Raw genomic sequence first — 53,902 nt, forward strand, 5'->3', positions numbered from 1 at the left:
ACCCGCCGATTGATCGCGGAGCGCGGGTTCGGCTTCGTCGCGGTCGAGGGGGACTGGCCGGACTGCGCGCGCGTCGACGAAGCGGTGAAGGGTGCCGTGCCGCCGAGGGAGGCACTGCTGGCTTACGACCGCTGGCCGACCTGGATGTGGGCGAACGAGGAGACCGTCGACTTCGCCGAGTGGCTGCGCGGCCACAACGCGCACGCCGGGACACACGTCGGCTTCCACGGTCTCGATGTCTACTCGCTGTGGGAGTCGATCCGGGAGATCCTGGTCTGGCTGCGCGAGCACGATCCGGACCGGGTGCCGGCCGCGCTGGCCGCCTTCGGTTGCCTGGCCGCCTACGGCGAGGACCCCAACGCGTACGCCTACGCCACCCGGTTCGCCGACGCGTCGTGCGAGGACGACGTCGTGCGGATGCTGATCGACCTGCGCGGCGGTGACTTCGGGGTGTGGCAGAACGCCGAGGTGGTGGCCGGGGCAGAGCACTACTACCGGGCGGTGATGCGCGGCGGCCCGGACTCGTGGAACGTCCGCGACCGGCACATGGACGCGACCCTGGCCCGGCTGCTCGACCACTACGGCGACGGGTCGAAGGCGGTGGTGTGGGCGCACAACACGCACGTCGGCGACGGCCGGGCCACCGACCAGTCCCGGCGCGGCGAGGTCACCCTGGGCGAGCTGGCCCGGTACCGGTTCGGCGCCGGCCGGGTGCTGCTGGTCGGCTTCGGCTCGCACCGCGGCACGGTGGTGGCCGGCCGCGACTGGGGTGCGCCGATGCGGGTCCTGCCGGTGCCGGAGGGGCGGCCCGGGTCGATCGAGGACGTGCTGCACGCCGAGGCGCCGCCGCGGTCGCTGTTCGTCTTCCCGCCGCTGGGCGAGCGGCCCGACCTGCTGGTCGACGAGATCTTCCACCGGGCGATCGGGGTGGTCTACCGCCCGGAGCGGGACCGCTGGGGCAACTATGTACCGTCCGTGCTGGGCGACCGTTACGACGCGTTCCTCTGGATCGACGAGACGCACGCTCTGCGACCGCTGCACCCGCTGCACATCGACACCCGCGAGCTCGAGACCTATCCCAGCGGCGTCTGACCGGCGAACGCCAATACTTCCGGAAAGTCCGGTGAGTAGCCGGACGTCGTGTCGACGATCAGGGTCGGCAGCGACGCCGCGATGGGCACCCATTCCCGTACGCCCAACGGCGCGCCCGGATGCGCGGCCCGGACCACCACGCGGTTTGCCGCGACCGACGGTTCCGCGACGCAGCGGATCACGAGCGTCGGCCCGAGGGAGAGCAGCGGCTGCCACGGCCCGTCCTGGAAGGCAGCCTCGGCGATCACCGTGACCCCGGCCGTGACCAGCGACGACACCGTGTCGACAAAGGTCCGGTAGGTGTGCCGGAAAGAAGGATCAGGCGTTCCGGCGTGGACGATCCCCTCCCGGATCTCGTCGCGGCTGATCACCGGGCAGCCCAGCGACCGGGCGAGCCGGTGCGCGAGCGTGCTCTTCCCGGTGCCCGGCGCGCCGCTGACGATGATCAGCATTGCGCGACGACGATCCGGACGCGGGTGGTGAAGTCGAGCGGATGGTCCAGCTCGGCGGCGAGCGCCGAGATCGCCAGGGACCGCCGGGCGACCGGAATTCGGTCCACCATCTGGCGCCCGGCGTGCGAGCCGATCCACTCGTACAGATGGGCGGCGTCGTTGAACTCGCTGCGGACCGCCACCTCGCGCACGTCGGCGGCGGCGTAGCCGGCGGCCAGGACCGCCTCCCGCAGGCTCTCCGCCGAGTCGAACATCGGGTGGTTCCGGCGTTCGGGCGGGCTGTCGGCGAACCGGGCCAGAATCTTCATGGCCTGCGGATAGCGGGGGTCGTGCTGGGCGAAGCTGCTGACGGCCAGGCGGCCGCCGGGCCGCAGAAGCCGGTGGTACGCGGTGAGCGCGGCCGGCGGATCGGGCAGGAAGAACAGCACGAGTCCCGAGGTGATCACGTCGAACGAACCGTCGGGGTAAGCCGGGTGCTGGGCGTCGCCGAGCTCCACCCGGACCTGGTCGAGGCCGGTGGCCGCGGCCCGGCTGCGCGCCACCATGCCGGGCGCGAGATCGATGCCGATGACCTGCCCGCCCGGCCCGACCGCCTCGGCGACCGGCACGAGCACCGCCCCGGCGCCGCACCCCGCGTCGAGGACCCGCTCGCCCGGCCGGGGCGCGACGGCCCGCACGAGCTGGGCGGCGATCGGCCGGAAGAACTTCACCCCGACGTTGTCGTACGTTTCGGAGGCCTGGTCGAAAACGCGGACGATCGGGGTGGGTTCCGTCATCGAACAACTATGTCAGCCGCGCGCACCCCCGGCTCGGCAGGCGCCCGCCAGGGGGCGCCGGTGGCCACCGAGTCGAGGAAGGCGGCCAGGTAGTCGGCGGTGATCCGGACGGTGGCCGGGTTGCCCAGGCGCAGGGCCCGCCGCACCGGCGCGGCCAGCCAGTACGCCGCGTAATCGGTGAAGTCGAGCGGCCCGGTGCCGGGCAGCGTGTAGGCCCACGCCGGACGACCGCCCGCCGCGATCATCCGGCGGGTCGTCTCGTCGCCGGCGGCCGGGCCGAGCAGCAGCACCGGCCGGTCCAGCCCACCCGTGGCGACCTGCCCCCGTGGCGTCCCGTCCAGGTCGGCGGCGCCCCGGCAGTGGTCGTCGGTGCGGCACGCCTCGAGGGCGGCGGCCCCGCCCGACCCGTGCCCCACGTAGATCACCCGATCCGGGTCGGCGTGCGTCCCGAGCAGCACCGCGATCCGACCGGCCACGAATCGCGCGTCGGCCGCCTGCACCGTGGCGAGCCGGTCGCCGCGCGGCCCGGTCAGGTCGGCCGGCCGCCCGGCCGCCGACCAGCGAATCGGCTTGCCACCGATCACGGTCAGGTCGGCGCTGTAGGTCGGCGTCACCCCGGCGACCAGGTAGCCCCGGCTCGCGATCCGGGCGGCGAGGGCCGCGTACTGCGGCGCGGACAGCCCGAGCCCCGGCGTCAGCACCACGATCGGGAACGTCCCCGCGGCGAGCGGCGCCTCGTCGTACGTCCCGGTGTTGATCTTCTGGAAGTCGGTCTGGCCCCAGCCGAAGCGATGCAACGCCGCCCATTCCCCGGGCGCGTAGGGCGACGGCGTGCCGCCGGCGGCGGCCGGGTACCAGAGCCACACCGACAGCACCCGCGGGTTCCCGCCGAGCGGCGCCAGTTCGTCGGTGCGCGACCGGTCGGCGACCTCGTGCACGGCCCGCCCCACCCGGTACGGCCCGTCCGGCGCGAGCGAGACCGCGTGCCGGGACCGGTGCCCGAGGAACCCGGCGTACGCCCCGCCGAGCAGCAGCACCGAGGCCGCCGCGGCCGCCAGAACCCGCTTGATCGTCACATCGATATCTTGGCCGCCTCCGCCGGGGCGGTGTGCACCGCGGCCCGCTCGACCGTGCCGCGCGCCCACTTCCCGGTCGTGGCCAGGCCCAGGACCAGCACCGCCGCGCCCAGCCCCGACATGATCCACCAGCCCGTGTGGCTGGCCTCGGCGAACCCGGCCCCGGCGCTCCCGGCCACGGCCGCACCGATCACCGCGACGCCGAGCGCCCCGCCGACCTGCCGGCTGGTCGAGGCGATCGCCGCGGCCACCCCGGCCTGCTCGCGGGGCATGCCGGACACGGCGGTGTTGGTGATCGGCGAGTTGACCATGGCGAAGCCGAACCCGAACAGCACGTAGCAGGTCATCAGCAGCCAGACCGGGGTGCCGGCGGACAGCCGGGTCAGCGGCAGCAGCCCGGCCATGAAGGCGAGGCCGGCCAGGGTGAGCGGCAGGCGGGTGCCGCGGGCCCCGACCAGCCGCCCGGAGATCGGCGAGAACAGCGCGGTGGTGGCGGCCATCGGCAGCGTCCACAGGCCGGCGTGCAGCGGGGTCAGGCCGCGCACGTCCTGCAGGTAGATCGAGTTGAGGAACAGGAACCCGGCCAGGGCGCCGAACGCGGACACCGCGATCAGTGTGGCGCCGCTGAACGGCGCGCTGCGGAAGAACCGCAGCTCCAGCAGGGGTTCGGCCTGGCGCGGCTCGTAGTACAGAAGGGCGGCCAGGGCCGCCGCGCCGACCAGGAAACACCCGACGATCAGCGGCGATCCCCAGCCCGCGGTGGGTCCCTCGATGATTCCGTACGTCACTCCGGCCAGCACCAGGAACACCAGCACCTGCCCGACCGGGTCGAGACGGCGTGGCCGGGGTGCGCGGGACTCCGGCACGAACCTCCAGGCGAGCAGGAACGCCGCCACCCCGACCGGCACGTTGACCCAGAAGATCGAGCGCCACCCGAGCGTGTCCACCAGGAACCCGCCGAGCAGCGGCCCGGCCGCCATGCTGAACCCGACCACCCCGCCCCACACGCCGATCGCCCGGGCCCGCTCGCGCGGTTCGGTGAACGTGTTCGTGATGATCGACATGGCGACCGGGTTGAGCATCGACCCGCCGATCGCCTGCACCGCCCGGAACGCGATCAGCCAGCCCAGGCTGGGCGCCACGCTGCACAGCAGCGATCCGGCGCTGAACAGGGCGAGCCCGGTCTGGAAGGTCCGGCGCCGGCCGACCCGGTCCGCGGTCGACCCGGACAGGACCAGAAGACTGGCCAGAACCAGGGTGTACGCGTCGATGGTCCACTGCAGCCCGGAGATGCTCGCCCCGAGGTCCTCGCGCAGGGCCGGCAGAGCGATGTTCATGATCGTCGCGTCCATGCCGACGATGAACAGGCTCATGCAGCAGATGGCCAGGACGAGGTAGGGGCGGGGGCGCATACCTCAAGTCTTACCCGATCGCTGCATTATGCAGCCTGTTACCCATGTCTCGCCTGAGAGTATCGGCGACGTCTTCCACTATCCGGAGTGTCGACCGCGGCGCCTGGCACGCCATGACCGGCCTGCCGCTGATCAGCCGGCTCGGTTTCGGGCCCCGCCGCCCGCTCAGCGAGGTCTTCCCGCTCGACGAGGCGCCGGCCGCGATGGTCCGCCTGGCCGCCGGCCGGATAGTCGGCAAAGCCGTCCTGATCTCATAACCAGTCCAGCACCGGCCCGGTGTGCGGGGCGTCGAGACGGGCCAGCCAGCCGGCGATGCCGGCGGTGCCCTGCATGAAACCGGCCTCCGGCGGCAGGTCCGGCGGGGTGGCCGTGTGCTCGAAGTTCGACCAGGTGACACCGGCCGGCGTGGTCAGCGTGCGGGCCAGCACGTCGTCGGCGAGGCGCCGCGACCAGGCGAGCATCTCCGGGTCGCCGGTGGCCCGGTAACGGTCGAGCAGCACCTGGCCGACGCCCGCGGTGCCGCAGCAGCGGGCCACGTTGTCCCAGTAACCCGGGTACAGCCGTTCCGGGATCCGGCTGTCCCGCAGCCCGCGCAGGCAGGCGTCGATCCCGCGCCGCCAGCGCGGATCCGGCCGCAGGGCATCGAGCAGGGCGAACGTCCGGATCGTGCCGGTCGGCCCGTGACACCAGCCGAAGTTCACGGTGGGCCGGCCCGGCTTGGGCGGGATCATCAGCGGCACCGCCCACCCGCCGCCGGGCTGATGCCCGAGCGCCAGGAGGTCGTCCGCGGCGCGGACGGCAACATCGATCAGGTCGGTCCGGCCCAGCGTTTCCCCCACCCGGGCCAGGGCGTACGCGACCCCGGCGGTCCCGTGCGAGAAACCCGGGAGCAGATGCTCGTACGCCGGGCTCGGGTCCATCCGCCAGTGCAGCCCGTCCGGCCGATCGAGCGCCACCGCGACCAGCCCGTCCGCCACCCGCCCGGCCGCGCCGGCCACCGCCGGGTCGTCGCAGCCGTCCACCAGGGCCAGCAGGATCCCGGCGTCACCGGAGATGATGTCGGTGCAGCGGCCCGGATCGCCGAGCCGGGCCGGCATCCGCGCGGCGACCCGCCCGATCACCGTCTCGGCGGCCGTCCGGGCGGTGTCGTCACCGGTCACGCCGGCCCAGGCGCGCAGCGCGACCGCGACCCCCGGCCAGCCCTCGAACAGCCCATCGTCGAGCTGGGCACCGGCGGTGACCAGATGTACGAGGCGGTCCCGGGCGGCCGGGCCCACCCGCGGTGCCAGGCCGGCCGCCACCGCCTCGGTGCAGCCGAGCAGAACGCCGGCCGTCCCCGCGTACAGTCCGTCGTCCGGCCGGCCCGCCTCGGTCCAGCCGAGCCCGCCGCCCGCATCGACCGCCACCGACTCGATCCAGGCGAAAGCCCGGCCTGCCACGTCCCCCATCACCGCGGTCACCTCCCGACGCGGCCCCATCCGGCCCCGATCAGTCGCACCCGCCCATGCTTGCACGCCCGGCACGGGGCATCGGATCGGCGCGCGTTGTTGTAATTTCGGCGCCGTGACCGACGTACCCGAGACACAGCCGCGCCCGGCGCGCTTCTGGCCGGTGGCGCTGATCGTGGCGGCCGCGTCCCTGCTGCTCGGGGTCGGCATCGGCGGCGGCGCGGTCCTGCTGGCCGGTTGGCGGCAGCCCGACCAGCGCGACTTCGTGGTGTGGATCTACCTGAAGGACGGCGTGACCGCCGAGCAGAAGGCGGCGGTGCAGACCACCCTCGACAAGATTCCGTCGGCGGGCGGCGTCACGTTCGTCAGTTCCCGGGACGCCTACGAGGCCGCCCGGACCGACCCGGCCAACAAGGACCTGGTGGCGATCCTCGGGGAGTCCGACCCGGCGAGCTGGCCGCAGCGGTTCGAGGTGGAGACGACCGGCACCGAGTTCCGCTGCGAGCAGGTCTCCGCCCTCTGGAAGGCGCCGGGCGTCCAGCAGGTCCGGGTGGCGATGGTGTACACGAAGGACCAGCCGGGCGCCGAGATCTCCTGCTGACGGGGCATCGCGCCGGCCCGGGTTGTTGTACTTTCGGCGCCGTGACCGACGCATCCGAGCCCGCCGCGCCGGGCCGCCCTGTCCGGCTGTGGCTGGTGACGCCGGCCGTGTCGGCGGTGGCCATGCTGCTCGGCGTGGCCATCGGCGGCGGCGGACTCTATCTGGCCGGCTGGCGGCAGCCCGAGGTGCGCACGTTCACCGTGTCGGTGCAGCTGAAACGCGAGGTGACGGCGGATCAGAAGGCGGCGATCCAGGCCCGTCTCGAGAGGTTGGGCGACGTCACGTTCGAAAGCTCCGAAGAGGCCTACGCGCACTTCAAGCAGCTCACCGAGAACGCTCGGATGAGCGACATGCTGGAAAGCGTCGATCCCGACGCGATGCCGGCCTCGTTCTCGGCGCGGTCGACCGGCACGTCGTTCCACTGCTCGGCCACCGACGGCCTGCGGGACATGCCCGGCGTCGAATCGGCCGCCGTCTACATGGCCGCGACCCGCAAGCACGCCGGCCAGAAACTGGCCTGCTAGCACCGCCAACCATTCGGGCCCGGTCGAGCGTCATGGATGCCGTGGAGACCACTGAGGACGAGTTCGACTCGTTCGTGCGGGCCCGGACGCATGCGCTGCTGCGGTCGGCCTACCTGCTGACCGGCGACCAGCAGCTCGCCGAGGACCTGGTGCAGTCGGCCCTGACCCGCACGCACCTGGCCTGGCGGCGGCTCGCCGACACCGGCAACGCCGAGGCGTACGCCCGCCGCACCATGTACCACCTGCAGGTCTCCTGGTGGCGCCGCCGCCGGGTCGCGGAGGTGCTGGCGGGCAGCTTGCCCGAGGCGGCCGGTGCCGACCACGCCGGCCCGGTCAGCCTGCGCCTCGCCCTGCGGGCGGCGCTGCTGCGGCTGTCGGCGAAGCAGCGGGCCGTTCTGGTTCTGCGGTTCTTCGAGGACCGGACCGAGTCCGAGGTGGCCGACCTGCTCGGGGTGAGTGTCGGCACCGTCAAGAGCCAGACCGCGCGGGCCCTGGGCCGGATGCGGGTGATCGCCCCGGAACTCGGTGCCGAGCTGACCGGTGCCCGTAGCCGGAAGGGAGTCCTGTCGTGAACAACCTCGCCGACTACCTGACCGAGATCGCCGACGAGGTGCGGCCGGCCGACCTGGGGGAGCGGGTGCGGGCGGCGTCGCGCCGGGTGCGCCGTCGCCGCCGTACAGCCGTGGCCGTGGCCGTGGCCGTCGCGGTCGTCTCGGGCATCGCCTGGGCGGGCCGGACGGCCCGGCCGGACACCCCGGCCGACCTCGTCCCGGCGCCGATCCCGAGCCTCTACTACGACGCCGGGATCCAGGTGCGGATGTTCGACGGCGGCACCGTGCGGGACCTGATGCCGGTACCGGGCCCGGTGTGCGGCCTGTCGGTGTCACCCGATCACCGCCTGGTCGCCTGGACCGAGACGGACTCGATGGGCACCCTCGCCCTGATCGTCGCCAACCCGGACGGGTCCGGCCGGCGGCGGGTCCTCAACGATGTCATCTGCGCGGGCGGCAACTCTCCGGCCTGGCTGCCGGACTCACGGCGGATGCTGGTCGCCCAGGACGTGCCGGCCCCGCGGCGGCTCCTCGACGTGTACTCGCTCGCCATGACCAGTACCCCGGTCTCCGGCGTGGTCACCTACGTCGCCTGGTCGCCGAACGGGGAGTTCGTCGCCTACGACGACGACGGGGAGATCGTCGTGGCCCGTGCGGCCGACGGCACCGTCGTGCATCGAGTCCACCACGACGACGAGTCGGGTGCCGGCGGCTTCAGCGTCCAGGGTGTCTCGGACGACGGCCGCCGCGCCGTGATCGGCCTGCCCGGCGGCCCGTCCGACCGGATCACCTCCGGCTTCCGGGTGGTGGACACCGGCACCGGCGCCGATGTCCCGCTGCCGGCCGGGATCGCCCCGGCCGACCGGCTGAACGCCGAGGTCCACCCGGCCGCCGGTGACCGGATGCTGGTCCGGGTCACCGGCGACACGGGTGTCACGCTCTACCTGCTCGACGCGTACGGCCGGATCCTCGACCGGCGTGCGGAGCCCGCCGCCCTGCGGGAGGCGACGCTGCTGGGTCAGTAGCGGCAGCGCAGCACCTGGAGGGTGTGCCCGGGCACGTCCACCTGGCTGCCGGACCGGGCGGTCTTGCGCCGCTGCGCCAGCAGCGGATCGGCGGTGTTGACCACGATCTCCCAGGTGCGCCCGAACTCGCGCGGCGGCAGCGTGAACGACACCTGGTCGCCGAGCGGGTTGAACAGCAGCAGGAACGAGTCGTCGGTGATCGCCTCGCCGAGTGCGTCCCGTTCCGGAATGCCGTGCCCGTTGAGGAAGACCGTCATGGTCATCCCGCCGGAGGTGTTCCAGTCCGGTTCGGTCATCGGCTCGCCGTCGCGGCGCAGCCAGGCGATGTCCGGCACCTTGGTGTCGCCGACGAGGTCGCCGGTGAAGAACCGGCGGCGCCGGAAGATCGGGTGCTCGGCCCGCAGCTTCGTCAGCTGCGCGGTGAAGCGGGTGAGGATGTCCTGGTTGCGGGCGTCCTCCCAGTCCACCCAGGCCAGCTCGTTGTCCTGGCAGTAGACGTTGTTGTTGCCGTGCTGGGTGCGGCCGAGCTCGTCGCCGTGCGCGATCATCGGGACGCCCTGGGACAGCAGCAGGGTGGCCAGGAAGTTGCGTTTCTGCCGTTCCCGCAGCGCCACGATCTCGGCGTCCTCGGTCGGGCCCTCGACCCCGTAGTTGAAGGACCGGTTGTGGCTCTCGCCGTCCCGGTTGTCCTCGCCGTTGGCGCCGTTGTGCTTCTCGTTGTAGGACACCAGGTCGTGCAGCGTGAACCCGTCGTGCGCGGTGACGAAGTTGATCGACGCGATGGGCCGCCGGCCGTCCACCTCGTACAGGTCGGAGCTGCCGGTGAAGCGGGAGGCGAACTCGCCGAGGCTGGCCGGTTCGCCGCGCCAGAAGTCGCGCACCGAGTCGCGGTACTTGCCGTTCCACTCGGTCCACAGCGGCGGGAACCCGCCCACCTGGTAGCCGCCGTCGCCGACGTCCCACGGTTCGGCGATCAGCTTCACCTGCGACACGATCGGGTCCTGGTTGACCAGGTCGAAGAACGCGGCCAGCCGGTCCACCGAGTGGAATTCCCGGGCCAGCGCGGCGGCCAGGTCGAAGCGGAAGCCGTCCACGTGCATCTCGGTCACCCAGTAGCGCAGCGAATCCATGATCAGCCGCAGCGACTCGTGGTGCCGAACGTTGAGGCTGTTCCCGGTGCCGGTGGTGTCGTAGTAGTACTGCTTGTCCTCGTCGACGAGCCGGTAGTAGGCGGGGTTGTCGATGCCCCGGAAGGACAGGGTCGGCCCGAGGTGGTTGCCCTCGGCGGTGTGGTTGTAGACCACGTCGAGGATCACCTCGATGCCCGCCTGGTGCAGGGCCTTGACCATCGACTTGAACTCCTGCACCTGCCCGCCGTGCCCGCCGAACGAGTGGTAGTCGTTGTGCGGCGCGAAGAAGCCGATGGTGTTGTAACCCCAGTAGTTGGTCAGGCCGCGTTCGATGAGCGTGGAGTCGTGCACGAACTGGTGCACCGGCATCAGTTCGACGGCGGTCACGCCGAGCTTCTTGAAATGCTCGATCATGCGCGGATGGGCCAGTCCGGAATAGGTGCCCCGCACGTCCTCGGGAATTCCCGGGTGCCGCATCGTGATGCCCTTGACGTGGGTCTCGTAAATGACCGTCTCCCAGAACGGGATGCGCAGCGGCCGGTCGTTGGCCCAGTCGAAGAACGGGTTCACCACCACGGATTTCTGGGCGAACGCGGCGGAGTCGGCGTCGTTGCGCGACAGCGGGTCACCGAACCGGTAGGCGAACAGCGCCTCGTTCCACTCGTTGTGCCCGTCGATCGCCTTGGCGTACGGGTCGAGGAGCAGTTTGCTGGGGTTGCAGCGCAGCCCGGCCGACGGGTCGTAGGGGCCGTGCACCCGGTACCCGTACCGCTGCCCCGGCACGATCCGCGGCAGATAGCCGTGCCAGACCAGCGCCTCGCGCTCCGGCAGATCGATGCGTGTCTCGGTGCCATCCTCGTCGAACAGGCACAACTCCACGCGCTCGGCGATTTCGGTGAAGAGCGCGAAGTTGGTGCCGCCGCCGTCGTAGGTGGCGCCCAGGGGGTACGGATTGCCCGGCCAGATCCTCATGCCCGCACTGCTTCCCACAAGTCCCCCCGCGCAATCCCGGCCCAAACCCGGAGTCAAACTCGTCACAGCCCCGAACACAAGACGAACGATCAACATCATCATGGCGTGCCTCGGTGCGGGGTACGGACCGTCGCTCCCGCCGGGGCGCGGGCGGGCCGAGCAGGGCGCGGGGCGCCCAGAGCGCCCGGCCCGCCCGCGCGACCTGCGTGAGTGGTCGCGGTCAAATCAAAACCTGATTGATGCACATCATTCTAAAAGGGCTCTTTAATTTTCGTTCAGGTCTGGACGCGCGCCACTCGAATTGGGCATCATCTAGCGCGCAGCCCTGAGGAGATCGCCAATGCGAAGCGGTGCACTGATCACCGGCGTTTTCCCGGCCACCATCGACCTGCCCGCCGGTTTCGCCCCCGAGGGCATCGCGATCGCGGATTCCGCCGCCTACCTGAGTTCCCGGGCGACCGGCTCGATCTACCGCGCCGACCTCGCCACCGGCACCGGCGAGCTGATCCACACCGGCACCGGCACCCCCGCCACCGGCCTGCGGATCGACACCAACGGCCGGGCGTTCCTGGCCGGCGGCGACATCCGGGTCGTCGCCGCGGCCACCGGCACCCTGCTCACCACCCACCGGCTCGGCCACTCGGCGTACATCAACGACGTCGTCCTCACCCGCGACGCCGCCTGGTTCACCGACTCGTTCAGCGCCACCCTCTACCGGCTGCCGACCGCCCCGCTCGACGCCTCGGTCACCGCCCTGCCGCTCACCGGCATCACGGTCACCGCCGGCACGGTCAACCTCAACGGCATCTGCGCCACCCCCGACGGCCGCGCCCTGCTGGTCGTGCAGTCCAACACCGGCCTGCTGTTCCGCGCCGACCCGGCCTCCGGCGCCACCACCCCGGTCGACCTGGGCGGTGCCACCGTCTTCAACGGCGACGGCCTGCTGCTCGACGGCCACACCCTCTACGTGGTGCAGAACCGCCTGAACACGGTCGCGGTCTTCACGCTGAACCGGCACGGCACCGCCGGCGTCCGCACCGCCACGATCACCGACCCGCGCTTCGCCGTCCCGACCGCGGCCGCCGCGTTCGGCGACCACCTCTACGTCGTCAACGCGCGGCTGACCACCCCGGTCACCCCCGACGTCCCGTACACCGTGGTCGCCGTCCGCCGGTAGGTCAGCGGAGCAGCATCGGGAGCTTGTCGAACAGCTGCTCGGTATAGGAGATCATCTCGTGCAGCATCCAGTTGCCCGAGAACAGCAGGGCCGCGCCGCACGCGGCCGCCTTCGGGACGAATGCCAGGGTGGCCTCCTGGATCTGGGTCACCGACTGGAACAGCGAGATCGCGAAGCCGACCCCGAGCGCGGTCAACAGCACCGGGGCGGCCATCTTGGCGGCGATGGTCATGGCCTGCAGACCCAGCTCAACAATCATCGTGTCGGTCATACCTGTCCGTTCGGGCGAAGTCGCGGCCGGCGGAGTGCTAATCGGGTGCAAAACGGTTCGGCCCGCCGAAATCCTCAGGTCCCGACCACCGAGAACTTCGCCGGCAGCTCGCCCCGCCCGGTGAGCGCCCGCAGCACGGTCTCCCCGTCGCCGGTGGCGGCGGCCGCCCGGGCGGCCTGCCCGGTCGCCTCGGCGACCGCCTCCGGGCTCATCCCGTGCGGTACGCCGATCGCGGCGGCCAGATCCATCGCGTGCACCACCAGCTCGAACGTCCGGGTCGACAGCCACTGGAGCATCGGCATCCCGCCCGCCGCGGTGGTCACGACGTCATCGTCCCCGGCCGAGGCGACCGCCTGGGTGGCCCGCCCGGCCATCTCCCGCACGGCATCGAGCGGGTCGTCCCCGAGCGCCGCCCCGGTGGCCCGGGCGTCCTCCCTCGAGGCGGCCACGGCGGCCGCGTAGACCTCACCCGGCACCGACCGCGCGAACGCCCAGAAACCCTCGGCGACGGCGACGGTGACCTCCTCGGCGGGCGTCCCCAGCACCTCCGGCACCTGCCGCAACGCCGAACTGACCGTGTGCCCGACCAGTTCCCGCACCGTCCAGTCGCCGATCCCCGGCTCGTCCCACCGCCCCTCCGGCACCCGGGAGACGAGGTCGACGTAGGCGACGGCGGCGGAGCGGAAGGTCCGGCGAAAGTCCATGCGGCCCATTCTCCCCACCGCCGGCCCGGGACTGCTGCCGGTCAGCTGTGGCGGGGTGGCCAGTCGCCCGGCTGCTGCGGACCGGCCGGGCCGCCGCGGGAATGCCGGCCGTCCTCCTCCGGCTCCTCCTCGGTGTCCGGCGGGGCGTCGCCGTCCGGGGCCGGGTAGGAGGACAGCCAGGCCGGCTGCCGCAGACGACTGCTGGTCTCGTAGAGGTGCGCGTTCTCGGCGTGCGTGTCCCCGCTGGGGCGCGTGTCGTGCCCGGCGTAGGAACCCTGGTTCCAGGCCTCGCCCGCCCCGGCCGGGTCGTAGGTGCCGAACCGCTCGGCCGGGTCGTAGTTGCTGTACCGGTCGGCCGAGCTGTAATCGCCGTGCCGCCCGTAGCCACCCGGCTGCGGCCCGGCATCGCTGGCCTGGTCGAGCCGGCCCGGCGCGGTGCCGTGCCGCGGAGAGGTGTCGTTGTCGTGCGGCCATCGCTCCGGCTCCGGTGGGTGCCATCCGGGTACGGGTGAACCGCCGAGGTCCTCCGCCCCGCCGGGTGCGACGTCACGCTCCGGCGCGACCCGCTCCGGCCCGGGGCCGCCCGGCGCTGAAGGCGGGCCGGCGGGGGAGCCGAGCGGAGGATGCGGATCGGGTGTCGGCGGCGGGGTCAGGCCGTGCAGCACACCGGGTGGGTTGGCGGGCGGCCCCGAGGGCGGCACCCCGGCGGGGAGCCCGGACGGCATCGGCGGCCGCGACCCCGGTGTCGGCGCGACCCACGGTGTCGGCGGAAGGGTCGGCGGGGGCAGGTTGGACAGCCCGGACAACCCCGCGGCCGGCGGGACGGTGGACTCCTCGTTGCCCGTGGCGCTGCCCAGTGGGGGCGGCGGAGCCGGGAACGGCGTCAATGGGGTCGGGGCGGCCTTCTGCGCGTACATCTCGGGGGTGAAGCCGGCGGCGAAGCGCCGGGCCCGCGCCTTTCGCTGTTGCCGCCGCATGTGCAGCACCAGCACCACCGGCACCACCACGATGCCGTAGAAGACCCGGCCCAGCGTGGGGGCGGGGTCGGCGACCGCGAGCAGCGCCGCGTACCCGAGGAAGGCGACCGCGAACAGGGCGTCGATGACCCGGGTGAAGCCGCGCTGGTCGAATCCGCGCACGGCGAGGACCGCCAGGGTCAGGCCGCTGAAGGCCAGCAGGCCGACGTAGACGTGGAACTCGCCGTCCGACATGGGCGCCTCCCGTGATCAGGCAGGACACTTCCATCCTCGGACGGCGAGGCCGCGAATGTAGGGCTAACGGTGCCATTTCTGGTTGAGCCAGCCGTTGCAGTCCCACACCTGGACTTTGGTGCCGTTGTGGGTGCCGCCCGCGATGTCCTCGTCGAGGCAGCGGCCGTCGTTGCGGCTGGTGATGGTGCCGTCGGTGTGGAAGTCCCACTGCTGGTTGAGCTGTCCGTTGCAGACCCAGAGCTGGACCTTGCTGCCGTTGCGGGTGCCGCCGGCGATGTCCTCGTCGAGGCACCGGCCGTCCCACGAGCTGCGGATCGTGCCGTCGCTGTACGACCGCCAGCTCTGGTTGCGGGGTACGTTGCCGAAGCACTGCCAGGTCTGCACCCTGGTCCCGTCGTGGGCCGGGACGGAGTTGTCGGCGTCCAGGCAGCGGCCGTCGTTGCTGCTGATCAGGGCGCCACTGGCGGCCTGTGCGGGGCTCGCCGGGACGACCAGGGCGACGCCGGCGACAACCGCGGCGGCGAACGCCTTGCTGAGTACCGCGCGCATCAGTTCCTTCTCTCGCTGTGCGGCGGGGGGCCGACTGCACTGTAGGCCGGTTGCCGCGGCCGGGAGGCCGGAACGGGGAGAGGATGATGCGATGGTGGACTTCGATCTGGAACGGTTCGTGGTGGCGCAGGAGCGCATGTACGCCGATGCGCTGGCCGAGATCCGCGCGGGCAGCAAGGAATCGCACTGGATGTGGTTCATCTTCCCGCAGGTGGCGGGCCTCGGCCGGAGCTCGAAAGCCCAGTTCTACGCGATCAGCGGGCTCGACGAGGCGCGTGCCTATCTGGCCCATCCGGTCCTCGGCCCGCGCCTGGTCGAGTGCGCCACCGCCCTCCTCGGGCACGAGAAGTCCGCCACCGAGATCCTGGGTTGGCCGGACGACCTGAAGCTGTGCTCGTCCATGACCCTGTTCGCCGAGGCGGCGGACGATCGCGCGCTGTTCGATCGGGTGATTTCGCGCTTCTGCGGTGACCCGGACGAGCGCACTCTTGATCTCCTGGGCGTACGCCGGAATTAGCCCATAAGGGCTGATAAAGTGCTACATCATGCGCTCAGGGGATTTACCACGCATGGGGCTGCCGGATGACCTCGCCACCCGGCTCAGCCTGCCGGAACAGCACGAGTACCTGACCCGGCGGGTCCGGCGCCGCACCCTGCTCGCCGCCGGAGCTGCCGGTGCCACCGCGGCCGGTGCCGCCGCCCTGGCCGCCGCGCCGGGGTTCGCGAGCCGCCGCGACCAGCTGCCCGGCGAGCTCGTCGTCCCGTTCGGCCGGCACCTGGCCTGGGGGGCCAACCCGCGCCGCCAGGTCCGGGTCGGCTGGCAGGTACCGTACCCGGTGCACCGGCCCTTCGTCCGGGTCGGCAACTCGCCGGAAGCCCTCGACGACCGGATCGACGCCGAGCTCCGGCCGCTGCGCACCGAGGTCAAGGACCTCATCCCGGCCACCGACCAGTACTACCTGCACGCCTCCATCGACGACCTGCTGCCCGGCACGAAGTACTACTACGCGGTCGGCCACCAGGGCCTGGACGCCGAACCGGCCCGGATCGACTCGTTCACCACCGCTCCCAGCCGCCGTCGCGTCTCCCCGGCCTTCACCTTCACCGCGTTCGGCGACCAGGGGGTGAGCGCGCACGCGCTGCGCACCGACGGTCAGGTCGCCGCTCAGGATCCGGTGTTCCACCTGCACGCCGGCGACCTCTGCTACGCCGACTCCAGCGGTCAGGGCCGCCTCGACGACCTGTACAACCCGCTGACCTGGGACGAGTTCGTCGTGCAGAACGAGCCGGTCGCGTCGGCGGTGCCGTGGATGGCGACCCTCGGCAACCACGACATGGAAGCCGTCTACTCGCCCGACGGCTACGGCGGCCAGCGGGCCCGCTGGGAGTTCCCCGGCAACGGGCCCGACCGGGGCGTCGGCGTCTACTCGTTCATCTACGGCAACGTCGGGGTGGTCGCGCTCGACGCCAATGACATCTCGTTCGAGGTGCAGGTCAACCGGGGCTACACCGGCGGCACCCAGACCCGGTGGCTGGACGAGCGGCTGAAGTTCCTGCGCGACCAGCCCGACGTCGACTTCATCGTCGTGTTCTTCCACTACTGCGCCTTCTCCACCACGATCTCGCACGCGTCCGACGGCGCGGTCCGCAACATGTGGGTGCCGCTGTTCGACAAGTACGCCGTCGACCTGGTCATCAACGGCCACAACCACGTGTACGAACGGGCCGACGTCATCAAGCACGGCAAGGCCCGGAAGACCCCGGTCGGCGCGACGGTCCACCCGGCCACGGACGGCACCACCTACATCACCGCCGGGGCGGGCGGGCGCGGTCTCTACGAGTTCGACAGCCACGACTCGTACGCCGGCCGCGAGAAGGACCGGGAGGAGGTCCGGTCGTACGTCTGGAACGCCGACGGCGACCGGGTGCACGAAACCGTCTCGTGGTCCCGGGTGCGCTACACCGGATATTCGTTCCTCGCGGTGGACGTGAATCCGGCGGATGACGGCGGAACCACCACGATGACGCTGCGCGCCATTACCGAGAAGGGCGTCGAAATAGACCGGGTGGTGCTTTCCAGAAAGGCGGCCGGCGGCTCCCGCCAGCAGCTCAGCGACGCGGAGGCGTGACATTCCCATTCGACGTACATCAAGACCGCGTTCGGTGACCAGGGCGTCAGCTACCACGCGCTCGGCAACGACGGCCAGGTGGCGGCCCAGGACCCGGCGTTCCACCTGCACGCCGGCGACCTCTGCTACGCCGACTCCAGCGGCCTCGGCCTGCCCGCCGACACCTACGACCCGCGCACCTGGGACCAGTTCCTGGCCCAGACCGAGCCGATCTCCGCGTCCGTCCCGTGGATGGCGTCGCTGGGCAACCACGACATGGAGGCGCTGTACTCACCGAACGGCTACGGCGGCCAGCTGGCCCGCTGGGACTTCCCGGACAACGGCCCGGTGCGGTCCGAAGGGGTGTATTCGTTCATCTACGGCAACGTCGGTGTCATCTCCCTCGACCCGAACGACGTCTCGTTCGAGATCCCCGCCAACTACGGCTACACCGGCGGCGCCCAGACGAAGTGGCTGGACAACCGGCTCAAGTGGCTGCGCGACCAGGACGACGTCGACTTCATCGTGGTCTTCTTCCACCACTGCGCCTACTCGACGACCACCGCGCACGCTTCCGAGGGCGGCGTGCGCAACCAGTGGGTCCCGCTCTTCGACAAGTACGGCGTGGACCTGGTCATCAACGGCCACAACCACATCTACGAGCGGGCCGACGTCCTCAAGGGCGGAAAGTCGACGAAGACCCCGATCGGCGCCACCGTCCACCCGGCCACCGACGGCACCACGTACGTCACGGCCGGCGCCGCGGGCCGCAGCCTGTACGCCTTCGCCGTCCCCGACTCGTACGCCGGCCACGTCAACGACGTCGACGAGGTCCCGTCGTTCGTCTGGGCGTCCGGCGCGGTGAAGGTCGCCGAGAACGTGACCTGGTCCCGGGTCCGCTACACCGGCTATTCGTTCCTGGCCGTCGATGTGAAGCCGGCGACGCCCGGCCGCACGACGACGCTCACCCTGCGCGCCGTCACCGAGGCGGGCGCCGAGATCGACCGGGTCGTCATCGCCCGTGAGGCGGGTGGCCGATCCCGTGGCCACCTCGACGACAGCGCGGCCTGAAACCCCGCCCCGGCCGAACCCGGATCAGCGTCCGGGCCGGCGCCGGTCAAAGGCGAGATGCCGGCTCCCGCCGGTCTCCCCGGCGAGGAAACCGGTGATCTCGGGCGGCAGAAACCGCAGGTCAGCCAGATCGGCCGCGGAGACCCAGCGGAAGCGGTGACCCGCCCGCCCGTCCACCGAGGCGGGCGGGACCCGGCCGGTCTCGTCATCCTCCGTTTCCGATGATCCCTTTTCCGAAGGCTGACGGCGCCGGGCTAGGGTCGGTGGCGTGGGAGCTGACGTGCTCGTGCTCGACCCGGAAGATTCGACGGCGGTGGTCCTGGTCGAGGCCGTCCGCGGCGGCGACGTCGCGGCGTTGCGGCGCCTGCTGGCCGGACAGCCCGCCCTGGCCACGGCCCGGATCGGGACGCCCGGGGGCATGTCCCGGACCTTGCTGCACGTGGTCACGGACTGGCCCGGGCACTTCCCGAACGGGGCCGGCACGGTGGCGGCGCTGGTCGAGGCGGGCGCCGACGTCAACGCCCGGTTCACCGGCCCGCACACCGAGACACCGCTGCACTGGGCGGCCAGCTGCGACGACGTCGGCGTGCTCGACGCGCTGCTCGACGCGGGCGCCGACATCGACGCGCCGGGGGCGGTGATCGGCGGTGGCACGCCGCTGGACGACGCGACCGCCTTCGCCCAGTGGCGCGCCGCGCACCGCCTGGTCGAACGCGGCGCCCGGACCACGCTGTGGCACGACGCGACCCTGGGCCGGCTCGACCAGCTCCGCGCCCACCTCACCGGCCCCGCCCGGCCGGCACCGGCCGAGGTCGGCGACGCGTTCTGGGGCGCCTGCCACGGCGGCCGGCTCGCGGCCGCGCGGCTCCTGCTCGACGAGGGCGCCGACCTGGACCGGATCCCCGGGTGGGAGAGGATGACCCCGCTGGATGCCGCCACCCGCAGCGGCGCCGCCGAGGTGATCGCCTGGCTGCGCGAGCGCGGCGCGACGACGGCGGCCGGCCGATGACGCTGCGGATCGCCACCACACAGCCGGCCGCGAGCGCGGATGCCCGGGAGAACGGCCGCACGGCCCGCGCCCTGATGCGGCGGGCGGCCGCGGCGGACGTCCGGCTGATCCAGTTCCCCGAGGGCTTCCTGTCCGGTTACGCCAAGGAGCTGATCGCCGACTGGGACGACGTGGACTGGGCCGCGGTCCGCGACGAACTGACCACGGTGGCCGCGCTGGCGGCGGAGCTGAGGATGTGGGTCGTGCTGGGCTCGGCGCACCCGCTGACCCCGCCGAACCGCCCGCACAACAGCCTCTACGTGATCTCGGACCGGGGGCGGATCGTCGCCCGTTACGACAAGCGGTTCTGCTCGAACACCGAGATCACCCGCTTCTACAGCCCCGGGTTCGACCCGGTGGTGTTCGATGTGGACGGTTACCGCTTCGGCTGCGTCATCTGCATCGAGGTCAACTTTCCGCAGCTGTTCGCCGAGTACGACCGGCTCGGCGTGGACTGCCTGCTGCTGTCGGCCTGGCCGGTCGACTCGATCTTCTTCGTCAAGACGCGGGCGCACGCCGCGATCCACAACTACTGGCTGAGCCTGTCGGTGCCCGCGCAGAGCGCCGGCCTGATGCGATCGGCGGTCATCGGTCCCGACGGCAGCCACCTGGTCTCCGCCGACGCCCCGGCGGAACCGGCCGTGGTGACCCTGGACCGGGACGCGCCCGAGTTCCACATCGCTCTGGACCTCGCCCGCCCGTGGCGCGCCGAGGCGAATCAGGGCGACATCTACCGCAGCCGCCGCGTGGACGATCCCCGCAGCACCGACCGGACGTGCGGCTAGCCCGGGACGCACAGGACATGGCCGGTGACCGCTGTGAGCGGGCCCGGCGCCGGCGGCCCTTCGACACGGCGGCCGTCCGAAACCGGGTTCCCGACCGCCGGTCCGGGTGATATCAAACGGTCATGCACGCCCTACCGGAGCCGCCGTCCTGATGGGAACAGCCTCGCCGCGAGCGACGAGGCTGTTCCGGTTCAGCTCAGTGCGCAGGCCGCGCCGTTGAGGGTGGCCTGGGTGGGTGGGGAGTTGCTGGTGCGCCAGGTGCCCAGCAGGCCGGCCGTGACGCTGCCGCCGGCCGGGATCTTCTTGTTCCAGCCGGCCGGGGTCAACGTGACCGTGGTGGTGTCCTGGGTGAAGCGCGCGTTCCAGGCCTGGGTGACCCGCTGGTCGCCGCCCAGGGTCAGGACCAGGGTCCAGCCGTCGATAGCGGTGGTGCTGGTGACGGTGACGTCGGCGACGAAGCCGGTCGACCACTGTGACGTGTTCGTGTAGGTCACCCGGCAGGTCGGGGCCGGTGGGGTGGTCGGTGGTGTGGTGACCGGGGTGGTCGGGGGTGTGGTGACGATGTTCGACGCGGCGGACAGGTTGCCGGCGGCGTCGGTGGCCCGCACGTACCAGCTGCCGAGCGACGAACCGGCCGGTGGGACGGTCAGGGCGGTGCCGGTCGTGGTGCCGACCAGGGTGGAGATGTAGAGGCCGTCGAATCGGTACACGTTGTAGCCGGTCACGCCGACGTCGTCGGTGGAGCCGGTCCAGGCCAGGGCGACGCCGCTGCCGGTTACGGCGGTGATGGTCAGGCCGGTCGGGGCGGTCGGCGGGGTGCGGTCGCTCGCGGTGTCCGAGGCCGGGGTGACCACGCCGCTGACGTAGGCACTGGCACCGCTGTGGCCGAGGGTGTCGCGGGTGGACACCGAGAACGAGTACTGCCGGGTCGGTGCGATGTTGGCGGTGATCGTGGCGGTGGTGACGGCGCCGACCTGCTGCGTCCAGTAGATGTCGTTGAACGCCTGGGTGTAGCTGATGTTGTAGCCCGCGATGGCCGCGCTGGTGGGGCTGGGCGCGGTCCAGGCCAGCGTGACCGAGGTGCTGGTGACGGCGACGACGTGCAGGTCGATGGGCGCGTTCGGCAGCGACGGTGAGGTGCCGATGGTCGGTGGGGTGGCGGTGGGCGTGGCGGTGCTCGCCGCCACGCCGGGCGGTGCCGACATGAGGACCACGGCGGCGGCTACGGTCGTGGCGGCGAGGAGCGTCGCGGCCACGAACTTGGGACGGTTCGACATGCCTCGACGGTCCGGCAGCGCTTAGATGCCTGTCAATGCGTACTGGCGGGTATGCATCAGCCGGTGTAGCGGAACGACGCGAACACCACCTCGTGGCTCGGCTCGAAGCCGAGCCGTTCGTACAGCCGCAGGGCCCGGTCGTTGTCGGACGCCGCGTGCAGGAACGGCAGCTCGCCGCGCCCGAGGATGCCGTTGGCGACCGCGAGGGTGAGCCGCGCGCCCAGCCCGCGCCCCTGGTAGTCGGGGTCGGTGCAGACGGCGCTGATCTCCGTCCAGCCGGGCAGCCGGAACCGCTCGCCGGCCATCGCCACCAGCCGCCCGTCGACCCGGATGCCCAGGTAACGCCCGAGGGCGATGGTGCGCTTGCGGAACGGGCCGGGTTTGGCCCGCTCGACCAGGTCGAGCACCTCGGGCACGTCGGTCTCGGTCAGCTCGACGGTGTCGGGGTCGGCGACGCCGGTCATGCTCTGACCGATCATCTGGATGCCCGGCACGGCGACCTCGGCCTGCCAGCCGGGGCCGGCGGTGAGCGAGGGACCGGTCAGCAGGGCCTCGTGGGTCAGCGTGGCCAGGTCGCGCCAGCCGGCCGGATCGGCCGGGTCGGCAAGCCCGGCGAACGGTGAGATGTCGGAGGAGTAGCGGGCGGCGTCACCGGACGCCTCGGCATAGCAGGCCTGCGGCCCGGAGAGGGCGGCCCACACGGGATTGGAGAGCACGTCCTCGACCCTGCCCCTCCCGGGGCGCCGCCGCTAGTGAATATCCGTCAAAACTACTCAGACGAGCTCGGGCACGCTGTTCAGGAGCTCGACGATCTCGGCCGGCCAGACCGGCTTGGCGAACAGGTAGCCCTGCGCGTACGGGCAGCCCATCCGGGCCAGGGCGGCCCGCTGGCCGGTGTCCTCGACGCCCTCGGCGATCACCTTGAGCTCCAGGTTGCGGGCCAGCGCCACGATCGAGTCGACCATGGTGTGCTGCTGGTCGCTGGTGAGGATGTCGTCGATGAACGACTTGTCGAGCTTCAGCACGTCGACCGGCATCTGCCGCAGGTAGCTCAGCGACGAGTAACCGGTGCCGAAGTCGTCGATCGCGATGCGTACGCCCAGGGCGCGCAGCACCCGCAGGTCGGCCCAGACCTGATCGGCGTCCCGCAGCACCAGGCTCTCGGTGATCTCCAGCAGCAGCCACTCGGGCCGCGCGCCGGACGTCTCGATGGCCTCCCGGACCCGCTCGACGAAGCCGGGCGTCCGGAACTGCCGGGCCGACACGTTGACGCTCACGTAGGTCAGCGACATGTCCGGGTCCTCCGCCTTCCACCGGGCGAACTGGCCGAGTGCCTCGTTCAGCACCCAATCGCCGATCGCGACGATCGCGCCGCTCTCCTCGGCGACCTCGATGAAGTGGTACGGGCCGAGCAGCCCGCGGGCCGGGTGCTCCCAGCGGACCAGGGCCTCGACGCCGGCGATCAGGCCGGTGCCCAGGTCGACGATCGGCTGGTACATGACCCGGAACTGCTCCGAGTCGATCGCCTCGTGCAGCGCGGCCCGCACCTCGAGCCGCTGGTTCATGGCCGTGTGCAGCTCCGGCTGGTACCGCTGCCAGGTGCCCTTCGCGCCGCCCTTGGCCTGGTAGAGCGCCAGGTCGGCGTGGCGCAGCAGCTCGGTGGCACTGGTCGCGTCGGTGCTGGCGGCCACGCCCACGCTGGCCGCGCCGCTGACGATGTGCGTGCCGCCGAGGCCGTCGCTGACCTCGAACGGCACCGCGAGGGCCGCCACGATCCGTTCCGCGACCTCCTCGGCCGCGGCCGCGTCCGGGCAGCCCTCGATGAGGACGGCGAACTCGTCGCCACCCATCCGGGCCGACAGGGCGTTCAGGCCGAGAATGTCGGTGATCCGCATGCCCACGGTGACCAGCAGCTCGTCGCCGACGGCGTGCCCGAGGGTGTCGTTGACCTCCTTGAAGTCGTCGAGGTCGACGAAGAGCACGCTGAGGATGCCGCCGTCCGACTCGGTGGCGACGAACGCCTGCTCGAGCCGGTTGCGGAACATCACCCGGTTGGCCAGCCCGGTCAGGCCGTCGTGGAACGCCAGGTGGGACAGGTCGTCCTCGAGGCGGCGGCGCTCGGTGACGTCGCCGAGGGTCAGCACCAGGCCGCCCACGGTCGGGTCCTCGCGCAGGTCGCGGCCGTCGACCTCGACCTTGATGAGCCGGCCGTCGGCGCGCAGCACGGTCAGGTCGGGGGCGTTGTGGGTGCCCCGGCCGCCGCGCACGCCGCTCAGGATGTGGTGCATGGTCTGGTGGTGGCTGACCGCGACCAGCGCGGACAGCGGGGTGCCGGCCAGGTCGTCGTGGCCGAGGACGCCGGCCGCGGACGGGCTGGCGTACCGGATGGTGTCGTCGTCGGTGACGATCAGGATCACGTCGGAGGAGTTCTGGATCAGCGTCCGGAACCAGGCCTCGCTGTCCCGGCGGCTGACCTCGCTGCTCAGCGAGATCCGCTCGATGACGACCTCGACCTGCGCGGTCAGCGCGGCGAACGTGTCCACCATGTCGCGCAGCAGGCCGCCGGGCGCGGCGAGGATGCCGAGGAGCTGCCGGGGCGGCGAGCCGGGCAGTCGCAGGGTGCCGATCAGGAACGTGTCGAAGCCGTCGGTGGGCACACCGGCGGGCACCTGGTCCGGGCCGACCAGCCGGACACCGCTGTTCTCCGGGGTCTCGGTGGTCTCGATGATCTGGTGCAGTTCGTACACGTTGCCGGCCGGGATGAGGGTGCCGACGGCCTCCGCGGTCGCCTGCAGCGCGTCGTCGACGGTGGCCGCCGCGAACAGCTTGTCGCCGGCCTGGCGCAGCGCCCGCTCCCGGGCCCGGGCCCGCCGCTGGTCCATGGCGAGACCGTTGACCCGCGCGATGACCAGCACGAACATCAGCGCGGCGGCGCCCGCGATGACCGGGGCGTCGACCACGCCGTCGCGGGCGTTCTCCACGTCGGCGCCGCGGATCCACTCCAGGTAGAGCGCGGCCGGTGCGATCAGGGCGGCCGAGGCCATCGGGATGATCCGGTGCGGGGTCTCGTGGCCGCTGCTGCCGGAGGGCTCGGTGAGCGTGCGCATCGACGGCATCAGGGCCACGTAGCCCATGACCGCGTAGAACACGATCCAGCCCAGGTCGACCGGGCCGCCGAGGGTCCAGGCGCTGTTGAGCTGCGACTGGCCGTACAGGATGTCGGAGATCAGCAGGCCGACCATCGCGACGGCGATCCCGGTGAGCGCCCGCGGCCGCCGGCCGGGGATGGTGAACAGGCGCAGGGTCATCGCCAGCGCCAGGACGTCGCCGAGCGGGTAGCCGACCGAGACCAGCTTCTCCAGCAGCGACAGGTCGTGCGAGCGGGTGAACGGCGCGATCCAGTAGATCCACGACAGCAGGCCGAGTCCGACCGTCGGGACCAGCGCGTCGAGCAGCGCGGCCCGGTTGGACACGCCACCCGAGCGGTACCGGACGAACATGATGAAACCCGCCGTGATCAGCGGATACACCATGAGGTACAGGACGTCGGCGATGCCCGGGAAGGACGGCACGTGGCCGAGCGCGAGGATCAGGTTGTACGCGTTGTCCCCGGTGTTGAAGGTGACCAGGGCGACCGCGACGAGATACCACGCCAGCCGGTGGTCCGGCTTGTTGAGGCGTACGCCCACCACGATCATCGCCGCGCTGGAGTAGCCGAGCGCGGCCCACGTGTAGAGATGGCTGCCCGGGAACGCGTAGTAGACGGCGGTGAGCACCACGATCCACGCCGCGAAACACGCGCGTGCGACTCGCGTCGTCATCGCTCTCCGATCAGCCCGGGGAGGGCAGAGTTGCCCTCAGGCAATTGATCGGGCGCGCCGCCACCGGCTTGAGTGCTTTGCGGTTTCACCGTCGTACGATTCGCCGGAACTTTCCGCCCGGGTGTGGCGACTGTTGTCCTGTGGAGTCCGACGGTGAAGGTGGTTGCAGGGTGCGTTTCGGGTCGCGAGTGGTCACGGTGGTTGCCGTCGCAGGGTTCGCGGTGCTGGGGCTGGCCGGCCCGGCGCTCGCGCACGTCGAGGTGAGCGCGGACAAGACGACCGCGGGCGCGGAGAACGTGACGCTGACCTTCGACGGCGAGGCGGAGAGCGACGACGCGGGCATCGCGTCGGAGCGGGTGGTCCTGCCCACCGGCATCGCCCCGTCCGCGGTGACCCTGGTCAAGGCCCCGGCCGGCTGGACGTTCACGCCGACCGCGGACGGGTTCACGGTGGGCGGCAAGGCGCTGAAGGCCGGCGTCGACGCGGTCTGGAAGGTCAAGATCGCGAAGCTGCCGGACGGCGAGACGAGGCTTTCCTTCAAGACCCTGGAGACGTACTCGGACGGCGAGGTCGCCCGCTGGATCGAGATCCAGGAGCAGGGCAAGGACGAGCCCGACAACCCGGCCCCGCTGGTCACGCTGAAGCCCGGCCCGTCGACCGCACCGGCCACATCCGCCGCACCGACCTCGGCGGCACCGTCGGTGGAGCCGTCGGCGGTCGCGACCACCACTCCGGTGTCGGCCGAGCCGGCTGACGACGATGGTGGCAGCACCTGGTGGATCTGGGTGATCGTCGTGGTGGTGCTGGCCGCCGTCGCCGGTTTCGTGCTGCTCCGCCGGGGCCGGTCGGGATCGACCGACGCCTGATCCCGGCCGCCCGGCGGAACTACTCTCAGTAGCCGGCGCCGGCGTCCACACCGAGGCCGAAGACGACGCTGGTGATGGCGATCGCGATGGCCATCGCGGCACCGACGAAGACCGCGCCCGCCAGCAGGAACAGCAGCGTGGTGCGGGCGATGCCGCCGAGACCGGTGGCGACTGTCTTGCCCAGGCTGGGCTGCTCCCAGCTGATCGGGGCATAGGTGCGGCGGGGCGCGAAGGCGGTGGGGGGTTCCGGGCGGGCGGGGACCCGCTCGGGGTGGGTGGGGACTACCTGGATCGGCCGCTGTGCGGACCGGCTGCCCTGCAACAACATGATGTCGCCTCCTCTGGCTCCAACACGTTCTGTACATGAATCATGCGTCGCCGGGGACGCTCAGTAATCGGCCGTTCGGCCTTACCTTTTTACTGGCATAAGGCGTATTTTGGCGGTGTATGCGCTAGCTGGACTCCAGCGCGAGCCGCACGGCCGCGGTGGTCCGCTCGGTGTCGCCGGTGGCCAGCAGGTCGAGCAGCGCGCCGCGCAGAACGGCGAGGACCGCGGTCCGACGGGCGGCGCCGGCTCCGGGATCCGCTTTCTCCAGTACGGCGAGCCAATCGGCCACCGTCGCCCGGGCGAAACCGGCCCAGGGACCGCCGTCGCCGTCGACCGTGCTCCGCGCGTACGCCTCGAGCCAGAGACGCAGCAGCGGACGGTGAGCCTCGTCGGAGAGCCATCCCCAGACGGCCCGGGCGGCGGCCGGTAGGCCGTCCTGTTCGCCGAGTGTCGCGAGCAGCGCCAATTCGTCGGCGCGCGCCCGCGCCAGCAGCGCTGTGACCAGGCCTTCCTTGCTGCCGAACAGGAACAGCAGCACCCGCGGGCTGGAGCCGATCGCGGCGGCGAGGGGCCGCAGGGAGAGGCCGGACAGGCCGTGCTCGCGGACGTAGGCGTAGGCGAGGTCGAGGAGTTGCGCGCGCCGCCCGTCTGCCATGCGGGCTAGTATGCCTGACTGAAACGGTCGTTTCAGTAGGGAGGTAGGGATGATCCGGGAACTGGGGGAGCCGGGGGACCTCGGCTGGGTGATCAAGGCGCACGGCGAGATCTACGCCCGGGAGTACGGCTGGGACACGAGTTTCGAGGCCATGGTGGCCCGGATCGTCGCGGACTTCGCGGCCGGCCATGATCCGGCCCGGGAGGCGGCCTGGATCGCGGAGCTCGGCGGCCGGCGGGTGGGCTCGGTGTTCTGCGTCGACGGCGGCGGCGATGTCGCCGTGCTGCGGGTGCTGATCCTCGATCCGGCGGCGCGGGGGACCGGTCTGGGCAGCCGCCTGGTCGACACCTGCCTGGCCTACGCCCGAGAGGTCGGCTACCAGTCGATGACCCTGTGGACGACCGACGCGCTCGGCGCGGCCCGGAACCTCTACCTGCGCCGCGGGTTCCGGCTGACCCGGGAGGAACCGCAGCGGCGGTTCGGGACCGACCTGGTCGGGCAGACCTACGAGCTGGCCCTGGTTGACTGAGCGCATGCCGTTTGTCTCCACCGGGGAACTGCCCTCGCCCGACCTCGTCCGGCAGGCCGTCGACGAGGCCTACGACGCCTACAAGGGCGTGACCGACGGCGTGCCGTCGACGACCTACCCGGCCCTGGCCGAGGTGCCGGCGCACCTGTTCGGCCTGTGTGCGGCCGGCGTGAGCGGCTTCCGCTACGCGGCCGGCGACGCCGAGCACGGGTTCGCGACGATGAGCGTGGCGAAGCCGTTCGTGTTCGCGCTGGTCTGCGAGGCCCTCGGCGCCGGCGTGCTGCGCGAGCGGCTCGGCGTGAACGCGACCGGCCTGCCGTTCAACTCGCTGACCGCGGTCGAGCGCGGGCCGGGCGGCCGCACCAACCCGATGGTCAACTCGGGCGCGATCGGCACGGTGAGTCTCGCTCCCGGCGCGGACGTCGAGCAGAAGTGGGAGTTCGTGCGGGCCGGCCTGTCCCGGTTCGCCGGCCGCGACCTGCCCCTGGACGCCGCGATCCACCCGTCGGTGGCGGCCACCAACCACCGCAACCGCGCCCTCGCGAACCTCCTCGCCACCTACGGCAACCTGGGCTGCGACCCGGCCGCGGCGGTGGATCTCTACACCCGGCAGAGCTGCCTGCGGGTGACCGCGACCGACCTGGCCACGATGGGCGCGGTGCTGGCCAACGGCGGCGTGCACCCGCGCACCTCCGAACGCCTGGTGGCGCCGGCGGTCTGCCACTACACCCTGGCGGTGATGGCGACGGCCGGGCTCTACGAGACCTCCGGCGACTGGCTGTACGACGTCGGGGTGCCCGGCAAGAGCGGCATCGGCGGCGGCATCGTCGTGGTGTCGCCGGGCAAGGGCGCCCTGGCCGCCTTCTCCCCGCCGCTCGACGCGTACGGCAACAGCGTGCGCGGCCAGCTCGCCGCCGGCTATCTGTCGCAGCGCCTGGGTCTGACCCTGTTCGCGTCCGAGCCGTCAGCCGGCTAGCGCGTCGACGAGGCGCCGGGCCGAGCCGGCCAGGTTCCACCGCTCGGCCAGCGCGAGCAGCGCGTCCGGGTCCTTGGGCGTGCGTGGCAGCGCCGGGTCGAACTCGGGCAGCTTCACGTCGAGCGCCACCTTGCAGACCGGCAGCGCCTTGGCCAGGTAGCCGGTGGAGGCGGCCAGCTTGGTGCGCACCCCCGGCGCGAAACCGGCGTCCGGATCGTCGAGGGCGGCCAGGATCTCCGCCACGCCGCCGTAGCGGGTGATCAACCGGGCCGCGGTCTTGTCGCCGACCCCCGGCACGCCGGGCAGGCCGTCGCTCGGGTCGCCGCGCATGGCCGCGAAGTCCGCATAGAACCGGGCGGGCACGCCGTACTTCTGCTCGACCAGGGCGTTGTCGGCGTCCTCCAGCTTGGCCACGCCGCGCCCGCAGTACAGCAGGCGGGTGCCGCGCGCGTCGTCGACCAGCTGGAACAGGTCGCGGTCGCCGGAGACCACCTCGACCGGCCCGGGCTGGGTGGCGGCCAGGGTGCCGAGGACGTCGTCCGCCTCGTAACCGTCGACGCCGAACGCCGGGATGCCGATCGCGGACAGGGCTTCGAGCAGGATGGGGATCTGCGGTTTCAGGGTCGCCGGCACCTCCTCGACGTCGCCGTGCGCGACCCGGTGCTTCTTGTACGACGGCACCAGCGCCACCCGCCAGGCCGGCCGCCAGCTCGCGTCGAGCGCACACACCAGACGGTCGGGGTGCCGGGTGCGGATCAGCTGGGCGAGCATGTCGAGGAACCCGCGGATCGCGTTGACCGGTTCCCCGGCGGAGGTCTGCGCCGCCTTCTCCGGGATCCCGTGGAAGGCGCGGAAGTAGAGGCTGGGCGCGTCGACGGCGAGCAGCGGCTGTGCGGTCACCCCGACACCCTAACGTTGCGGCATGCGCGCTGTTGTCCTCGATGCCCCCGGCCCGCCGGCGGCTCTGCAGATCCGTGACCTGCCCGTTCCCGTGCCCCGGCCCGGCTGGGTGCTGATCGAGGTGAAGGCGTTCGGGCTGAACCGGTCCGAATTGCACACCCGGCTCGGGCTGGCCGAGGGGGTGGTGTTCCCGCGCGTCCCGGGCATCGAGGCGACCGGGGTGGTCGCGGCCGCGCCGGGCGGTGAGTTCGCGGCCGGGCAGCAGGTGATGACGATGATGGGCGGCATGGGCCGGGTCTTCGACGGCGGATACGCGGAGTACACGTGCGTGCCGGCCGGCCAGGTGATCCCGTTCGCGTCTTCGCTGGACTGGGCGGTGCTCGGGGCGGTGCCGGAGATGCTGCAGACCGCCTACGGGTCACTGACCGTGGGGCTCGATTTCCAGCCCGGCGAGACGCTGCTGATCCGGGGCGGCACCTCGTCGGTCGGTATGGCCGCGGCGATACTGGCGAAACAACGCGGCCTGACCGTTCTGTCGACGACGCGAAACTCGTCCAAGGCCGGCGCGCTGCAGGCCGACCACGTCCTCATCGACGACGGCGACGTCGCCGCGCAGGTCCGCCGGATCTATCCCGACGGCGTGGACAAAGCCCTCGAACTCGTCGGCACCCCCACCCTGCCCGACACGCTGCGCTCCCTGCGCGTGCACGGCGTCGCCTGCTTCACCGGCATGCTGTCCAACGAGTGGCTGGTCCGCGACTTCTACCCGATCGGCTACCTCCCGCGCGGCGTCCGGCTGTCCGCCTACGGCGGCGAGGCCGACGACCTTCCCGCGGCCGTCCTGCAGGGCTTCCTGGACGCGGTCGCGGCCGGCTCCGCGGTGGTTCCGGTCTCCCGGGTGTACGCGCTGGAGGAGATCGCCGAGGCGCACGCCGACATGGAGGCGAACCGTGCCACCGGAAAGTTGGTGGTGTCCGTGCTCCGCCAAAACCCGAACGAACGTTAAGGTTGGAGAGTGACCGTTGACCGGATCCTGCCGACCGAAGAGGCGTACGACCTCCTCGACCTGACCCGTGAGCTGGCCACCCGCGAGCTGGACGGGAAAGCCGACGACTACGAGCGGCGCGGTGAGTTCCCCCGCGACATCCTGCGCACCCTGGGCCGTTCGGGCCTGCTCGGCCTGCCCTACCCCGAGGCCGACGGCGGTTCCGGCCAGCCCTACGAGGTCTACCTGCAGGTCCTGGAGACCCTCGCCGGCAGCTGGCTGGCCATCGCCGAGGCGGTCAGCGTGCACACCCTGGCCTGTTACCCGATCTACGCCTACGGCACCGAACGCCAGCGCAAGACGCTGCCCGACCTGCTCGGCGGCGAGTTGCTGGGTGCGTACTGCCTGTCCGAGCCGCAGGGCGGCTCGGACGCCGCCGCCCTGACCACCAGGGCGACGCGCGACGGCTGCGGCTGGTCGGTCACCGGCACCAAGGCCTGGATCACCCACGCCGGCCAGGCCGATTTCTACAACATCTTCTGCCGTACGGATGGGGACGGCGCCCGTGGCATCTCCTGCCTGCTCGCCGAGGCCGGCACGCCCGGCCTGCACCCGCAGAAACCCGAACGCACGATGGGCCTGCGCTCCTCGGCCCCCGCCCAGATCGTGCTCGAGGACATGCACGTCGACGCCGACCACCTGATCGGCGAGGAGAACGGCGGTTTCCGCATCGCCATGGAGGCCCTCGACGCGGGCCGGCTGGGCATCGCCGCCTGCGCGGTCGGCCTGGGCCAGGCCGCCGTGGACTACGCCGCGGCGTACGCGAAGGAGCGCACCCAGTTCGGCAAGCCGATCGCCGCCTTCCAGGGGTTGGGCTTCATGCTGGCCGACATGGCGACCCAGGTCTCGGCCGCCCGCGCGCTGCTGCTGTCGGCGGCCCGGCTGAAGGACGCCGGCCGCCCGTTCTCGATCGAGGCGGCCAAGGCCAAGCTGTTCGCGACCGACGTGGCCATGAAGGTCACCACCGACGCCGTCCAGGTGCTCGGCGGCTACGGCTTCGTCAGCGACCACCCGGTCGAGCGCTGGTTCCGCGAGGCCAAGGTGCTGCAGATCGTCGAGGGCACCAACCAGATCCAGCGCCTGGTGATCAGCCGCTCGCTGACCGGCTGATGCCCGGCCACATCCTCACCGGCACGCCCGGCGCGGGAAAGACGGCCATCCTGCGCGCCCTCGAACTCGAGGGCCATCCGGTCGTCGAGGAGGCGGCCAGCGACGTCATCGCGCTCGGCCAGGCCCTCGGTGATCCCGCACCGTGGCACCACTCGGGCTTCATCGACCGCGTCGCCGCCCTGCAGCGGCGCCGGCAGCTCGCGGCCCCCGACGGCGCGTTCTTCGACCGGTCGCCGGTCTGCACGCTGGCGCTGTGCCGCTACTCGGGCCGCACCCCGCCACCCGCGCTCCTCGATGAGATCGACTTCTACTCCCGGACCGTCTTCTTCGTCCGCAACCTGGGCTTCGTCGAGCCCACCGGGGCCCGCCGGATCACCTTCGCGGATGCGCTGCGGTTCGAGCGGATCCACGAACAGGCCTACCGCGAACTCGGATTCGATCTGGTCGATGTGCCGGCCGGCCCGCTCCCGGAACGGCTGGCCACCATCCGCGCCGCAAAATGATGTTGGCAGGCCAAGTAGGGTGACGCCGTGGAAGAGATCGACCGGGCGATCGTGGGCGCCCTCACCGTTGACGGCCGCTTGTCGTACACCGATCTGGCCGAACGGGTCGGCCTGAGCGTCTCCGCCGTGCACCAGCGGGTCCGCCGGCTGGAACAGCGCGGCGTGCTGGCCGGCTACACGGCGAAGGTCTCCTACGAGGCCCTGGAGCTGCCGCTGACGGCGTTCGTGGCGATCCGCCCGTTCGACCCGTCCCAGCCGGACGACGCCCCCGACCGGCTGGCCCACCTGGCCGAGATCGACTCCTGCTACTCGGTGGCGGGAGAGGACTTCTACATGCTCCTGGTCCGGGTGGCGAGCCCGGCCGACCTGGAACGCCTGCTGCAGGAGATCCGCACCGCCGCGAACGTGACAACCCGCACCACGGTCGTCCTGTCCACGCCGTACGAGAACCGCCCGCCCCGCATGCCGACAGCCGCGTCGTCTTCAGACCTAGCTTCCTAGGACGCATTAGGCGGTGTGATCACGGACGCAGGACGACCTTTCCGAGGTTCTCCCGCGACTCGATGATCCGGTGTGCTTCGGCGGCTTGTGCCAGGGGAAGTTCGGCGTGGACGGCCGGCCTCAGCCGCCCGGTGCGGGCGAGCTCCCACAACTCGTCACCGTTTTCCCGGTAGCGGTCGGGCTGCGTGGCGGCGAAGCGGGCCACGGTGAAGCCGGTGATCGTCTTGGCTCCGGCCAGGAGCTCGTGCGCAGCAACCGTGCCGCCACCCGAGTTGAAGAAGATCAACCGTCCGCCGGCCCGGACCGCCGCGAGCGCATGGGGAAGCAGCTCACCGCCGACCGCGTCGAGAACGACGTCGACCGGTTCGCCCCAGCTCCCGTCGGCGTAGCCGACCACCTCGTCCGCGCCCACACCCCGCAGGAACCCCGCCTTGTCATTCGAGCGGGCTCTCCCGGCCGCGCTTCCGGCGCGCGGGAGGCCGGGCGAGCCGGCCGCCTCCGCACCCTGCCGCGTGGCGCCGTCGGGTGTGCTCGCCGCCGCCACCACCCGGTGCACACCGCGCAGCTTGGCCAGCTGCACGAGCAGGTGTCCCACGCCGCTGGCGGATCCGGTGATCAGCACGGATTCGCCGGGCCGGGGAGCGGCTGCCGCCAGCACGCCGAGGGCGACCTGTCCACTGCGGACCAGGGCTACGGCCAGCACGTCGGATGCCCAGGAGGGGATCGGCGTGGCGAGGGCGGCGGGGACGGTGACGACCTCGGCGTAGGACCCGGTGAAGGACAGGCCGGCAATGCGGTCGCCGATCCGGATCTCCCGGCCGGCACGGTGATCACCGGCCGGCCCGATCCCGATGACCTCGCCGGCGACCTCGCCGCCGACCGGGGCGGGCAGCGCGGCCGGATCGCCCGCCCGCACCCGGCGCACCGCGGGCAGCGTCACCCCGATCGCGGCGACCCGCACCAGCAGCTCGCCGGGGCCGGGCACCGGCTCGGGGGCGTCCTCGAGCCGTAGCACCTCGGGTCCGCCGTACTCGTAGTGCCGCACGCGCCGCATCCGTCGCCTCCTGTCGTGGGGGAGTCCCCACGATAGGACGAGAAGGTTGGGTATGCCCAACGGTTTTTGGCTAGGGTGGGCGGATGGCCGATGAGGTTCCCTACGCGCCCGAGCGGATTCGCCGGCTGCCCAGCTGGCTGCTCGGCCGGGCCGCCGCCCGCGGCCACCGCCTGGTCGCCGAAGCCCTGGCCGGGGAGGGCGTCCGGATGATGCACCATGCCGTGCTGGCATCGGTCGCCGAGCTGGGCCCGGTCTCCCAGTCCACGCTGAGCCGCACCCTGCGGGTCGATCCGAAGGAGATGGTCGCCATCGTCCGTGACCTGCACGGCGATGGCCTGGTCGACCGCCAGCCCGACCCGGCCGACCGGCGCAAGCACGCGATCTCGCTGTCGCCGGCCGGCCGCGCCCTGCTCGCCCGCACCGAGCGGCTGGGCGCCGCCGCGAACGACCGGCTCACCGCGGCGCTGTCCCCGGCCGAGCGGGACCAGCTGCGCGACCTGCTCGGCCGGATCATCGCGCCGTGACGGGTCCGGCCGGCAGGTCCGCCCGGGCGCAGTCGGCCAGGTAGGGCAGGGCGAACTCCGTACGCCCGACCAGTTGCGGATGGGTCGCGGCCAGGCGCCGGACCTCGTTGAGGACGGCGGCCCGGTCCACCGGGGTCATCAGGATGATGGCGCTGCGGGAGGCGACCATGTCGATCAGGCGGTCCGGGCCGAGCGTCTCCACCCACTCGAAGGTGGCCTGCTCAATCGGCCCGAAGGGTGGGCCGATCGTGGTGGCGCGCTCGCTCTCGGAGTTGCCGATCACCTCGCCGAGGCGGCGGACCCAGTCGGTGCGTTCGTCGCGCAGGTTCCAGATCAGGCCGAGGCGGCCGCCGGGTGAGAGGATCCGGGCGATCTCCGGGACGGCGCGACCGGGGTCGATCCAGTGCCAGGCCTGGGCGACCAGGACGACGTCGGCGGCGCCGTCCGGCAGTGGGATGTCCTCGGCGGAGCCGCGCAGGGCGGGCACTCCGGGCACGGCCCCCACCAGCTCGTCGAGCATGCCCTGGGCGGGGTCGACGGCGGTGACCTCGAGGCCGCGGGCCCGGATCTGGCGGGTGAGTTTTCCGGTGCCGGCGCCCAGGTCGACGACCCGGGGGCGGCCGGGCGGGAGCAGCCAGTCGAGGGCGGCGGTGGGATAGGTGGGGCGTCCTCGTTCGTAGGTGGAGGCGGCGGGGCCGAACGAGTTCGCGTGCGCGGCGTGATCGTTCACGATGAAGATCCTATATCGCAGTATCCTAGGACGCTCTACGGGAAGTGACCTGTTTCAGGAACGAGCCCTTCGGGCACCACCTCTCCAAGCACCAAAACCATGGAGGGTTGACGCATGAGCTTCACCGACAAGGTCAAGAACGAGGCCGACGAGCTGTCCGGCAAGGCGAAGCAGGCCGTCGGCCGCGCCACCGACAACGAGAGCTTGGTGGCCAAGGGTGAGGCCCAGGAGGCCGGTGCTCAGGCCCGCAAGGCGGCCGAGCACGTCAAGGACGCCGGCAAGGACGTCAAGGACGCCTTCAGCTAGGTCATCGAAAACCGACGAGAGGGGCCCCGGGTGACCGGGGCCCCTCTCGTCATCCCCTGGGAGTTAGTCGTCGGCGACCTGCTTACGCCACCAGGCCTGCCCGGACTCGGGCAGCGTGTCGATCGGGTCGTAGTACGCGTGCTGCTTGGACAGCGCCTCGGCGTCGTCGGCCTCCAGGGAGGTGCGGTAGTTCTTGGTCCAGTACGAGATGCCGTGCTCCCGGTCGTAGTCGGTGAGCATGTGCACCCAGCGCTTGCCGACGAACGGCACGTCGCAGACGATCCGCGGGGTGGCGTAGCCGGGCAGGTAGCCCATCATGTCGTGCTGCAGCTGCTGGGCGTGCCAGACCGGGACCCGCCAGTGCTCGGCGTTGGGGATCATGTCGCACATGTAGAAGTAGTACGGCAGGATGCCGGCCTCGCCCTGTAGCCCGAAACAGAGATCCAGCAGGTCGGAAGTGGTGGCGTTGACGCCGCGCATGAGCACGCCCTGGTTGCGGACGTCGCGCACGCCCACCTCGAGCAGGGTCTGTGCGGCCTTGGCGACCAGCGGGGTCAGCGAGTTCACGTGGTTGACGTGGGTGTGCACGGCGAGGTTGACGCCCCGACGGCTGGCGGTGATGGCGACCCGCTGCATGCCCTCGACGACCTCGGGGAGTAGCCAGTGCTGGGGGAGGCCCATGAGGGCCTTGGTGGCGAGCCGGATGTCGCGCACGGTGGGCACCGACAAAAGACCCATAAGGTACGCCTCAAGCTGCTTCCAGGGCACGTTGGCAACGTCGCCGCCGGAGACGACCACATCCCGTACGCCCGGGTGGGCCTTGAGATAGGCGAGGTGGGCGTCGTACCGGTCGACGGGCTTGAGGGAAAGTCGCAGCTTGTCGACCGTCGGGGTGCTGTTGCCGACCAGGTCCATCCGGGTGCAGTGCCCGCAGTACTGCGGGCAGGTGGACAGCAGCTCGGCGAGAACCTTGGTGGGATAGCGGTGGGTGAGGCCCTCGGCGACCCACATGTCGTGCTCGTGCAGGGAGTCGCGGGTGGCGTGCGGGTGGGACGGCCACTCGAGGTGGCGGTCGGTGGCGACCGGGAGCATGTAGCGGCGGACCGGGTCGTTGTAGAACGACTCCGTGTCGGGGGTGCGGTCGGGCACCATGGTGTTGAGCATCTGCGGCGGGAGCAGCATCGACATGGTGGCCAGGCGCTGCTGGTCGGTCTCCAGGTCGACGTAGAAGCGATCGTCGAGCAGGTCGCCCATGACGGCCCGCAGCTGCTTGATGTTCTTGACGCAGTTGACCCGCTGCCACTGGGCGGACTCCCACTGGGCGGTGGTGACGTCGCGCCAGCCGGGGAAGCGGGTCCAGTCCGGCTCGACGAGCGGGCGGCGCTGGTATTCGTAGGGCTGGCCGTTCATCGATGCCTCCCGGGACGCGACAAGTGGCTTCAACGTACTGGATATTTTTTCGTCTAGAAAGCTAGTCTCCGTAGGATTTACGGTGAGAGGGCGGAAGAAGCTCCTTGATTTCTTGGTGAGGGTGGGAAACGTGTCAGCTTCTGTGGGTCTGCGGCGGGTGCTCGAACCGGCCGGTGTGCTGCCGCAGGCGGCGTGGCGGCTGGATGCGAGCCCGGAGATCGCCGCCGACGAGGTGCGCATCGCGGTCCAGCGGCTCAACCTCGACGCGGCGAGCTTCCGGCAGCTGGCCGAGAAGCACGGCGGTGACGGTGCGAAGGTCCGCGCCGAGGTCGCGGAGATCATCGAGACGCGCGGCAAGATGCACAATCCGGTCACCGGCTCGGGCGGCATGCTGATCGGCGTGGTCGAGGCGGTCGGCTCGGAGTCCCCGCTGGGCCTGAAGTCGGGCGACCGGGTCGCCACCCTGGTGTCGTTGACCTTGACCCCGCTGAAGATCACCGATGGGCTGGCGAAGTGGGACGGAAGATCCGAGCAAATTCCGACCGAGGGTACGGCGATCCTGTTCGGCCGCTCGGTGGTCGGCGTTCTCCCGGATGATCTCGAGCCCGAGCTGGCCCTCGCGGTCTACGACGTGTGCGGTGCCCCCGCACTGACCGACCGGGTGGTCCGCGAATACGACGGCAGTGTCACCGTCGCCGTCCTCGGTGGCGCGGGCAAGAGCGGTTCCCTGTCGCTGGCCGCGGCCCGGCTGGCGGGTGCCCGCACGGTTGCCGTGGTCCGGGATGAGAATGAGGCCGCAACAGTAAGAGGGCTGGCCGACGCGATTGCGATCGCCGACGCCCGCGACCCGGTCGCGGTCGCGGAAGCGGTGGGCACGCCGGTGACGATCACGGTCGTCTGCGTGGACGTGCCCGGCTGTGAGCACGGCGCGATCCTGGCCACCGAGGCCGGCGGCACGGTGATCTTCTTCTCGATGGCGACCAGCTTCCCGGCCGCCGCGCTCGGCGCCGAGGGCCTGGCCGCCGACGTGACGATGATCATCGGGAACGGTTATCTGCCCGGTCACGCCGAGTTCGCGGTCGACCTGGTGCGCCGCGTCCCGGCGGTGCGGCAACTGTTCGAGTCGCGGGTAGCGGGACACTGACGCGTATGACGCACCTCCCCTCGGTTCTGTACACCAACGGCCGCATCTATTCCGCGTCCGACCCGCGGGCCACCGCCATGCTGGTCCGCGACGGCAACATCGCCTGGCTCGGCGACCCGGATGACGCCCCGTCCGCCGACCGCCGCGTCGATCTCGGCCAGGCCCTCGTCACGCCGGCGTTCGTGGACGCGCACGTGCACGCGACCGACACCGGCCTGGCGTTCGACGGTCTCGACCTGTCCGCCGTCCGTTCGGCAGCCGAGCTGCTCGACCGGGTGGCCGCGTTCGCCGCGACCCGCCCGGCCGACGGGGTGGTGCACGGGCACGGCTGGGACGAGTCGACCTGGGCGGAGCAGACCCCACCGACCGCCGACGAGCTGGAACGGGCAGCCGGCGGCCGCCGCACCTACCTGTCGCAGGCGTCGGTGCATTCCGCCCTGGCGTCGGCGTCGCTGCTGGGCGCGGCCGAGGGCGTGCCGGGTTTCGACGCTTCCGGCTGGGTGCGGGAACAGGCCCACCATGCCGTACGCGCGGTGGCGCTCGATTCGCTCACCCCGCAGCAGCGCACGGCTTTCCAGCGCACCGCCCTGAGCCGGGCGGCGTCGCTGGGGATCGCCGCGGTGCACGAGTGCGCCGGTCCGGGCACGTCCAGCGAGGACGACCTGCGGTCGCTGCTGGCGCTGGGCGGTCAGGGCCTGCCCCGGGTGTACGGCTACTGGGGTGAGCTGGGCGGCGCCGAACGGGCCCGGGACCTGGGCGCGGTCGGCGCGGCCGGTGACCTGTACGCGGACGGCGCGCTGGGTTCCCGCACGGCGTCGCTGCGGCACGCCTACCATGACGGCGACCACGGCCTGGGCGAGGCGTTCGTGACCGCCGAGCAGGCCGCCGAGCACCTGCTGGACTGCATGCGGGTGGGCGTGCAGGGCGGTTTCCACGCCATCGGCGACGCCGCGATCGAGGCGGTCCTGGACGGTTTCGCACTGGCCGCGAAGCAGGTCGGTGTGGACGAGGTGCGGGCCGGCGGGCACCGGGTCGAGCACGTCGAGCTGATCGACAAGCCGATGATCGCGCGGATGGTGGAGTTCGGGGTGACCGCGTCGGTGCAGCCGGTCTTCGACGCCCTGTGGGGCGGCAACAACCGGATGTACGCGCAGCGCCTCGGCGTGGAACGGGCGCAGGCGAGCAACCCGATCGGCGCGATGCACGCCACCGGCGTACCCCTGGCCTTCGGTTCGGATTCCCCGGTGACGGCGCTGGACCCGTGGTCGGTGGTGGTGGCCGCGGCCGCGCCGCGCAACCCGGTGTACCGGATGACGGTGCGGGCGGCGTTCGCGGCGTCCAGCCGGGGCGGCTGGCGGGCGGCCGGCGTCGACCGCGCCGGGGTCCTCGTCCCGGGCGCGCAGGCCACGTTCGCGGTGTGGGAGACGCCGGGCGGGATCAAGGACGGCCTGCCGGCGCTGCTGGCCGACATCGACGGTGTGGTGCCGGCCCGCCCGGTGTGCCGGCGCACGGTCCTGGCCGGCGAAACGATCTTCGAAGCGTAGGGAGCAACGGTGTGGCCGGGAAGCTGAATCTGGACCCCGAGGTCGTCGCGAAGGCGCGGCGGCTGGCCGAGCGGGCGGGCGGTCCCGTCGTCGAGCTGGCTCGGTCCCACACCACGGTGTCGGTGGAACGGGCCGTGCTGCGCCTGGCCGGCGTGCACGGCGCCGACTCCGACGGCATCCCCTGGGTGAACCGCCTGGTGGACGCGGTGCGGGCGGACGTCGGGCTGGGTCACGGGGTGTCGCTGCCGGTGTTCCACGCGATGCGGACCACGGGCGTCGACGACATCACGGTGCTCGCACAGAAGGCGGCGGCCGGCGCGGTGCGGTTCGGCGTACCGGAAGGGAAAGCGGAAGCGACCGCGGCCCGGCGGGCCGCGAAAAGGGCGACCGGCGACGGCCTCAAGCTTGTCGATCGGCGCCGGGCCGAGCGGGACCGGCTGATCAAACGGTACGGCGATCCGCGGCAGCGTCCGTGGATCTACCTGATCGTCGCGACCGGCGACATCTACGAGGACATCCCGCAGGCGCAGGCCGCGGCCCGGGCGGGCGCCGACATCATCGCGGTGATCCGGTCGACCGGCCAGTCGCTGCTGGACTACGTGCCCGAGGGCGCCACCCGGGAGGGTTTCGCCGGCACCTATGCCACCCAGGAGAACTTCCGGCTGATGCGGGCCGCCCTGGACGAGACGTCGAAGGAGCTGGGCCGGTACGTGCGGCTGACGAACTACGCGTCCGGCCTGTGCATGCCGGAGATGGCCGCGATGGCCGGTCTGGAACGCCTGGACATGATGCTGAACGACTCGATGTACGGCATCCTGTTCCGCGACATCAACCCGATCCGCACCTTCGTCGACCAGCGTTTCTCGCGGCAGGTCCACGCCCGCGCCGGCATCATCATCAACACCGGCGAGGACAACTACCTGACCACCGCGGACGCCGTCGAGGCGGCCCACACGGTGACGGTGTCGCAGCTGCTCAACGAGTTCTTCGCGCACGAGGCCGGCCTGGCCGACTGGCAGCTGGGCCTGGGCCACGCCTTCGAGATCAACCCCGAGGTGCCGGAGTCGTTCCGCCTGGAGCTGGCGCATGCGCTGCTGGCGCGGGAGCTGTTCCCGGCCGCCCCGCTGAAGTGGATGCCACCGACCAAGCACATGACCGGCGACGTGTTCCGCGGCAACCTCCTCGACGGCTTCTTCAACCTGGTCGGCGCCCTGACCGGCCAGGGCATCCTGCTGGTCGGCATGATGACCGAGGCCGTCGTGACGCCGTGGCTGTCCGACCGCGACATCGCCCTGCAGAACGTCCGCTACGTCCTGACCGGCGCGGGCAACCTGCACGAGGACTTCGTCCCGGCGCCGGGCGGCTTCATCCAGCAGCGAGCGAACCAGGTCCTGTCCGAGGCGGTCGACCTGCTCGACAGGATCGCCGACGACACCCTGCTCAACGCCATCGCCGACGGCACCTTCGGCATCATGAAACGCCCCGCCGACCGAGGAAAGGGCCTCGACGGCGTAGCCAAGCACGAGGAGGACTACTACAACCCGGTGACGGAGGCCCTGGAAGCATGACGATCATCCGGCCCTACGGGGACACCACCGGTGACGGGATGGTGCAGCTGTCGTTCACGCTGCCCGTCGCGCACGACAAGCGGGCCGAAGGGGCCGCCCTGCAGCTTGCCGGGAAGATGGGGATGGACCCGGCGATGCTCGTGCACGCCAAGCAGATGGGGGACGGGTTCACCTTCTTCGTGGTCTACGGGAAGGTCAACCACCTCGTCGACACCGACAAGGTGGTGGTCGTCGAGCGGGACTTCCCGTTGCTGAGCGCCAAAGAGGTCAACGCCGTCATCAAACGGCGGCTGCGGCGGCGGCTGAACGTCGTCGGCGCGTGCATCGGTACCGACGCGCACACCGTCGGCATCGACGCCATCCTCAACCTCAAGGGGATCGCCGGGGAGAAGGGCCTGGAGTACTACCGGGAGCTCGCCGTCACCAACATGGGCGCGCAGGTCTCGGTGCCGGAGCTGGTCGAGACGGCCCGCGCGCAGAAGGCCGACGCCGTCCTGGTCTCCCAGGTGGTCACCCAGCGCGACGCCCACCTGCAGAACACCCGGGCCATGTCGGCGGCGTTCCGGGAGGCCCTGCCGGAGGGCAAGCGGCCGCTGCTGATCGTCGGCGGCCCCCGGTTCGACGAGCTCATGGCCGGTGAGCTCGGCGTCGACCGGATCTTCGGGCGGGGCACCACCCCGCGTGAGGTCGCCTCCTACCTCGTCCACGCCCTCACCGGGAGCGCCGCCAGATGATCACCGTGACCCATCGCCGTTACGTGCCGTACTCGCACGCCCACTACGCCGGCAACCTGGTCGACGGCGCCTACTCGCTGGGGCTGTTCGGCGACGTGGCCACCGAGGTGTGCATCCAGCTGGACGGCGACGAGGGCCTGTTCGCCTCCTACGACGACGTTCAGTTCAAGGCACCCGTGCAGGCCGGTGACGTCCTGGAGATCACCGCGACGGTGGTGAAGATGGGCACCCGGTCGCGACGGATCGCATTCACGTCGACCGTGGTCTGCCGGGGGACCGGCGGTTCGGCGGCGACCGTGCTGGCCGAGCCGATCGTCGCGGTCACCGCCACCGGCACGGTCGTCGTGCCCGCGAAGGGATGACCGCGGCGGTCTGCGTCGACGTCGGTTCCACGTACACCAAGGCCGCCCGGATCGATCTCGCCTCGGGCGAGATGACCGCCCGGGCCGAGGTGCCGACGACGGCCGCGACCGACGTGCTGGCCGGGCTGGATGCGGCCGTCGCCGAGGTGGGCGGCTTCGCCGATGAGGTGTACGTCTGCAGCAGTGCCGGAGGAGGTCTGCGGCTCGCCGTCGTCGGCTACGAATCGCTTGTCACCGCCGAGGCCGGGCACCGGGTCGGGTTGTCGGCCGGCGCCCAGGTCGTGCACGTGGCGGCCGGCCCGCTCGACGGGGCCGCGGTGGCCGCGCTGAAGGCCGCCCGGCCGGACGTGGTCCTGCTGGTCGGCGGCACCGACGGCGGCGATGCGGCGGTGCTGCTGCACAACGCCCGCCGCCTGGCCACCTCCCGGCTGCGGTTGCCGGTCGTGGTGGCCGGCAACGCCTTGTTCTCTTCGGACGCCGCGGTTCTGCTCGCCGATCGGGGCATCCCGGTGACCGTGACCGCCAACGTCCTGCCCAAGATCGGCGTCCTCGACCCCGGGCCGGCCCGGGCGGCGATCCGGGACGTGTTCCTGCGGCACGTGATCGGCGGCAAGCGGCTGTCGAGGGGCCGCCGCTTTGCCTCGCTGGTGCGGGCGGCCACCCCGGACGCCGTCCTGGCCGGGGTGGAGCTGCTCGCCGACCTCACCGGGGCCGGCGTGCTGGTCGTCGACGTCGGCGGGGCCACCACCGACGTCTACTCGGCGCTGCTGCCCGACGCCGAGGCCGAGAACGGCCCGCAACGCGATGTCGCCGGAACCCTGTGGAGATCCAGAACTGTGGAGGGTGACCTGGGCGTCGCGGTCGGTGCCGGCGGCACTGTGGCCGCCGCCACAGCCGAGAAATTGGCACTTTCGACCACCGAGAATCACCCGTCGGCGGAGCGTGACCGGGATCTCGCCGCGGCCGCGGCCGTGATCGCCCTGCGCCGCCACGCCCGCGGTCACTCTCCGGGACCGGGCCGGCCCCGCACCGGCGGCCGGGACCTGCGCGACGTCCGCCTCGTCGTCGGCTCCGGCGGGGTACTTCGGCAGGGTGGCGGCGCATATGTCCTGAACGCGGTCCTCACCGACACGGCCGGCGGCTGGGCCGCCCCGGCTACCGCCCGTACGGTGATCGACGAGCGGTACGTGCTCGCCGCGGCCGGCCTCCTGGCCCTTGATCATCGCCACGCCGCCATCGCCCTGTTGAACACGCTGTAACCCGAACGGGTACGGGACATGACACGCCGAACAACGCGACACGCCCGAGGGCGGGGACGGCGGTTGACAGGCGGGCGGGGGCCGGACGTACCGTCTTCAGGTCCTAGGCACGGCGAGCGATCGATGTCTAATCTGTTCCTCCTCCCACTGGCCGCAGTCCTCGCAGGGGTCGCGCGTTCAGCCAGGTCCAGGGGGTGGGGGTCGACGGAGCGGCAGCGGACCGATCGCAGCGTCGGTGGGGCAGGGGGTTGTACCGGCACCAGTAGACAACGGCTCGGCGGGGACAGCCAGTCCGCGGCGGGTCGGTCCGAAGGCGTACGGGACCACCCGCTGGCCCACCGGCTGTGCCCGGGAGCGAGAGAAGCACACGAGGCGCGGCCTACCCGGCCGCGCCTTCTCCGTTCCCGCAGTTCCGCCCGCGTTTTTCGCCCGGTAGCCTTCCGCGGGTGGAAATGACGCTGCAGCCGCCGGCCGCACCCCAGGTCAGCGGGCCCGCCGGCCGGCCCGAGCCGCTGCGGCTGAAGTTCGCGCTGCCGCTCGCCCTGCTCGCCGGGGCCGCCCTGTTGCTGGCCCTCCCGCCGTACGACCTGTGGTGGCTGTCCCCGGCCGGGGTCGCCCTGCTCGGCGTGGCCAGTCACCGGCGCCGGCTGCGGGCCGGGTTCGGCCTGGGCCTGCTCACCGGCATCGTGCTGTTCTTCCCGCTGCTCAACTGGACCAGCTTCGCGGCCGGCTGGCTGCCCTGGGCGCTGCTGTCCAGCGCCGAGGCGGTCTTCGTCGGGCTGACCGGCCTGGCCACCGCCTGGCTGTCGCCGATGCTCGACCGGTGGCGGGCGCTGTGGCCGGTGCTGCTCGGCCTGCTCTGGGTCACCCAGGAGGCGGCCCGCGACCGGGCTCCCTTCGGTGGCTTCCCGTGGGGGCGGCTCGCGTTCAGCCAGGGCGACGCCCCGTCGCTGCACCTCGCCGCGTACGGCGGTGCCCCGCTCGTCACGTTCGCCGTGGCCGCCGCGGGCGGTTGCGTGGCCGCACTGGTGTGGCAGCGGCCCGGTCGAGCCTCCCTGGGGTATCTGGTGGCGCTGGCCGCCCTGATCGTGGCGCCCGCCGCCCTGCCGATCGGCGGCAGCGCCGACAGCAGCCGGGTGGTCGCCGTCGTCCAGGGCAACGTGCCGCGGCTCGGCCTCGACTTCAACGCCCAGCGGCGGGCCGTGCTCGACAATCACGCGAGCGCCACGTTAAAACTTGCCGAAGACGTGAAGAACGGAAAACAGCGCCAGCCCGACCTGGTGGTGTGGCCGGAGAACTCCAGCGACATCGATCCGTTGCGCAACGCCGACGCGGCGACCGAGATCTCGGCCGCCGCCGACGCCATCGGCGCGCCCATCCTCGTCGGCGCGGTGCTGCGCACCGACAACCCGGCCGACATCAAGAACGCCGGCATCCTCTGGAACCCGAACACCGGGCCGGACCTGACCCAGCAGTACGTCAAGCAGCACCCCGTGCCGTTCGCCGAGTACATGCCGCTGCGGTCGGTCGCCCGGCTCGTCACCGACAAGGTCGACCTGGTCAAGAACATGCTGGCCGGTGATCACACCGGCATCATCCGCACGTCGGCGCTGACCCTCGGCGACGTGATCTGCTTCGAGGTCGCCTACGACGGCATCGTCCGCGACACCGTCACCGGCGGCGCCCAGATCCTCGCCGTGCAGACCAACAACGCCACCTTCAACGCCGCCGAAGCGCGCCAGCAACTGGCCATGGTCCGGCTGCGCGCGGTCGAGCACGGCCGGGAATCACTCATGGCGTCGACGGTGGGTGTGTCGGCGTTTGTCGGCACCGACGGGGCGGTACACGACGAGAGCGGCTTCAACGAAGCAGCGGTCATGGTGCGCGACATGAAACTGGACGGGTCGCGTACGCTGGCGACTCGCTTGGGCATCTGGCCCGAGATGGCGGGCGTCGCGTTGGCGGCCGTCGCTGTCATCGGCGCGTTCCCGCTGCGGCGCACTCGGCGTACCAGCGGAAACAACGGGGAAGACAAGACGGAGGAACGGTGAGCGAGGCGGAAGGCTACCCGGGAGTTGGACGGGTCCTCGTGGTCATCCCGACTTACAACGAGGCGGACAACATCCGCAAGATCACCGGCCGGGTCCGCAGCGCGGTGCCCGAAGTCGACATCCTCGTTGCGGACGACAATTCCCCCGACGGCACCGGTGCCATCGCCGACGAGCTCGCCGTCGCCGACGACCACATCTTCGTGCTGCACCGGGCGGGCAAGGAAGGCCTCGGCGCCGCCTACAAGGCCGGCTTCGCCTGGGCCAAGGACAAGGGGTACGACGCGGTCGTCGAGATGGACGCCGACGGTTCGCACGCCCCCGAGGAGCTGCACAAGCTTCTCGACGCGCTGCGCGACACCGACGCCGTGCTCGGCACCCGCTACATCCCCGGCGGCAGCGTGCACAACTGGCCGCTGCAGCGGCTGCTGCTCTCCCGCGGCGGCAACATCTACATCCGCATGGTGCTGGGCCTGCCGTTCCGCGACGCCACCGGCGGCTACCGCGCCTACCGGATGCCCGTCCTCGACGCGATCAACGTCGACACCGTCGCCTCCACCGGCTACTCGTTCCAGGTCGAGCTGGCCTGGCGCAGCTACAAGAGCGGCTTCCGGATGGCTGAGGTGCCCATCACGTTCACCGAACGCGAACACGGCGTCAGCAAGATGAGCGGCAACATTTTCAAGGAACAGCTGCTCAGGGTCACCGTGTGGGGGGTGCAGGCCCGCAAGGCTGCACTGCTGAGCCGCCTCGGCCGCCGGTCCAGGCAGGGTTCCACCTGGCCGTGACCGGGCGCGGGCGTGTCATGCTGGATCGAGAACGCATGACCCCCGGAGGACACCATGCAGCGTCGAGGATTAGCCCTGTTGCCGCTGGGCCTGGCCGTGCTCGCGATCGCCGAGATCACGGTGTTCATCAGCGTGGCCCACGTGATCGGCGCGGGCTGGGCGCTGCTGCTGCTCGCCGGGTGTGAGATCGGCGGCATGCTGCTGCTGCGCCGGGAGGGCATCAACGGCTGGCGTGGCTTCCAGGCCGCGGCCGCCGAGGGCCGCCCGCCCGGCGCCCAGGTCGCCAACTCCCTGGCCGGTCTGGCCGGCGCGCTGCTGCTCGCCGTCCCCGGCTTCCTCACCTCGATCGCCGGGCTGCTGCTGCTGATCGGGCGGCCGGTCGCCCGGCGCTGGATCGAGCGCTACACCGAGCGCCAGGTGGGCGCGGCCGTCGCCGGTGACCTGTTCGGCCCGCGCCGGGTCAAGGTCCGCCGCGGCGAGCCGGTCGTGGTCGCCGAGCACGACGACACCCCCGTGCACACCCCGCCGGCCGCGGCCATCGAGGGCGAGGTCGTCGAGGGCGAAGTGGTCCGGTAGCCGTACCCCGAAAAGCATGAAGGCCGACCCGGTGGGGTCGGCCTTCATTGTTCGTGCGGCGTGGATCAGCGGCCCCTGCGGGTGCGAACCTCCTGAAGCCGCTCGTTGAGAATGTCCTCGAGTTCCGAGATCGATCGCCGCTCCAGGAGCATGTCCCAGTGCGTACGCGGCGGTTTTGCCTTCTTCTGCTCGGGCTCGTTGCCGTCCACCAGACGGGCGACGCTGCCGTCGAACTTGCACTCCCAGGTGACCGGCACCTCGGCGTCGACGGCGAACGGCACCTCGAACTGGTGACCCTTGACGCACAGGTACTCTCGGGTCTGACGGGGAGCCAGCTCGGTGTTGCGGTCGGACTCGTAGCTGACTGCGCCAAGACGGCTGCCGCGCAGCATGCGTTCGCCCATGATCGGCTTTCCCCTCGCTCGTGGTGCTGCTCTCGTTGGTGTAACGAAAGGGGCGGCCGCGGGATTCCACGGTCGCCAAGGCTTCGGCCCACCGTTGTGACGGTGGTGTTAACGATACGAGCGTAACCGGCGACAGCCCTTACCGGTCACCACCCGTCCCCAGGGAAGTGGACCTTGGTCCACTTTACGGGGTTATGCGTGTTCTGCAGGTGATGCGATCTCGGTCACTCGACCGATTACCCGACAAACCTTCGCCTCGTTTCACCTTACGCCCGGAAAGATTCGTCCAGTGGTCGCCGAAACTGAGCACAGTTCGGCGAAGCTTCACTTCCACGCCCGAAGCCGCCACGATTGTCCACCATCCCGGCCGGAAAGTGCCGCCGGAGATCCGACAGCATCGATCCGGCGGCTTCCTGAGTAAATGCTGTATACCCCGCCCCATCGGCCGAAACGTCGCCGCCCAGCAGCGAACTCCGCCGGCGCCCGGCGCCGATGCTGGGCCGCGGCACCCGCCCGGGCCGCCGCCGCCGACCGATCGATGCCCGGCCCCACAGCCGATGACCAGGTGATCGACGCCGTGACCGCCCCGGGGCCCGGCCACGTCGGTGCAGTGAGAATCCGCACTCCGTCCCACCCGGAGGAGGGACGATCTCGGCCTGCCGCCGATCACGAGGTGGTGGACCGTGGAACGGCCCTTCGTAATCTGCCGGGCGGACCGCGGTGGCAGTCAGCTGGTGGCCGGGGTGGGCTCGGCGGCGCGGGTGGGCTGGGACGGGGTGGGGGCCGGGCGGGTGCCCAGGGAGGCCAGGGCCGATGCCAGGTCGCTCACCTGGGTGGACAGCTGGGCCGCGCGGGACTGGGCGGCCTCGGCCTCGGCGCGGGCGGCGGCCAGGCGGCGTTCCAGGTCGGTGGCGTCCTGGACGGCCCGGTCGGCGGTGCGTTGCAGGTCGTCGCGGGCGCGGGTGGCGGCGTCCCGGTCGGTCATCGCCGCTGCCAGGTCCTGGCGGGCCCGGGCCAGCTCGGCGTCGGCTGTGGTGCGGGCTGTGGCGGCGTCTCGGCGTACCTCGTCGATTGTCTTGTTCGCGGCCGTGAGCTGCGCGGTCAGCTCGCGCGCGGCGGTTTTCAGGTCCTCGGTGGCCTGCTGGAGTTCGTCGGCGCGGGCGGTGGCGTTCTGCGCCTCGCGGACGCTCGATGCCAGGTCGCGTTCGATCTCGTCGCGTTCGTGGCGGGTTCGCTCCAGCTCGGTGCGGGTGGCGGCCAGTTCCTCGCGCGCGGCCTCGCGGGCCGCGGTGAGCTCGTCGCGGGCGGCGTCGCGTTCGGTCTCGGCGCGTTCGCGCAGGGCGGCCGCCGCGGTGGCCTGCCGGCGGGCCTCGTCGCGCTGGGCGTTTGCCTCCTCGGTGGCCTGGGCGGCGGCGGTGGCCTTGCGTTCCTCGTCCTCGGCGCGGTGGCGGGCCTCGTCGCGTTCGGCCGCGGCCGCCGCGGTCAGCTGCTGGGCGGTGGCTACCGCGGTGTCGGCGCGTTCGGCGTCGCGGCGGGCGTCGTCGCGTTCGGTGTGGGCGGCGGCCAGCTGGCTGGAGGTCTCCGCGCGCAGCTCGGCCAGCTGCCGTTCCACGCCGGCCGGGGACAGCTCCGAGTGCAGGGCGTCGGTCAGCGTCTCGACCAGTTGGTCGAGGCGGTCGACGACCTCCCAGGTGCGGGCCACCTGGCCGGCGAGGCCGGGGGAGGAGCGGTGCCGCATCCGGTTGTTGCGGGAGGCCCGCTGGCACTCGCCGTCGTTGTCCCGGCAGTAGCGGAACGGCCGCCCGGCCGAGGCGCGCTGCAGGACGGGACGTCCACAGTGGGCGCAGGGACGGGTCTCCGAGGTGAGGTCGTTGTCGCTCATCGCCTGGTGAGCCTAGGCGCGCCAGGCGCACAGGCCGAGCCACCACACCGGCGCGTCTTCCGCCGACACCATCATCCTAGGACGCTCTACACGGTGTGCGCGCCGCCACCCGCACACGCTCCAACCGGAGATCAAAAACTAAAAGGAATCAACGACCTACCGCCTTTTGAACTTCCGAGAGCCGGGCGAGCCCAAAAGCGGCTCGGATCTCTAGCGTCGCCGGGTGACGATTCGTATCGAGGTCCGCTTCACCGTCGATGACCGGCAGCTGAGTGGGCTGCACGCCCGAGCCTTCGGGGGTGATCCGGCGGAGGTGCGGCCGTGGTCCCGGCAGCTGGCCCGCTCTGCGCTCACCTGGGTCGGTGCGTTCGAGGCCGGGGAACTGGTGGGGTTCGTGCAGGTCTGCTGGGACGGCGGGAGCCACGCGTTTCTGCTGGACACGGTGGTCGACCCGGACCGGCAGCACCGTGGCATCGGCACCCGGCTCGTCGAGGCGGCGGCCGGGGAGGTCCGTGCCGCCGGCTGTGAGTGGCTGCACGTCGACTTCGAGCCGCACCTGGAGCAGTTCTACCTGGACGGCTGCGGTTTCCGGGCAACGCCGGCCGGAGTGATGCGGCTGATCGGGTGAGGGCGGCCAGTACTCGCGTAGTGGTCAGTCGGACAGGATCTCGTCGGCCCAGGTGGTTATCGCGGTCAGGACGGGGGCTCGGCCGGCGAAGGTGGCTTCCAGGGTGCGCCGGTCGTAGGCGGCCGTCGCCGGGGTGGGAGCGGCGGCAGTCATCAGCATGCGCGGGGCGAGCCAGAAGTACTTGGCGGCGCCGGTGGTCTTGACGGCTCGGCGGACCGTGGCCGGGTCGACGGCGGGGGCCATGCCTTTCTCGTAGGCGGCCGTGACGGTGGTGAGGACCTCGTCGAGGTGTCCGATGTCGATGAGGCCATCGAGGAAGGTGTCGAGGGCGAGGTTGGCGGCGTCCTCGCCGATGGCGCCGGGGCCGACGAAGGCCCAGTCGATCAGGGTGGGGCCACGGTCGGTGAGGATGAGGTTCATCGGCCACACGTCGTGGTGGCAGAGGGTGCGCGGGAGGTGGTCGGCGAGGGCGAGCAGGTCGTGGCGGTGGGTCCACAGTCGGTGCAGGCCCTGGCGTAGTGACGGGGGCCAGGTGGCTAGGGCGACGGGGTGGTTCCAGTCGAGGTCGTCGGGGACGGGCAGGGCCAGGGTGTAGTCGCGGAGCCAGTCGCGGGCGAGCCACTCGTGGGTGGGGATGTCGTGCAGGTAGCGGGCCTGGGCGGTGCCGAGGCGGTGGGCGAGGTCGGCCAGGTCGGGTGGGGTGCTGTGGCGGCCGGGGGTGCCGGCTACGTCTTCGAGCCAGAGGGCGGCGGCGTTGTCGAGCGGCACGATGTCGAGCAGGCGCGGGGCGTTGATGCGGGGGAATGCGGTGGTGGGCAGGCCGGCGGCGTACGCGCGGAGCTCTCTTTTCCAGTAGTTGAAGTGGCCGGGGTCGGTGCCGGCGGCGAGGTGGGGTGCGGCGCCGGGGCGTCGTGCGGCGGCGATCTTGAGGATGGCGGTGTCGTGGTCGCGGTGGATGCGCCAGACACCGGCGGTTACTTCGTTGGCGTGGCTGTGGGTGAGGGGTTCTGCGCGCCAGCCGGGGCGCAGGAGGTGGTCGATCTCGGTCACGTGGGTGAGCCTAACCTCTGGACAAATTTTATTGTCGGTGGTTTGGTGGTGGGCATGCACGACGTCGCCGTCATCGAGGATCCGGCCGCGGCCGAGGTCAGTCTCGATCCCATCCGCAGCCGGCTGCTGGCCGAGCTGGTCACGCCGGGGTCGGCCACCATGCTGGCCGGCCGGGTCGGGCTGCCCCGGCAGAAGGTCAACTACCACCTGCGGCAGCTCGAGCTGCACGGGCTGATCGAGCTGGTCGAGGAGCGCCGCAAGGGCAATGTGACCGAGCGGATGCTGCAGGCGACCGCGGCGTCCTACGTGATCTCGCCGGCCGCGATGGCCGCGGTCGCGCCGGATCCGGGGCGGGCGCCGGACCGGTTGTCGGCGCGGTGGCTGCTGGCGCTGGCGGCGCGGCTGGTGCGCGACGTCGGGTCGCTGATCACCGGGAGCGCGCAGGCCAAGCAGCGGGTGGCGACGTTCGCGCTGGACGGGGAGGTGCGGTTCGCGTCGCCGGCCGAGCGGGCGGCGTTCGCGGAGGAGCTCACCGCGGCGGTCACCCACCTGTTGTCGAAATATCACAGCGCGGACGGGCGTAAGCATCGCCTGGTCGTCGCGGTGCACCCGGCGCTGGATTCGCGGGAGGGGACCGATCGTGGGTAAGGAGTTCGAGACGCGGCACGAGGCGGTCGTGGACGCCACGCCGGAGCAGGTGTGGGCGGCGATCGCCACCGGGCCGGGCATCACGTCCTGGTTCGTCGGGCGCACCGAGGTCGACGGGGACGCGGTGCGCACCGATTTCGGGGACGGCTGGATTCCGGCGGGCACGGTGACGGGCCGGTCCGAGCCGCACCGTTTCGCGTACGGGAGTGCGCCGGACGCCGAGGGCCGGTTCGTGGCGTACGAGTATCTGGTGGAGGGCCGGGACCGCTCGGCGACCGTGCTGCGCTCGGTGACCAGCGGGTTCGTGCCGGGTGACGACTGGGCCGGCGAGTACGAGGCGATGCGGCTCGGGACGGCCATGTTCTTCGCGACCCTGGTGGAGTATCTGCGGTGGTTCCCGGGGCGGGTGGCGCGACCGGTCACCGTGTTCGGGCCGCCGGTCACGGACTGGCCGGGCACCTGGGCGGCGCTGCACACGAAACTGGGGCTCGGGTCCGAGCCGAAGATCGGTGATCCGGTGCGGGGTGGGGGCGAGGTCTACTTCGTCAATGCGCACACGCTCGGTGTCCGTGCCCAGGAAGGGCTTTTCCGTTTCTTGCGGGGTTTCCACGGGGCGCTGGTGGCGGACCACGAGTTGTTCGCCGGTGACCCGACCGACTGGACCCTGTTCCTCAACGATCTTTAAGGATTGTCGTCATGCCTACTGTCATTTCCGCCGACGGCACCACGATCGGCTATTCGGCCGCCGGGTCCGGGCCGGCGCTGATCCTGGTCGACGGGGCGATGTGTTACCGCGATTCCGGGCCTTCGCAGGGGTTCGCGGCGGCGCTGTCGGACAGTTTCACGGTCTATTCGTACGATCGCCGGGGCCGCGGCGAGAGCGGGGACACGCCGCCGTGGTCGCTGGAGCGGGAGGTCGAGGATTTGGCCGCGGTGCTGGCGGCGGCCGGTGGTGCGGCGGCGGTGTTCGGCACGTCGTCGGGGGCGGTCCTGGCGGCCGACGCGGCGAGCCGGCTGCCCGGCATCACCCGGCTCGCGCTGTACGAGCCGCCGTTCATCGTCGACGGCACCCGGGAGCCGCGGGCGGCGACGTTCACCGAGGACACCGAGGCGCTGATCGCGCGGGGTGACCGGTCCGGGGCGGTGAAGAAGTTCATGCTCCACGTCGGGGTTCCGAAGATCATCGTGCAGATCATGCCGGTCATGCCGCCGTGGAAGAAGATCAAGGGGGTGGCGCACACCCTGCCGTACGATCTGCGGATCCTCGGGGACACCGGGCGTGGGGTGCCGCTGGACGCGGCGCGCTGGTCGGCGGTGGCCGCGCCGGCGCTGGTGATGGACGGCGGGAAGAGCCCGGAGTACATGCGGAACGGGACGAGGGCGTTCAGCGAGGCGCTGCCGCAGGCGACCTATCGCACGCTGCCCGGGCAGACCCACATCGTGAAACCGGCGGTGGTGGCGGCCGCGGTGAAGGAGTTCCTGGCCAGCACGGCGTCCGCGTGACCACACCGGCGGCGCGGGCCGCCGACCAGTACGCCGGCACCACCGGCAACCTGACCGCGCGGATGGCGCTGCACGAGTTCGGCACGAACCCGCGGGACTGGTACTCGTGGCTGGCGTCGCGGCTGCCCCGCGCCGGGCGGGTGCTGGAGGTGGGTGCGGGCACCGGGGAGCTGTGGCGGCGCCTGGGCCACGACGGCCTCGATCTGACCGTGACGGACTTCTCGCCGGCGATGTGCGCGCGGCTGGCCGATCTGCCCGGGGTGCCGGTGCGGCGCTGTGACGCCGGGGCGTTGCCGTTCCGGGACGGCGGTTTCGACGCGGTGATCGCCAACCACATGCTCTACCACGTCGATGATCCGGCGGCGGTGCTGCGGGAACTGGCCCGCGTCTCGCGGCCTGGCGGCCGCCTTGCGGTGGCCACCAACGGTCCCGGTCACATGGCGGAGATCGCCGATCTGGGTACGGCGATCGGCCGGCCGGACATCATGGCGCGCCGCGGGCAGAGCGACTTCTCCGCGGAGAGCGGGCCGGCCCTGGTGGCGGAGGCGTTCCGGGACGTACGGGTGGAGCGGTACCCGGGGGATCTGGCCGTCCCCGGTGTCGCGCCGGTCGTCGACTACCTGCGGAGCATGACCCGGGAGCCGCTGACCGCGGATCAGGTGGCGGCGGTGGGTGAGATCGTGTCGGCGCGGATCGCGGCCGAGGGTGTGCTCCGGGTGCGCAAGCACGTCGTGCTGATCACCGCGGTCCGCTGAGCGGAGGCTCGCTCTCGGCGAGCCTCCGCGGGCGGGTACTCGCTTCCGGCGAGCCTCCGCGGACGGCTCAGGCGACGGGGACGGCCTCACGGGCCGGTTCCCGGACCGGGCGGGTGGCCAGGGCGGCGAAGCCGAGGCCGAGCGCCGACCACATGACGGCCTGGGTGCCGAGCGAGGCGATCCGGAAGTTCCACAGCAGCGTGGCCGGGAACGTGCCGGGCACCTCGTCGACCGTCGGCAGCAGCAGGTAGCCGACGGCGACGACCACCAGGAAACCCGCCACCCCGGCGAGGGCCTGGCGCCACTCGACCGGCTGGGTGCGGGCGGCGACGACACCGGCCCACACGGCGACCAGTCCGATCACCACGATCGCCAGGTAGCTGATGGTGCGCTGGTTGATCGTGTCGGGGTTGCCGACGGCGGGCGGGTTGGGCGGATATTTCAGGTACGGCACCAGGACCACGCCGAGCAGGGCCGCCCCGGCGAGGCCG

Annotated in this window: 58 protein-coding genes (1 of these 58 cut by a window edge); 35 read left to right on the plus strand and 23 right to left on the minus strand. The window is 71.8% G+C overall.

What is annotated here, in order from left to right; genetic code table 11:
- A partial coding sequence (locus tag Ato02nite_RS32885; RefSeq protein WP_213010570.1) for an erythromycin esterase family protein occupies positions 1-1,092 on the plus strand: 1,092 nt, incomplete at its 5' end.
- On the opposite strand, the gene Ato02nite_RS32890 is transcribed toward Ato02nite_RS32885, so the two are convergent.
- From Ato02nite_RS32890 to Ato02nite_RS32905, 4 genes are read right to left on the minus strand one after another with little or no spacing between them, the layout of a single operon-like run.
- Positions 1,074-1,544 carry a P-loop nucleotide/nucleoside kinase family protein gene (locus tag Ato02nite_RS32890; protein WP_213010571.1) on the minus strand — a complete coding sequence of 157 codons (471 nt, stop codon included), beginning with the start codon at positions 1,542-1,544 and terminating at the stop codon, positions 1,074-1,076. The genes Ato02nite_RS32885 and Ato02nite_RS32890 overlap by 19 nt on opposite strands.
- Positions 1,538-2,320, minus strand: coding sequence for a class I SAM-dependent methyltransferase (locus Ato02nite_RS32895; RefSeq protein WP_213010572.1), 783 nt, complete (start codon positions 2,318-2,320; stop codon positions 1,538-1,540). The genes Ato02nite_RS32890 and Ato02nite_RS32895 overlap by 7 nt, the downstream gene beginning before the upstream one ends.
- Positions 2,317-3,396, minus strand: a complete 1,080-nt coding sequence (locus Ato02nite_RS32900; protein WP_213010573.1) for an alpha/beta hydrolase — start codon at positions 3,394-3,396, stop codon at positions 2,317-2,319. Before Ato02nite_RS32900 ends, Ato02nite_RS32895 begins: the two co-directional genes overlap by 4 nt.
- Complete coding sequence (locus tag Ato02nite_RS32905; protein ID WP_213010574.1) at positions 3,393-4,808, minus strand: MFS transporter; 1,416 nt, start codon at positions 4,806-4,808, stop codon at positions 3,393-3,395. Before Ato02nite_RS32905 ends, Ato02nite_RS32900 begins: the two co-directional genes overlap by 4 nt.
- A gap of 44 nt (positions 4,809-4,852) precedes the next feature.
- Between Ato02nite_RS32905 and Ato02nite_RS32910 the strand changes: the two genes are divergently transcribed.
- The gene (locus Ato02nite_RS32910) at positions 4,853-5,065 is read left to right on the plus strand and encodes a hypothetical protein (protein ID WP_213010575.1); all 213 of its coding nucleotides are present in this window, start codon (positions 4,853-4,855) and stop codon (positions 5,063-5,065) included.
- Here Ato02nite_RS32910 and Ato02nite_RS32915 read toward each other — a convergent pair.
- Complete coding sequence (locus Ato02nite_RS32915; protein WP_213010576.1) at positions 5,060-6,256, minus strand: lanthionine synthetase LanC family protein; 1,197 nt, start codon at positions 6,254-6,256, stop codon at positions 5,060-5,062. The two genes, Ato02nite_RS32910 and Ato02nite_RS32915, sit on opposite strands and share 6 nt — an antisense overlap.
- 115 nt (positions 6,257-6,371) lie before the next feature.
- Here Ato02nite_RS32915 and Ato02nite_RS32920 point away from each other — a divergent pair, with 115 nt between their 5' ends.
- The 4 genes from Ato02nite_RS32920 to Ato02nite_RS32935 are packed head-to-tail and all read left to right on the plus strand — an operon-like array spanning position 6,372 to position 8,957.
- Positions 6,372-6,857 carry a permease-like cell division protein FtsX gene (locus Ato02nite_RS32920; RefSeq protein WP_213010577.1) on the plus strand — a complete coding sequence of 162 codons (486 nt, stop codon included), beginning with the start codon at positions 6,372-6,374 and terminating at the stop codon, positions 6,855-6,857.
- A 41-nt stretch (positions 6,858-6,898) separates the two neighbouring features.
- Positions 6,899-7,381, plus strand: coding sequence for a permease-like cell division protein FtsX (locus tag Ato02nite_RS32925; protein WP_213010578.1), 483 nt, complete (start codon positions 6,899-6,901; stop codon positions 7,379-7,381).
- Between the two features lie 32 nt (positions 7,382-7,413).
- On the plus strand, positions 7,414-7,953 hold the full coding sequence (locus Ato02nite_RS32930; RefSeq protein ID WP_213010579.1) for a SigE family RNA polymerase sigma factor: 540 nt from the start codon (positions 7,414-7,416) through the stop codon (positions 7,951-7,953).
- Positions 7,950-8,957 carry a TolB family protein gene (locus tag Ato02nite_RS32935; protein WP_213010580.1) on the plus strand — a complete coding sequence of 336 codons (1,008 nt, stop codon included), beginning with the start codon at positions 7,950-7,952 and terminating at the stop codon, positions 8,955-8,957. The genes Ato02nite_RS32930 and Ato02nite_RS32935 overlap by 4 nt, the downstream gene beginning before the upstream one ends.
- On the opposite strand, the gene glgX is transcribed toward Ato02nite_RS32935, so the two are convergent.
- Positions 8,951-11,059 carry a glycogen debranching protein GlgX gene (gene glgX / locus Ato02nite_RS32940; RefSeq protein WP_213010581.1) on the minus strand — a complete coding sequence of 703 codons (2,109 nt, stop codon included), beginning with the start codon at positions 11,057-11,059 and terminating at the stop codon, positions 8,951-8,953. The genes Ato02nite_RS32935 and glgX overlap by 7 nt on opposite strands.
- A 340-nt stretch (positions 11,060-11,399) precedes the next feature.
- Here glgX and Ato02nite_RS32945 point away from each other — a divergent pair, with 340 nt between their 5' ends.
- Positions 11,400-12,236 (plus strand): SMP-30/gluconolactonase/LRE family protein, encoded by an 837-nt coding sequence (locus tag Ato02nite_RS32945; protein ID WP_213010582.1) that lies wholly within the window; start codon positions 11,400-11,402, stop codon positions 12,234-12,236.
- A 1-nt stretch (position 12,237) separates the two neighbouring features.
- On the opposite strand, the gene Ato02nite_RS32950 is transcribed toward Ato02nite_RS32945, so the two are convergent.
- The 4 genes from Ato02nite_RS32950 to Ato02nite_RS32965 form a co-directional block, all read right to left on the minus strand.
- Entirely contained in the window at positions 12,238-12,495 is a 258-nt protein-coding gene (locus tag Ato02nite_RS32950) for a flagellar biosynthetic protein FliQ (protein WP_246607715.1), read from the minus strand.
- Positions 12,496-12,581: 86 nt separating this feature from the next.
- Positions 12,582-13,211, minus strand: coding sequence for a maleylpyruvate isomerase N-terminal domain-containing protein (locus tag Ato02nite_RS32955; RefSeq protein WP_213010584.1), 630 nt, complete (start codon positions 13,209-13,211; stop codon positions 12,582-12,584).
- A 41-nt stretch (positions 13,212-13,252) separates the two neighbouring features.
- Positions 13,253-14,422: a hypothetical protein gene (locus Ato02nite_RS32960; RefSeq protein WP_213010585.1), complete on the minus strand. Its 1,170-nt coding sequence runs from the start codon at positions 14,420-14,422 to the stop codon at positions 13,253-13,255.
- A gap of 63 nt (positions 14,423-14,485) precedes the next feature.
- Positions 14,486-14,971 (minus strand): ricin-type beta-trefoil lectin domain protein, encoded by a 486-nt coding sequence (locus tag Ato02nite_RS32965; RefSeq protein ID WP_213010586.1) that lies wholly within the window; start codon positions 14,969-14,971, stop codon positions 14,486-14,488.
- Positions 14,972-15,062: 91 nt separating this feature from the next.
- Between Ato02nite_RS32965 and Ato02nite_RS32970 the strand changes: the two genes are divergently transcribed.
- From Ato02nite_RS32970 to Ato02nite_RS32990, 5 genes are all read left to right on the plus strand, one after another.
- A complete protein-coding gene (locus tag Ato02nite_RS32970) occupies positions 15,063-15,488 on the plus strand; it encodes a DUF1810 domain-containing protein (RefSeq protein WP_213010587.1) in 426 nt (141 codons plus the stop codon).
- Positions 15,489-15,540: 52 nt separating this feature from the next.
- Positions 15,541-17,100, plus strand: a complete 1,560-nt coding sequence (locus Ato02nite_RS32975; protein ID WP_213010588.1) for a purple acid phosphatase family protein — start codon at positions 15,541-15,543, stop codon at positions 17,098-17,100.
- Positions 17,101-17,178: 78 nt separating this feature from the next.
- Positions 17,179-18,150 (plus strand): metallophosphoesterase, encoded by a 972-nt coding sequence (locus tag Ato02nite_RS32980; protein ID WP_246607717.1) that lies wholly within the window; start codon positions 17,179-17,181, stop codon positions 18,148-18,150.
- 268 nt (positions 18,151-18,418) lie between these two features.
- A complete protein-coding gene (locus tag Ato02nite_RS32985; RefSeq protein ID WP_246607719.1) occupies positions 18,419-19,159 on the plus strand; it encodes an ankyrin repeat domain-containing protein in 741 nt (246 codons plus the stop codon).
- A complete protein-coding gene (locus Ato02nite_RS32990; protein WP_213010589.1) occupies positions 19,156-19,983 on the plus strand; it encodes a carbon-nitrogen hydrolase family protein in 828 nt (275 codons plus the stop codon). Before Ato02nite_RS32985 ends, Ato02nite_RS32990 begins: the two co-directional genes overlap by 4 nt.
- Before the next feature lie 191 nt (positions 19,984-20,174).
- On the opposite strand, the gene Ato02nite_RS32995 is transcribed toward Ato02nite_RS32990, so the two are convergent.
- Genes Ato02nite_RS32995 through Ato02nite_RS33005 form a run of 3 tightly spaced genes read right to left on the minus strand, consistent with a single transcriptional unit; the run spans position 20,175 to position 25,081 of the window.
- The gene (locus tag Ato02nite_RS32995) at positions 20,175-21,260 is read right to left on the minus strand and encodes a cellulose binding domain-containing protein (RefSeq protein ID WP_213010590.1); all 1,086 of its coding nucleotides are present in this window, start codon (positions 21,258-21,260) and stop codon (positions 20,175-20,177) included.
- Positions 21,261-21,316: 56 nt separating this feature from the next.
- Complete coding sequence (locus Ato02nite_RS33000; protein WP_213010591.1) at positions 21,317-21,976, minus strand: GNAT family N-acetyltransferase; 660 nt, start codon at positions 21,974-21,976, stop codon at positions 21,317-21,319.
- A gap of 57 nt (positions 21,977-22,033) precedes the next feature.
- Positions 22,034-25,081: a putative bifunctional diguanylate cyclase/phosphodiesterase gene (locus Ato02nite_RS33005; protein ID WP_213010592.1), complete on the minus strand. Its 3,048-nt coding sequence runs from the start codon at positions 25,079-25,081 to the stop codon at positions 22,034-22,036.
- Between the two features lie 170 nt (positions 25,082-25,251).
- Between Ato02nite_RS33005 and Ato02nite_RS33010 the strand changes: the two genes are divergently transcribed.
- The gene (locus tag Ato02nite_RS33010; RefSeq protein WP_246607721.1) at positions 25,252-25,947 is read left to right on the plus strand and encodes a DUF1775 domain-containing protein; all 696 of its coding nucleotides are present in this window, start codon (positions 25,252-25,254) and stop codon (positions 25,945-25,947) included.
- 25 nt (positions 25,948-25,972) lie between these two features.
- Here Ato02nite_RS33010 and Ato02nite_RS33015 read toward each other — a convergent pair whose 3' ends face one another.
- Both Ato02nite_RS33015 and Ato02nite_RS33020 read right to left on the minus strand, forming a co-directional pair.
- Entirely contained in the window at positions 25,973-26,275 is a 303-nt protein-coding gene (locus Ato02nite_RS33015; RefSeq protein WP_213010594.1) for a hypothetical protein, read from the minus strand.
- A gap of 124 nt (positions 26,276-26,399) precedes the next feature.
- Complete coding sequence (locus Ato02nite_RS33020) at positions 26,400-26,930, minus strand: TetR/AcrR family transcriptional regulator (RefSeq protein ID WP_213010595.1); 531 nt, start codon at positions 26,928-26,930, stop codon at positions 26,400-26,402.
- 49 nt (positions 26,931-26,979) lie between these two features.
- Here Ato02nite_RS33020 and Ato02nite_RS33025 point away from each other — a divergent pair, with 49 nt between their 5' ends.
- A complete protein-coding gene (locus tag Ato02nite_RS33025; RefSeq protein ID WP_213010596.1) occupies positions 26,980-27,459 on the plus strand; it encodes a GNAT family N-acetyltransferase in 480 nt (159 codons plus the stop codon).
- A gap of 4 nt (positions 27,460-27,463) precedes the next feature.
- On the plus strand, positions 27,464-28,435 hold the full coding sequence (gene glsA, locus Ato02nite_RS33030; RefSeq protein WP_213010597.1) for a glutaminase A: 972 nt from the start codon (positions 27,464-27,466) through the stop codon (positions 28,433-28,435).
- On the opposite strand, the gene Ato02nite_RS33035 is transcribed toward glsA, so the two are convergent.
- Positions 28,424-29,335 (minus strand): 5'-3' exonuclease, encoded by a 912-nt coding sequence (locus Ato02nite_RS33035; RefSeq protein WP_246607723.1) that lies wholly within the window; start codon positions 29,333-29,335, stop codon positions 28,424-28,426. The two genes, glsA and Ato02nite_RS33035, sit on opposite strands and share 12 nt — an antisense overlap.
- Before the next feature lie 22 nt (positions 29,336-29,357).
- Between Ato02nite_RS33035 and Ato02nite_RS33040 the strand changes: the two genes are divergently transcribed.
- The 4 genes from Ato02nite_RS33040 to Ato02nite_RS33055 are packed head-to-tail and all read left to right on the plus strand — an operon-like array spanning position 29,358 to position 32,494.
- Positions 29,358-30,341: a zinc-binding alcohol dehydrogenase family protein gene (locus tag Ato02nite_RS33040; protein ID WP_213010598.1), complete on the plus strand. Its 984-nt coding sequence runs from the start codon at positions 29,358-29,360 to the stop codon at positions 30,339-30,341.
- A 9-nt stretch (positions 30,342-30,350) separates the two neighbouring features.
- A complete protein-coding gene (locus Ato02nite_RS33045; protein WP_213010599.1) occupies positions 30,351-31,490 on the plus strand; it encodes an acyl-CoA dehydrogenase family protein in 1,140 nt (379 codons plus the stop codon).
- Entirely contained in the window at positions 31,490-31,993 is a 504-nt protein-coding gene (locus Ato02nite_RS33050; RefSeq protein WP_213010600.1) for an ATP/GTP-binding protein, read from the plus strand. Before Ato02nite_RS33045 ends, Ato02nite_RS33050 begins: the two co-directional genes overlap by 1 nt.
- A gap of 27 nt (positions 31,994-32,020) precedes the next feature.
- The gene (locus Ato02nite_RS33055) at positions 32,021-32,494 is read left to right on the plus strand and encodes an Lrp/AsnC family transcriptional regulator (RefSeq protein WP_213010601.1); all 474 of its coding nucleotides are present in this window, start codon (positions 32,021-32,023) and stop codon (positions 32,492-32,494) included.
- A 19-nt stretch (positions 32,495-32,513) separates the two neighbouring features.
- On the opposite strand, the gene Ato02nite_RS33060 is transcribed toward Ato02nite_RS33055, so the two are convergent.
- A complete protein-coding gene (locus Ato02nite_RS33060; protein WP_213010602.1) occupies positions 32,514-33,548 on the minus strand; it encodes a quinone oxidoreductase family protein in 1,035 nt (344 codons plus the stop codon).
- Positions 33,549-33,631: 83 nt separating this feature from the next.
- On the opposite strand from Ato02nite_RS33060, the gene Ato02nite_RS33065 reads away from it, so the two are divergent.
- Positions 33,632-34,072: a MarR family winged helix-turn-helix transcriptional regulator gene (locus Ato02nite_RS33065; RefSeq protein ID WP_213010603.1), complete on the plus strand. Its 441-nt coding sequence runs from the start codon at positions 33,632-33,634 to the stop codon at positions 34,070-34,072.
- Here the strand turns inward: Ato02nite_RS33065 and Ato02nite_RS33070 are convergent.
- Positions 34,059-34,802, minus strand: coding sequence for a class I SAM-dependent methyltransferase (locus tag Ato02nite_RS33070; protein WP_281419863.1), 744 nt, complete (start codon positions 34,800-34,802; stop codon positions 34,059-34,061). The two genes, Ato02nite_RS33065 and Ato02nite_RS33070, sit on opposite strands and share 14 nt — an antisense overlap.
- Positions 34,803-34,916: 114 nt before the next feature.
- Here Ato02nite_RS33070 and Ato02nite_RS33075 point away from each other — a divergent pair, with 114 nt between their 5' ends.
- Positions 34,917-35,108 carry a CsbD family protein gene (locus tag Ato02nite_RS33075; protein WP_203809739.1) on the plus strand — a complete coding sequence of 64 codons (192 nt, stop codon included), beginning with the start codon at positions 34,917-34,919 and terminating at the stop codon, positions 35,106-35,108.
- A 63-nt stretch (positions 35,109-35,171) separates the two neighbouring features.
- Here Ato02nite_RS33075 and Ato02nite_RS33080 read toward each other — a convergent pair whose 3' ends face one another.
- Positions 35,172-36,518 carry a KamA family radical SAM protein gene (locus Ato02nite_RS33080; protein ID WP_213010604.1) on the minus strand — a complete coding sequence of 449 codons (1,347 nt, stop codon included), beginning with the start codon at positions 36,516-36,518 and terminating at the stop codon, positions 35,172-35,174.
- Positions 36,519-36,648: 130 nt separating this feature from the next.
- Between Ato02nite_RS33080 and kdd the strand changes: the two genes are divergently transcribed.
- From kdd to Ato02nite_RS33125, 9 genes are all read left to right on the plus strand, one after another.
- Complete coding sequence (gene kdd, locus Ato02nite_RS33085) at positions 36,649-37,662, plus strand: L-erythro-3,5-diaminohexanoate dehydrogenase (protein WP_213010605.1); 1,014 nt, start codon at positions 36,649-36,651, stop codon at positions 37,660-37,662.
- A gap of 5 nt (positions 37,663-37,667) precedes the next feature.
- Positions 37,668-39,206 (plus strand): amidohydrolase, encoded by a 1,539-nt coding sequence (locus Ato02nite_RS33090; RefSeq protein ID WP_213010606.1) that lies wholly within the window; start codon positions 37,668-37,670, stop codon positions 39,204-39,206.
- Between the two features lie 11 nt (positions 39,207-39,217).
- Positions 39,218-40,774, plus strand: a complete 1,557-nt coding sequence (gene kamD, locus Ato02nite_RS33095; RefSeq protein WP_213010607.1) for a lysine 5,6-aminomutase subunit alpha — start codon at positions 39,218-39,220, stop codon at positions 40,772-40,774.
- The gene (gene kamE / locus Ato02nite_RS33100; protein ID WP_213010608.1) at positions 40,771-41,508 is read left to right on the plus strand and encodes a lysine 5,6-aminomutase subunit beta; all 738 of its coding nucleotides are present in this window, start codon (positions 40,771-40,773) and stop codon (positions 41,506-41,508) included. The genes kamD and kamE overlap by 4 nt, the downstream gene beginning before the upstream one ends.
- Positions 41,505-41,870, plus strand: a complete 366-nt coding sequence (gene kal, locus Ato02nite_RS33105) for a 3-aminobutyryl-CoA ammonia lyase (RefSeq protein WP_213010609.1) — start codon at positions 41,505-41,507, stop codon at positions 41,868-41,870. Before kamE ends, kal begins: the two co-directional genes overlap by 4 nt.
- Complete coding sequence (locus Ato02nite_RS33110; RefSeq protein ID WP_213010610.1) at positions 41,867-43,129, plus strand: glutamate mutase L; 1,263 nt, start codon at positions 41,867-41,869, stop codon at positions 43,127-43,129. The genes kal and Ato02nite_RS33110 overlap by 4 nt, the downstream gene beginning before the upstream one ends.
- 452 nt (positions 43,130-43,581) lie before the next feature.
- Positions 43,582-45,180 carry an apolipoprotein N-acyltransferase gene (gene lnt / locus Ato02nite_RS33115; protein WP_213010767.1) on the plus strand — a complete coding sequence of 533 codons (1,599 nt, stop codon included), beginning with the start codon at positions 43,582-43,584 and terminating at the stop codon, positions 45,178-45,180.
- Entirely contained in the window at positions 45,177-45,965 is a 789-nt protein-coding gene (locus tag Ato02nite_RS33120) for a polyprenol monophosphomannose synthase (protein ID WP_213010611.1), read from the plus strand. Before lnt ends, Ato02nite_RS33120 begins: the two co-directional genes overlap by 4 nt.
- Positions 45,966-46,019: 54 nt before the next feature.
- The gene (locus tag Ato02nite_RS33125; RefSeq protein ID WP_213010612.1) at positions 46,020-46,541 is read left to right on the plus strand and encodes an FxsA family protein; all 522 of its coding nucleotides are present in this window, start codon (positions 46,020-46,022) and stop codon (positions 46,539-46,541) included.
- A gap of 65 nt (positions 46,542-46,606) precedes the next feature.
- Here the strand turns inward: Ato02nite_RS33125 and Ato02nite_RS33130 are convergent, their stop codons facing one another.
- Together Ato02nite_RS33130 and Ato02nite_RS33135 are read right to left on the minus strand one after the other, a co-directional pair.
- Positions 46,607-46,945 (minus strand): RNA polymerase-binding protein RbpA, encoded by a 339-nt coding sequence (locus Ato02nite_RS33130; protein WP_203809726.1) that lies wholly within the window; start codon positions 46,943-46,945, stop codon positions 46,607-46,609.
- Positions 46,946-47,672: 727 nt separating this feature from the next.
- The gene (locus Ato02nite_RS33135; protein ID WP_213010613.1) at positions 47,673-48,827 is read right to left on the minus strand and encodes a coiled-coil domain-containing protein; all 1,155 of its coding nucleotides are present in this window, start codon (positions 48,825-48,827) and stop codon (positions 47,673-47,675) included.
- Positions 48,828-49,050: 223 nt separating this feature from the next.
- Between Ato02nite_RS33135 and Ato02nite_RS33140 the strand changes: the two genes are divergently transcribed.
- A complete protein-coding gene (locus Ato02nite_RS33140; protein WP_213010614.1) occupies positions 49,051-49,455 on the plus strand; it encodes a GNAT family N-acetyltransferase in 405 nt (134 codons plus the stop codon).
- Between the two features lie 24 nt (positions 49,456-49,479).
- On the opposite strand, the gene Ato02nite_RS33145 is transcribed toward Ato02nite_RS33140, so the two are convergent.
- Positions 49,480-50,505, minus strand: coding sequence for a phosphotransferase (locus Ato02nite_RS33145; protein WP_246607725.1), 1,026 nt, complete (start codon positions 50,503-50,505; stop codon positions 49,480-49,482).
- Positions 50,506-50,559: 54 nt separating this feature from the next.
- On the opposite strand from Ato02nite_RS33145, the gene Ato02nite_RS33150 reads away from it, so the two are divergent.
- The 4 genes from Ato02nite_RS33150 to Ato02nite_RS33165 are packed head-to-tail and all read left to right on the plus strand — an operon-like array spanning position 50,560 to position 53,411.
- Positions 50,560-51,153: a winged helix-turn-helix domain-containing protein gene (locus Ato02nite_RS33150; RefSeq protein ID WP_213010615.1), complete on the plus strand. Its 594-nt coding sequence runs from the start codon at positions 50,560-50,562 to the stop codon at positions 51,151-51,153.
- Positions 51,146-51,838, plus strand: coding sequence for an SRPBCC family protein (locus tag Ato02nite_RS33155; RefSeq protein WP_213010616.1), 693 nt, complete (start codon positions 51,146-51,148; stop codon positions 51,836-51,838). The genes Ato02nite_RS33150 and Ato02nite_RS33155 overlap by 8 nt, the downstream gene beginning before the upstream one ends.
- 11 nt (positions 51,839-51,849) lie before the next feature.
- Complete coding sequence (locus Ato02nite_RS33160) at positions 51,850-52,656, plus strand: alpha/beta fold hydrolase (RefSeq protein ID WP_213010617.1); 807 nt, start codon at positions 51,850-51,852, stop codon at positions 52,654-52,656.
- A complete protein-coding gene (locus Ato02nite_RS33165; protein WP_246607727.1) occupies positions 52,653-53,411 on the plus strand; it encodes a class I SAM-dependent methyltransferase in 759 nt (252 codons plus the stop codon). Before Ato02nite_RS33160 ends, Ato02nite_RS33165 begins: the two co-directional genes overlap by 4 nt.
- Positions 53,412-53,478: 67 nt before the next feature.
- Here Ato02nite_RS33165 and Ato02nite_RS33170 read toward each other — a convergent pair whose 3' ends face one another.
- Positions 53,479-53,902: the 3' portion of a CbtA family protein gene (locus tag Ato02nite_RS33170; RefSeq protein WP_213010618.1), read on the minus strand. 326 nt of this gene lie beyond the right edge of the window; 424 of the gene's 750 nt are visible here — the last part of the coding sequence; the start codon falls outside the window, past its right edge; it ends in the stop codon at positions 53,479-53,481.

The organism is Paractinoplanes toevensis, from assembly GCF_018332695.1.
Classification (GTDB): Bacteria; Actinomycetota; Actinomycetes; order Mycobacteriales; family Micromonosporaceae; genus Actinoplanes; species Actinoplanes toevensis.

What these genes read in the sequence shown, in the direction of transcription:
- Ato02nite_RS32890 (WP_213010571.1), bottom strand. Translation starts at nt 1,544, where the DNA reads ATGCTGATCATCGTCAGCGGCGCGCCGGGCACCGGGAAGAGCACGCTC.
- Ato02nite_RS32895 (WP_213010572.1), bottom strand. Translation starts at nt 2,320, where the DNA reads ATGACGGAACCCACCCCGATCGTCCGCGTTTTCGACCAGGCCTCCGAA.
- Ato02nite_RS32905 (WP_213010574.1), bottom strand. Translation starts at nt 4,808, where the DNA reads ATGCGCCCCCGCCCCTACCTCGTCCTGGCCATCTGCTGCATGAGCCTG.
- Ato02nite_RS32910 (WP_213010575.1), top strand. Translation starts at nt 4,853, where the DNA reads ATGTCTCGCCTGAGAGTATCGGCGACGTCTTCCACTATCCGGAGTGTC.
- Ato02nite_RS32915 (WP_213010576.1), bottom strand. Translation starts at nt 6,256, where the DNA reads ATGGGGGACGTGGCAGGCCGGGCTTTCGCCTGGATCGAGTCGGTGGCG.
- Ato02nite_RS32930 (WP_213010579.1), top strand. Translation starts at nt 7,414, where the DNA reads ATGGATGCCGTGGAGACCACTGAGGACGAGTTCGACTCGTTCGTGCGG.
- glgX (WP_213010581.1), bottom strand. Translation starts at nt 11,059, where the DNA reads ATGAGGATCTGGCCGGGCAATCCGTACCCCCTGGGCGCCACCTACGAC.
- Ato02nite_RS32945 (WP_213010582.1), top strand. Translation starts at nt 11,400, where the DNA reads ATGCGAAGCGGTGCACTGATCACCGGCGTTTTCCCGGCCACCATCGAC.
- Ato02nite_RS32950 (WP_246607715.1), bottom strand. Translation starts at nt 12,495, where the DNA reads ATGATTGTTGAGCTGGGTCTGCAGGCCATGACCATCGCCGCCAAGATG.
- Ato02nite_RS32955 (WP_213010584.1), bottom strand. Translation starts at nt 13,211, where the DNA reads ATGGACTTTCGCCGGACCTTCCGCTCCGCCGCCGTCGCCTACGTCGAC.
- Ato02nite_RS32960 (WP_213010585.1), bottom strand. Translation starts at nt 14,422, where the DNA reads ATGTCGGACGGCGAGTTCCACGTCTACGTCGGCCTGCTGGCCTTCAGC.
- Ato02nite_RS32965 (WP_213010586.1), bottom strand. Translation starts at nt 14,971, where the DNA reads ATGCGCGCGGTACTCAGCAAGGCGTTCGCCGCCGCGGTTGTCGCCGGC.
- Ato02nite_RS32970 (WP_213010587.1), top strand. Translation starts at nt 15,063, where the DNA reads ATGGTGGACTTCGATCTGGAACGGTTCGTGGTGGCGCAGGAGCGCATG.
- Ato02nite_RS32975 (WP_213010588.1), top strand. Translation starts at nt 15,541, where the DNA reads ATGGGGCTGCCGGATGACCTCGCCACCCGGCTCAGCCTGCCGGAACAG.
- Ato02nite_RS32990 (WP_213010589.1), top strand. Translation starts at nt 19,156, where the DNA reads ATGACGCTGCGGATCGCCACCACACAGCCGGCCGCGAGCGCGGATGCC.
- Ato02nite_RS32995 (WP_213010590.1), bottom strand. Translation starts at nt 21,260, where the DNA reads ATGTCGAACCGTCCCAAGTTCGTGGCCGCGACGCTCCTCGCCGCCACG.
- Ato02nite_RS33005 (WP_213010592.1), bottom strand. Translation starts at nt 25,081, where the DNA reads ATGACGACGCGAGTCGCACGCGCGTGTTTCGCGGCGTGGATCGTGGTG.
- Ato02nite_RS33015 (WP_213010594.1), bottom strand. Translation starts at nt 26,275, where the DNA reads ATGTTGTTGCAGGGCAGCCGGTCCGCACAGCGGCCGATCCAGGTAGTC.
- Ato02nite_RS33020 (WP_213010595.1), bottom strand. Translation starts at nt 26,930, where the DNA reads ATGGCAGACGGGCGGCGCGCGCAACTCCTCGACCTCGCCTACGCCTAC.
- Ato02nite_RS33025 (WP_213010596.1), top strand. Translation starts at nt 26,980, where the DNA reads ATGATCCGGGAACTGGGGGAGCCGGGGGACCTCGGCTGGGTGATCAAG.
- glsA (WP_213010597.1), top strand. Translation starts at nt 27,464, where the DNA reads ATGCCGTTTGTCTCCACCGGGGAACTGCCCTCGCCCGACCTCGTCCGG.
- Ato02nite_RS33040 (WP_213010598.1), top strand. Translation starts at nt 29,358, where the DNA reads ATGCGCGCTGTTGTCCTCGATGCCCCCGGCCCGCCGGCGGCTCTGCAG.
- Ato02nite_RS33050 (WP_213010600.1), top strand. Translation starts at nt 31,490, where the DNA reads ATGCCCGGCCACATCCTCACCGGCACGCCCGGCGCGGGAAAGACGGCC.
- Ato02nite_RS33060 (WP_213010602.1), bottom strand. Translation starts at nt 33,548, where the DNA reads ATGCGGCGCGTGCGGCACTACGAGTACGGCGGACCCGAGGTGCTACGG.
- Ato02nite_RS33065 (WP_213010603.1), top strand. Translation starts at nt 33,632, where the DNA reads ATGGCCGATGAGGTTCCCTACGCGCCCGAGCGGATTCGCCGGCTGCCC.
- Ato02nite_RS33075 (WP_203809739.1), top strand. Translation starts at nt 34,917, where the DNA reads ATGAGCTTCACCGACAAGGTCAAGAACGAGGCCGACGAGCTGTCCGGC.
- Ato02nite_RS33080 (WP_213010604.1), bottom strand. Translation starts at nt 36,518, where the DNA reads ATGAACGGCCAGCCCTACGAATACCAGCGCCGCCCGCTCGTCGAGCCG.
- Ato02nite_RS33090 (WP_213010606.1), top strand. Translation starts at nt 37,668, where the DNA reads ATGACGCACCTCCCCTCGGTTCTGTACACCAACGGCCGCATCTATTCC.
- kamE (WP_213010608.1), top strand. Translation starts at nt 40,771, where the DNA reads ATGACGATCATCCGGCCCTACGGGGACACCACCGGTGACGGGATGGTG.
- kal (WP_213010609.1), top strand. Translation starts at nt 41,505, where the DNA reads ATGATCACCGTGACCCATCGCCGTTACGTGCCGTACTCGCACGCCCAC.
- Ato02nite_RS33110 (WP_213010610.1), top strand. Translation starts at nt 41,867, where the DNA reads ATGACCGCGGCGGTCTGCGTCGACGTCGGTTCCACGTACACCAAGGCC.
- lnt (WP_213010767.1), top strand. Translation starts at nt 43,582, where the DNA reads ATGACGCTGCAGCCGCCGGCCGCACCCCAGGTCAGCGGGCCCGCCGGC.
- Ato02nite_RS33125 (WP_213010612.1), top strand. Translation starts at nt 46,020, where the DNA reads ATGCAGCGTCGAGGATTAGCCCTGTTGCCGCTGGGCCTGGCCGTGCTC.
- Ato02nite_RS33130 (WP_203809726.1), bottom strand. Translation starts at nt 46,945, where the DNA reads ATGGGCGAACGCATGCTGCGCGGCAGCCGTCTTGGCGCAGTCAGCTAC.
- Ato02nite_RS33135 (WP_213010613.1), bottom strand. Translation starts at nt 48,827, where the DNA reads ATGAGCGACAACGACCTCACCTCGGAGACCCGTCCCTGCGCCCACTGT.
- Ato02nite_RS33150 (WP_213010615.1), top strand. Translation starts at nt 50,560, where the DNA reads ATGCACGACGTCGCCGTCATCGAGGATCCGGCCGCGGCCGAGGTCAGT.
- Ato02nite_RS33160 (WP_213010617.1), top strand. Translation starts at nt 51,850, where the DNA reads ATGCCTACTGTCATTTCCGCCGACGGCACCACGATCGGCTATTCGGCC.